Genomic DNA, 56,086 nt, shown 5'->3' with positions numbered 1-56,086 from the left:
GTATGAACAGGGTCTGCACGAACACGGGCGACCTCCGTTTTCCACGATGCGAAAACGGCCTTTCGGCGGAGTGTCCGTGATCCTCCTCACAAACCGGGCGTTACGTCAACAACTTGACGCCACACGGCCCAACGAGTCAGGCTCTCACGTGATCCCAGGGTCGACACGCGTGTCTGGAGGGTCGACACGCGTGATTGGCGGGTCGACACGGCGTAGGCGGGCTCGGGAGTCGTGTCGACCCCCCGATCACGCGAGTTGGCGTGCCAATCACGTGAGCCGGCGTTCTGGTCACGCGGATTACGGCTGGGGGAGGACGGCGAGGGCGGTTTCGGCGACCGTGCGGAGTTCGGCGGGGCTCGAGCCGCCCTTGCCGAGGGCTTCGATGCCGCGGGTGACGGCCAGCAGCAGGCTCGCGAGGTGGGCCGGGTCCTGGTCGCCGGCGATGTCGCCCGCGCGCTGGGCGGCCGCGATGGCCGCCGTCAGCTGCTCCCGCAGCTCGTGGAAGACGCGCTGGGCGCGGGCTGCGACGGCCTCGTCGTGCTCCGCGCACTCCGCGGTGCCCTTCGCGAGCATGCAGCCGCGCCGGTCCCGGTCCGCTGCCGTGGACTCGGCGATCCCCACGACGTAATCGCGGATCCGCTGGTGAGCGCCGCTGTCGGGACCTTCGAGCGCGCGGCGCGTCGACTCGGCTGACTCGGTGCAGTAGTCGTCGAAGACGCGCAGGAACAGGGCGTGTTTGTCGCCGAAGGCGCCGTAGAGGCTGCCCTTGCCGAGGCCGGTCGCGGCGGCGATGTCGTCGATCTTCGTGCCCGCGTAGCCGGTCGCCCAGAACTGGTCCCTGGCGGCGCGCAGCACCGCGTCCTGGTCGAAGCTCCGGGGTCGCGCCATGCCCTCAGCGTACTCATTCTTGACTGTCTCGTCCATAACGGCGTAAGTTCTGGACGAGACAGTCAAGAACTCGACCAGGGGAGCATCGTGACCAGCACACTGAAGGACAAGACGGCCGTCGTGACCGGCGCCGGCACCGGCATCGGGCTCGCCATCGCGAAGCGGTTCGCGGCCGAAGGCGCGCACGTGTTCATCACCGGGCGGCGCAAGGAGGTCCTCGACGACGCCGTCGCCGAGATCGGTGGCAGCGTGCAGGCGATCCGCGCCGACTCCTCGAACCTCGCCGACCTCGACGCGCTCTACCGCGCCGTCGAAGAGCGCGGGAAGGGCCTCGACGTCGTCGTCGCCAACTCCGGCGGCGGCACCGTCGCCCCGCTCGGCGAGATCACCGAGGAGCAGGTCGACGGCACGTTCGCCACGAACGTCAAGGGCGTCGTCTTCACCGTGCAGAAGGCCTTGCCACTGCTCAACGAGAACGCGTCGATCATCATCACGGGCTCGACGACGTCGACGCGCGTGGCGCCGGGCATGAGCATCTACGCCGCGACGAAGGCCGCCGTCCGCAACTTCGCCCGGACCTGGGCGCTCGACCTGAAGGGCAAGAGCGTCCGCGTGAACGTGCTGAGCCCGGGACCGACGCGCACCCCGGGCCTGCTCGGCCTGGCCGAGCCCGCCGCCCAGCAGGCCATGCTCGACATGTTCGAGGCCGACGTCCCGCTCGGCCGGATCGGCGACCCGTCCGAGATCGCCGGCGCGGCACTGTTCCTGGCCTCACCCGACGCCAGCTTCGTCAACGGCGTCGAGTTCTTCGTCGATGGCGGCCAGGCGCAGGTCTGACCGGGCTCAGCGCAGCGTCGCGTGTGACGGCCTGAGGTCGGCGAGGGTGCGGACGCCCAGCAGCTGCATCGTGCGGACCATCTCCGTCGAGAGGATGTCCACGCAGCGCTGGACGCCGCGCTCGCCGCCGGCCATCAGGCCGTAGAGGAACGCGCGGCCGACCAGAACGGCGTCGGCGCCGCGGGCGATGGCCGCGACGATGTCGCCGCCGGACAGGATGCCCGTGTCGATCCAGACCTCGGCGCCGCCCTGGATCTCGTCGAGCACCGCCGGGAGCAGCTCCAGGGGCGTCGGCGCGCGGTCCAGCTGGCGGCCGCCGTGGTTCGAGATCAGCACCGCGTCGGCGCCGTGCTTGACGACGTCGCGCGCGTCGTCGACGTTCTGCACGCCCTTGACCACGAGCTTCCCGGGCCAGGTGCGGCGCACCCAGTCGAGGTCGTCGTAGTTCAGCGTCGGGTCGAACAGCTTGTTCAGCAGCTCGGCGACGGTGCCGTCGAAGTGGCTGAGCGAGGCGAAGTTCAGCGGCTCGGTGGTGAGCAGGTTGAACCACCACGCGGGGTGCGTCGCGCCGTCGAGGAACGTCTTGAGCGTGAGCGCCGGCGGGATGGTCAGGCCGTTGCGGACGTCCCGCAGCCGCGCGCCGCCGACCGGGGTGTCGACGGTCAGCATGAGCGTGTCGAAGCCGTGTTCCCACGCGCGATTCATCAGATCTTCGCCGGCGCCGTGGTCGCGCCAGACGTAGAGCTGGAACCACTTGCGGGCCCCGGGCGCGGCGGCGGCGAGGTCCTCGATCGACGTCGTCGCCATGGTCGAGAGCCCCACCGGGATGCCGTTGCGCTCGGCGACGCGGGCCACCGCGCGCTCGCCCTCGTGCTGCATCATCCGGGTGAAACCGGTGGGAGCGAAGGCGAAGGGCAAGGCTGAGGTCTTGCCGAGGATCTCCCGCGTGGTGTCCACATCGGACACCCCGCGCAGGACATTCGGGTGGAACTCGACCCGCCGGTAGGCCTGGCGGGCGCGCAGCAGGCTGTCTTCGAGCTCGGCCGCGCCGTCGGTGTAGTCGAAGGCCGCCCGCGGGGTCCGCTTGCGCGCGGCCGTGCGCAGGTCGGCGATGGTGTGCGCGTTGCCGAGACGCCGGTCGGTCGGGTTCAGCACGATCGGCTTGGGCCGCAGGAGCTGCTTCAGCTCGTCCGGCTTCGGCAGTCGGCGCTTCGTCACCTTCATCAACTCCCTCAACAGCCTGCACGGCGAACGGGACCCGGCAGACATCGGATGTCTGCCGGGTCCCTTTCTAGCACCAGGTCACGCGCTGCCGGAATCCGACGTCTGCGGCCCGGCGGCCGCGACGTCGTCGAGCCGGTACTTCGTGGCCGCTTCGAGGACCTTCGCCTGGTCGACCTCGCCGCGCTTGGCCAGGATCGACAGCGCGCCGACCGTGATCGACTCGGCGTCGACCAGGAACTTCCGCCGCGCCGCGGGCCGGGTGTCGGAGAACCCGAACCCGTCGGTGCCGAGCGTCAGCATGTCGGTCGGCACGTACGGGCGGATCAGGTCCGGCACCGAGCGCATCCAGTCCGACACCGCCACGACCGGTCCGTTCGTGCCCGAAAGCGCCTCGGTCACGTACGGCACGCGCGGCTCGCTGCCCGGGTAGAGCAGGTTGTCGTGGTCGATTTCGACGGCCTCGCGCCGCAGCTCGGTCCACGACGTCGCCGACCACACGGCCGCCCGCACGCCCCACTCCTCGGCGAGGAGCTTCTGCGCCTTCAGCGCGTCCGGCATCGTGACGCCCGAGACCAGGATCTGCACCTCGGGACCGTCGCCCTCCGGGGCGTCCGCGTACTTGTACAGGCCCTTCAGCAGACCGTTGACGTCGAGGTTCGCCGGCTCGGCGGGCTGCTGGTACGGCTCGTTGTAGATCGTCATGTAGTAGAAGACGTTCTCGCCGTTGCCGTCCGGGCCGGTCTCGCCGTACATCCGGCGGAGGCCGTCCTTCACGATGTGCGCGATCTCGAACGACCACGACGGGTCGTACGCCACGGCCGCCGGGTTGGTCGACGCCAGCAGCAGCGAGTGCCCGTCGGCGTGCTGCAGGCCCTCACCGGTCAGCGTGGTGCGCCCGGCGGTGGCGCCGATGACGAACCCGCGGGCCATCTGGTCGGCGGCGGCGTAGAGGCCGTCACCGGTGCGCTGGAACCCGAACATCGAGTAGAAGATGTAGATCGGGATCATCGGCTCGCCGTGCGTCGCGTACGACGTGCCGACGGCGGTGAACGACGCGGTCGAGCCCGCCTCGTTGATGCCCTCGTGCAGCAGCTGGCCCTTCTCGGACTCCTTGTAGGCCAGCATCAGGCTCGCGTCGACCGACGTGTACGTCTGGCCGTGCGGGTTGTAGATCTTGGCCGTCGGGAACATCGAGTCGAGGCCGAAGGTGCGGGCCTCGTCCGGGATGATCGGGACGACGCGCTTGCCGATCTCGGAGTCCTTCGCCAGCTCGCGGACGAGCCGGACGAACGCCATCGTCGTGGCGACCTCCTGCTTGCCCGAGCCCTTCCGGACGCCTTCGTAGACCTTGTCGCCGGGCAGCACGAGCGCCTTCGCCGACTTCGGGCGGCGTTCCGGCAGGAAGCCGCCGAGCGCCTTGCGGCGGCCGATCAGGTACTCGATCTCCGCCGAGTCCTTGCCCGGGTGGTAGTACGGCGGCAGCTTCGGGTCGCGCTCGAGCTCCTCGTCGCTGATCGGGATCCGCTGCGAGTCGCGGAACAGCTTCAGGTCGTCGAGGGTGAGCTTCTTCATCTGGTGCGTGGCGTTGCGGCCCTCGAACGCCGGGCCCAGGCCGTAGCCCTTGATGGTGTGGGCCAGGATCACCGTCGGCTGGCCGTGGTGCTCCAGCGCCGACTTGTAGGCCGCGTACACCTTGCGGTAGTCGTGGCCGCCGCGCTTGAGGTTCCAGATGTCGGCGTCGGAGAGGTCCTTGACCAGGTCCTTCGTCCGCGGGTCGCGGCCGAAGAAGTGCTCCCGGACGAACGCGCCGTCGTTGGCCTTGTACGTCTGGTAGTCGCCGTCCGGCGTCACGTTCATCAGGTTGACCAGGGCGCCGTCGCGGTCGGCGTGCAGCAGCGAGTCCCACTCACGGCCCCAGATGACCTTGATGACGTTCCAGCCGGCGCCGCGGAAGTACGACTCCAGCTCCTGGATGATCTTGCCGTTGCCGCGCACCGGGCCGTCGAGCCGCTGCAGGTTGCAGTTGATCACGAAGGTCAGGTTGTCGAGGCCTTCGCCGGCCGCGATGTGGATCAGGCCGCGCGACTCCGCCTCGTCCATCTCGCCGTCGCCCAGGAACGCCCAGACGTGCTGGTCGTTGGTGTTCTTGATGCCGCGGTCGCGCAGGTAGCGGTTGAACCGCGCCTGGTAGATGGCGTTCATCGGGCCGAGGCCCATCGACACCGTCGGGTTCTCCCAGAACTCCGGCATCAGCCGCGGGTGCGGGTACGACGGCAGGCCGCCGCCCTCACCGGCGTGCGAGTACTCCTGGCGGAAGCCGTCGAGCTGCTGCTCGGACAGCCGGCCCTCGAGGAACGCGCGGGCGTAGATGCCGGGGGAGGCGTGCCCCTGGATGTAGATCTGGTCGCCGCCGCCGGAGTGGTCCTTGCCGCGGAAGAAGTGGTTGAACCCGACTTCGTAGAGCGCGGCGGACGAGGCGTAGGTCGAGATGTGGCCGCCGACGCCGACGCCGGGGCGCTGCGCCCGGTGCACCATGATCGCGGCGTTCCACCGGATGTAGGCCCGGTAGCGGCGCTCGATCTCCTCGTCACCGGGGAACCACGGTTCGTTCTCGGTGGGGATGGTGTTGACGTAGTCCGTCGAGGTCAGCGCGGGCACACCGACGTTGCGTTCACGAGCGCGCTCCAGGATGCGCAGCATCAGGTACCGGGCCCGCTGCTGGCCTCCCCTGGCCAGCGCCTCGTCGAAGGAGTCCAGCCACTCGGCGGTCTCCTCCGGGTCGATGTCGGGCAGGTGCGCAGCCAATCCGTCACGGATTACGCGTACGCGTGCCGGGGTCTCCTTGCCGGAGGCGCCGTCGTTCTGCGGGGCCAAGGGGTCTCCTTGCGAAAAGTTGTAGCCGGTGGTGCTCGTACTCGGGGGTGTACGACTCTCCATCGTCGTCTTCCCTCCCGGCTTCCGCACTGCTACTAGGCGGTAACATCAGCCGACCCGATCGAGTCGCTCCCCGCGCGCGGTGTATCCGCGCGCGCGTTTTCTTCCTCATCACCCTAGGGGACGGGCTCCGGCGGGGTGGCAGACCGGTCCCTGAGGTACCCGATACGCCGTCGCGGCGGGGGCCCCGCGGCCCGTATCCTGCGACACGAGTTGTCACGGATCCGGTGTGGACGGTTGCGCGCAGAGCCACACCAGTGTTCGCTATCGGCAACCGGGTAGCCGAGTGTGGCGCAGCCGTACCCTCCACGAGGGTGCTCGAGCGCCACGCTCCGTCGTAGTTGGAGGAGTGAAGCAGTGGTCGCCGCGGGAGACGCTGATCAGACCGGCGTCGCCGAGAGGCTCGGCATCAAGCCCGAGATGGTGGTCCAGGAGATCGGCTGGGACGAGGACGTCGACGACGACGTCCGCGCGGCGATCGAGGAGCAGATCGGCGGGGACATCCTCGACGAGGAAGCCGACGAGGTCATCGACGTGGTGCTGCTGTGGTGGCGCCAGGACGACGGCGACCTCGGCGACGCGCTCATCGACGCCAGGGGCCCCCTGGAAGAGACCGGCGTGATCTGGGTGCTGACCCCGAAGACGGGACAGCCCGGGCACGTCGAGCCGAGTGAGATCGCGGAAGCGGTGCCCGTCGTCGGGCTGGCCCAGACCGCCAACATCAGTGTCGGCGCGAACTGGATCGGCACGAGGCTGGTGTCCCCGAAGTCGAAGTCGAAACAGCGCTGAACCGGCCCCGCCCGGCTGACACGATAGGGTTGTCGTCGCAGGCACGTGTCCGTACGGGAGAGGAAACGCGGTATGACCGTCGAGGTCGGTTCTGAGGCCCCTGACTTCACGCTCAACGACTACAACAAGCAGCCGGTGCAGCTGTCGTCCTTCCGGGGCGACAAGCCGGTGCTGGTGGTCTTCTACCCGTTCGCGTTCAGCGGCATCTGCACGGGCGAGCTCTGCCAGCTCCGCGACGAGTTCGCCGACTACGACAACAAGGGCGTCCAGGTCCTGGGCGTCTCGGTCGACACGCCGTTCTCGCTCAAGGCGTGGGCCGAGAAGGAGGGCTACCAGTTCCCGCTGCTGTCCGACTTCTGGCCGCACGGTGACGTGGCGCGCGCGTACGGCGTCTTCAACGAGCAGGCGGGTCTCGCGGTCCGCGGCACCTTCCTGGTCGACAAGGAAGGCGTGGTCCGCTTCGCCGAGGTGAACGCCCCGGGCGAGGCGCGCGACCAGCAGGGCTGGAAGAAGGCCGTCGCCGAACTGGCGTGAGGCTCCACGGCGGCGGTCCCCCTTGCAGGTGGGCCGCCGCCGTCCGGGCGCATAGCTCAGCGGAAGAGCACTCGGTTTACACCCGAGCGGTCGCAGGTTCGAACCCTGCTGCGCCCACCAAGTCGTGCTTATTCACACCCCGGACAGAGAAGATCATCTTCCAGGCCGGGGTGTCTTCGTTTCCGCCACCCAGACCGTCCGTGACGTCGTCAAACGTCGCCCGGAAGACGTGAGACGGACGCCGCCGATCGGTCTCGTCTGCGGTCATCTGGGACGGATTCTCGACCGGATGGTCGTCGGTTGCCGCTGAGGCGGTCACGCCATCGAGCAGTGTGGCGAAGGGCTCGGTCAGGTCGCGGCCGACCACCCCGCCGTCTTCGTCGATGTAGAGCTTCTTGAAAAAGCCTTGGTTGATCTGCCGCCGGATATTGTCCGGTGCGGTGAGGTAGGCCGCCGGGCACCGCTCGGCAGCCATCAGGGCTTCGGCCAGGGTCTGTTCAATGTCGGCGGTCGTGGCCTTGGCGCTTTGGATCTCGCGGTCGGCTTGGGCTAGTTGCCGGGTAAGCCGTTGCATCTCAGTCACGAGCAGGTCCTGCGGGACGGCGCCGGCGTAGTGGGCCTGAAGGAGCTTTTGGCGCTCGTCCTGGACGGTGTCCTTCAGCCGCTGGGCGTGCTTGAGGTGCTTGTTGGCGTCTTGTTCTTGCTGGGCCAGCTCCTGCCGCACGGCAGCTTGGATGTGGGCACTGAGCTCTGGGGAGATGCGAAAGCGCTGGTAGAAGGCATCCATGCCTTCCTCGATGCGCTCCAGGCGCATACCCGGACGGTGACAGTTGTTCTGCTTGGTCTTCTTCTTGACGCAGATGTAGTAGGCGTAGGTACCGCCACGGCCGGTGTTCTCGGAGTAGACGAGCCGACCGCCGCAGTCGGAGCAGTAGATGGTGCCGCGCAGGTAGTGGTTGTGCTTGTAGTCCCTGTCGCCGACGTGGTTGTGACTCGACAGAGTGTCTTGGATGGCGAGCCAGGTTTCGGGCTCGATGAGCGGCTGGTGCTTGCCTTCGTAGTGGATGCCCTGGTAGGCGACGACACCCATGTAGTACGGGTTGCGTAGCAAGGAGTGCATGCCGTTGAGCGAAATGGGTTGAGCTGCACGCTTCGGCGTGGGGCGGGCCGTGAGCCCTTTGGCCTGGGCAGTGAGTGTGAGATCCGACACAGTCCACTCGCCGGTGGCGTACTGCTCAAGGCACCAGCGCACGAGGTCGGCCCGCTCGGGGTCGAGGATGACCGTGGCCGCCAGCACGCCGTTGATCGGTTGGCGGACGTTGATGTAGCCCGTGGGAGCACGGAACGGCGTGCCGCCCTCTTCGGCCTTGCGGAGCGAGCCCTTCATGACCTCAAGGGCGAGGTTGCCGGAGTAGAACTGGGCGATCTCAGCCATGAGGCCGTACAACAGCCGGCCACTGGGGGTGTCATCGATGTTCTCGGTGCATGACACGAGCTGGGCGCCGTGCTTCTTCAGTGCGAGGTTGATCGCGATGTCGTCTTCGCGGTTGCGGGCGAGCCGGTCGATCTTGTGCACGATGACGTAGTCCGGGCGGAGCGTTCGTACGTCCTGCAACATACGCTGCAAGTCGTCGCGATCCGCGGAGCGGGCTGACTCACCCGCGTCAACATATTCTTCGTGTACAACAGCGCCCAGCTGTTCGGCTTTGACGAGACAGGCGGCGCGCTGGGCCGGGATGGAATACCCCTCAGCGCCGCCGCCCGTTCGAGCCTGCTCTTTGGTGCTGACACGCAAGTAGATGAGGGCGACCGGCAGGCCGTCTCGCTCGCGTGGGGCGGTGACATTATGTCGTGGCTTTCGCGCCGGACGCTGGGCGGCAGCCTCCAGCGCGTTCTGGCGGGCGCTTTTGTTATTGGTTGATTCTGTGGTGTCCATCTTGAAGCTACCTCCTAACGGTTCGGGCTACTCTTAGGCTCAAGTGAAGTGTCTTGTGCTGCTTGGCAGGCCAATTGGTATCGCTCAATTCCCTTCTTGGTGGCCCGCCGGTGCTGCTCGCGTGCCAGCTGTGCAATTTCCAGCCTGATGCCTTGGAGGAATCGTTCGGCCGCACTCGATAAAATATTGCCAGTATTACTTTGTGATGATGTGAGCATGGTGTGTTGTCTCCGGTTACGTTGTTGTCTCCTTCGCTAAGGCGGGGAGTGCTCAAGGGGGCGGCCGACCGGGAGTGTTGCGGTAGCCGTCAATGAATCGCTCGACGGTCTCAACGCCAGTGAGTGTGACGATGGTCGCGCCACAGTCGGCAAGGAGGCGGACGACGTCTTCCAGTTGCTGCATAGAGCGACCCAGGCGCGAGTAGTCCCACACCACGACGTAGGCGGCATCACGCTGCCGGGCAAGGTCTTCGAGTAGGTGAAGCAGTGCGGTTTGGCGGTTTAAGAGCGCTGGACTCCCCACGTCGGCGTACTCACGGGTGATCTGTAGGCCATGCTTTTCAGCAATACGCTTGCAGCCGTTGCGCTGGTGGTCGAGGGTTCGCGCGTCCTCTGGGCGATCAGAGGCAATGCGTAGATATATGACAGCGCGGTTCTTATGTGTACGTCGTGAGTTCATTTCGTGGCTTTCTATTCGTTTGTTTGATTAACCTTTCATTTCGGATTTTCTCAGGGTTCCTTGACTGTGCCAAGAAAGGCCAGGCTGTCCTTGGGGTTGAATCGAGGGTTCATCTCCGTCGTGGGTGTGCTGTGGTTATTGCAGCATGGCTGTTAATTCTTAACGTCCATGGCGTCACATTGAACGGTTCTCTTTTGCCTCGCGATGAGCAAAGTTGTGTGAGCCACAGGTAGCGCAGTGAGCGCGCTACCTGTGGCCGGGTGCCGCTACTCCTGGGTGGAGCTGCGGCGGCTGCGGGTCGGCTTGGACTTCTCGTCCGTCGCCGGCTCCGCGGTGGCGTCGTCCTCCGGGCTTGCCTCTCCGAACAGTCCTTCGATCGCCGCCTTGCGGGCGGCGGCCTCCTGCTCGATCTCGGCCAGGGCCTCAGCGGCCCGCTGGTTGAAGTCGGGTTCTGACCGCTTGTGCGCGACGTAGAACTCGACTGCTCGCAGCACGGCCACGCTCAAGTTGATGCCGTCGAGCTGTGCGACCAACGCGAACTGTGCGTGAAGGCCTGGCGGCAGCTTGATGCCCAGAGTTTTGACGCCGTTTTTTCCGGTGGGATCAGTCACGACTGATCGACCTCCTCGGTGTGGTGTGACCGCCCATGTCCGCGGAATACGGAAAACGTGGTGAGCAGCCACAGGCCACCGAGGAGTGGCCTGCCGGGGCGTCAACGGAGGAAAACATGCGTCTTGCCGTCATGGCCCGTGGCGACGTCCCAGCTCAGGGCACCCTCGCTCGCCATCGTGGCGTAGTCGATAGTGACGTAGCGGCGTAGGAACGGATCGGTGATGGCCTCGTCAAGGACGCGTGGCCATTCCAGGTCTTCGGCCGTCTCCCGCGCCCAGTCCTCGGGGGTGTCGTAGCTGCCAACGTAGAACGCTTCGAACTGCTCGATGGTGGTGTCGTGGCCGGTCTCCGCGAGACCGACGTACGCGGCGAAGGCGGCCCCGTAGCCGTCGATGCCGCGCGCCAGGCGGGAGATCGTCACCGTGTCGGTGTGCTCACCGATGTCGAGGCCTGCGAAGCCGTCTGTGTCGTGGATCGCCCACTCCCGGGCACCGACCGTCGGGGAGCTGTCGAGCATGGCGGCGATGTTGGCGTCAAGCTCGTCGGCTTCTTGGTTGGCGTCGATCCACTGCCCGTGTTGGATGCCGTGGTTGTGGCTGGCGAGGTCGGCCACGTAGACGCGCGGCTCAGAGCGAGGCCGGCGCTCGACGGTGTCGTCGGCTCCGGCCTCGGCGACGGCTGGCAAGGCCGGGGTGCCTTCAGGTGGTTCTTCGGTTGGCCACTGGTGTCCGGTCGCCATCTGGTTTTGCACGAAGTGTTCGAACTCGATGAAGGTCTCGGCGTCCTCGGGGCGCATGCCGAGTTCAATGAGATGTTCGAAGTTCGTCCGGTCGCGTCGACGCTCTCTGGCCGTGTCGACGCGCGCGTTCTCGATGTGGGCCTGGGCTTCCGGGTCGTCGGTGCCGTAGCTGTTGACCTCGGGGGGTTGTTCACCTCCGTGTGGGTTGTGGGGTTGCTGTTCCATGGACTTTCTCCTCCTTACGTGTTGTCGGTTGCTTGCTTGGTGGGGGTCGGCTGGCGCAACGCGCGCCGATCAGCCAGGCGCGTCTCGGCCAGAGCCGCGTACTCCGGGTTGAGCTCGATCCCCAGCCAGTCACGGCCATACGTTTCGGCGGCGATGGCGACCGTGCCCGCGCCCATAAACGGGTCGAGCACGCGACCAGGGCGCCATCGTCGGTGCCCACAGGCTGGCCGCAGCGGCCCGGTGGCGAGCTTGCGGCCGTTGATCACCTGCCCGGCTCGTTGCCACGGGGTTCCGCAGTCGGTGCAGACCCGCGCCGGACAGGTGCTGAGCAGCGGGCGGCGCACCAGTTCGGCAGGGAAGGTCGCGAAGTGGGCACCCCGGTAACTGGCGGTGGCGAGCCGCCAGACGTCGCCGGGGTTCTTGCCGAGCGGGTGACTCTCACGGCCGCTGGCTTTCATGCCAGCAAGGCCCTGGTTGAGGTCGACACGGGGGGACATACCGTTGCCAAGCGTCGGAACGGCGGCGCGAGGTGGGTAGGTCGCACGCGTCAGCCGCTTCACCGCCGGCGCGGCTGGACCGGTCGGCTCACGGATGGTGTCGAGGTCGAAGTGGTAGCGCGGCGCCCGGGTGAAGAAGTAGACGAACTCATGCGTGGTGGTCAGCCGGTCGGTGACCGAGGACGGCATGGGGTTGGTCTTCGACCAGATGATTTGGTTGCGCAGCAGCCAGCCGGAACTGGTCAGGCGGAGGGCGACGCGCTGCGGCGCGAGCAGCAGGCTCTTCTTAGCGGCCCCGTCCTTGACTGTGCGGGCGTAGCTGTCGCCTAGGTTGAGCCACAGGCTGCCGGTGGGCGTGAGCACTCGGGCGAACTGGTCGGCCAAGCTGGCGATCTCATCGGCCCAGGCGTCGACGGTGGCTTCGGCCCCGACCTGGCCGTCGTGTCCGTAGTCTCGCAGCGCCCAGTACGGCGGGCTGGTGATGATCGTGTCCACTGATGCGTCGGGAAGTTCGGCCAGCCGGGTACGGGCGTCGCCGATGAGGATCCGGTTCAGTGGCAGGTCTTCGGACGGGCTCATGAGGCACCCCCTTCGGCTGGAATCTGGGTGAGGGACTGGATGGCCTCGGAGGTCAAACAGACTGAGAACAGGGCGCGAGCTTCGGCGGGAAGCCGCCCGATGCAGTGCGCGATGCCCTGCAGGCGCGCGGTGGTGGGAACGAGCCACCAGACCAGCGGGAACATGCCCCGGGCCTGCTGTTCGACCCCGGTGCGGAAGTAGTCGAGGTAGACCCTGCACTTGCGGGTGATGGTGGGCAGGCTTTCAGTGGCTTGGTCGACCTCGATGAAGCTCGCCAGTTCGTACTCCCCGACGCCGAGCCGGGCGTAGGCATCGGGCTTGAGCACGCGCTGCTGTCCGGCGCTGCCGCCAAACCAGCGCCAGCAGCCTGGTTCAGCCCGTAGCTCCTCGATCTGGCAGAGGCCGGCGCGTTCGTGCTCGCGCAGCTGTACGACAAGCTCGCCAATGGCCAGGACGTGCGACTGAAACGCCAGCTTGGTCGGATCCACTCCACGGTGGCGTCGCGGAGCTGCCGTATCGAGGTCAAGGACGGCGTGACCGAGCCCGCTGAGCCCGTAGATGTGGCCTTCGGAGCCTGCCCGGAGACCGCCGACCCGACGTGAGAGCCGCACGACCAGGTGCCAGTCGGTCAACCTGGCGAGCGCGGCCCTCACCTTGCGGGCCTGGGTGGCCAGCGACTCACCGGGAAAGTGCAGCCGCCGTAGCTGCGCGCCGCTCATCAGCCGGAAGTCGCGCAGGCTCCTGAGGATGGCGACGTCACGCTGACTGAGCCGCTCGGCCAACCGCCCGGCGCGGGCTCGGGCACTCATCGGAGACCTCCGGGAGTGGCAGAGTGTCGGCGGCGCTTGGGTCGTGTCTGCGCTGGTCGGGGCGTTTCCAGCTCGACGCGACCGGTAGGGCGAGCGGTAGCCCCGCTCGTCCTCCTCATGATCGCCTCCGACGTGCGCCGATCGGTGCGTCGGGTGCGGTCTCACCGCCTTGCCAGCGCTTGAGGATGGTGACGTCCAGCTCATCGGGCGGCACGCCGAAACGCTCAGCACTGGCGCGTCGAAGCGTGTCGCCGTTGCCGGTGACGGCGCCGAGTGGCGGCGTGGCGACCGCGAACGCCTGGCTTGGCGCGCCGTCGATCAGCACCCGCACGGCGGCGTGGAAGGCAGGTAGTCGCTCGAGGTCTTCAGGGGTGACGGGGTCGCCGAGGACGCGTGCTAAGACCCGGCTGTCGCCCTCGGCTGGCCTGAACACGACGCGGGTACGGATAGCGGCGAGTACAGCCGTGCGGAGATTCGGGCTGAGTTGATCAAGGTGCTGGTGGGCGACAGTGAAAGGCACGCGGGCCCCACGGGAGCGGGCGAACACGTCGGCGAAGTCGAGGGCTCCGGCGAACGTCTGGAACTCGTCCACCACCACCGAGACGGGCCGTCGCTTGCGCTCGGGCAGTGTTGTTTGCCGCTGGATAGCTTCCCATAGCTGGTTCAAGATCAGCGCGCCGATGATCTGGCTGGTGCCGGAGCCGATCGCTCCGGCGTTCAGGTTGACCAGTAGCACGGTCGGCCGCTCAAACACCGACGCCAGGTCGAACCGCGGTGCGGCCTGCCCCAGCAGCCGCCGGATACCGGGGCGGCTGGTGAAGACCCGGAGCTTGTTGCCGATAGGCGCCACCACTTGCATGCGCTCGGCCTCGCTCAAGCCGTCGAACCACGCCACCCAGGGCGCGATGATGAGCGGGTCGCCGACCTGCCCCACCACCCTGCGGCGGAAGCCCGGGTTGGTGAGCAGCGGCATGACGTCGGTGAGCGTGCCGTCCGGCAAGCGCGCCGCCATGATCAGCGCGTGGAGCAGCACGTCGGCCGAGCGTGGCCCGATGGCGGTGCCGAACAGCTCGCGGAAGACGTGCAGCAGCGAGTCAGCCCGCCGCTCGGCGTCGCTACGGCTCCCGGCGAGCGGGTTGAAGCCGACGACTGGCCCGTCGGCGGCCGGGTCGATCACGACGACGTCGCCGTGACGTGCAATCGGCATCCGTACCAGGACGTCGACCACCAGGTCGCCCTTGGGCTCGATGATCACCAGTGAACCGCCCGCCTGTGCCTCACCGAGACTCCAGGCCGCCAGTAGGTTGGACTTGCCGACCCCGGGCGGCCCGATGACATGGGTTCCGGCCGCGTAGCTAGACACCGGCATCTGCACCAGCGCCCCTCGGCTGGCCGGATGGGTACTGATACCGAGCGGGCGGGCCGCGGTGGCTTTGGCGTCAGGCTCTGGACTACGCAGCAGGCCGGCGGGCGGCGGAGCGAATCCAGTCGGGCCACCCGGCACATCAAGTCCGGTGATGCTCCACCCCAGCAGGACGGCCAGCTCGGCGGCGTTCACCATCCCTGGCCAGGTGCGAGCACGTCCCATCACCTGGATGAGCTGCGTCGCGGTGCGGCTGGACTGCTGGGAGGCGCGCATACGGGACTGGTTGCCGTTGGCAAGCGACAGCGCCGAGAGGACGGGACGCAGCAGCGCGCCTGCCCAGCGGGGTTCAGCGGCAACCGCCCCGAGACGGCCTCGGACACCAAACAGTGGTTCGGCCACCTTCTGTTTCCAGGCCTGGCGATCTCCGGCGTCGGGTTCGCGCGGGGTGGTAAAGCCCAGGAGATCAAGCGGTGTTTGTTCAATGGGCTGGCGCACGTATCGGTGGCTGGGGCCCACCACCCACTGCACGACGAGGGCTTCGCCGTCGCGGAGTTGATCGCGGGCCTGCATGATGCCCGCGGTGACCCCGTCCGCCGTGTCGGTCCGCAGTGGGTACGCCAAGCTGGTGAAGCGCAGCTCGCGGGCCGTGATGGGCTCGGGCCGCTGCGGCTCGTCCACCGGCGTCAGCGTCAGACCGGGCAGCTGTGACAGCATCGACCCGCGCAGCGTCCGGGCGATACGTGGCTCGATGCCGACGAGCCAGCGCACGCCCTCCGGCCGGAGCCATGTCTCGAAGACCACGACCGGCTGCAACTTGCGCACGCCGTAGTGGCTGCGGCCCGCCAGCACCCGCACCAGCGCCGTGACCTCGGTGACTGACGTCTTACGCGGTGGCACCGCCTCAAACCAGCGCAGCTCAATCATGGGCACGCCCCGCCTGCGGGGTGTCCGCGGACTGGCTGCCGGAGGTGTCTGACGGCGGTCCAATTAACTGCCGGGCAAGGGCGATACATGCCCGGGCCAGCTTGCGGAGCGCTGGATGAACTTTTTCCTCCGCTATAACGTTGACAGGTGTCTCCGATGACTCGGACATAGAAAAACCTCCTTTCGAAGAGGCTCGAAACGAGGGGGATGCACATAGTAAACACACCTTGCACTTGACAAGCAAATGCAGTTGGCATGTAATGGAAGTGCATCCCCGATTCGTTTCGAGGGATGTGTTAGTTCGGTGAGTCGCGTTTTTGCGTTAAAGGTTGCAAGCTTGGTCCTGGTCGATCAAGTCATGCACAAACGTTGCGCGGCTCACTATGATTAATTTTGCGGGTCACGCTATACATTTACAAGTAATTTAGGTCATTTAACAACACCGATCGGTACCGTCTGACCCCTGGATTGCCTCCGTTGGAACGTGAGTGTCACATCATCGGCTGACGTGGTGTTCGGGTGCTGCAGTCACTGATTGTTGCAACTCGCGCCAAGCGTGCCGCAACGCGATACCGAGTCGCCTATATCCCTCTTCGCGGTCCTGTCGGGCGCGTTCTTCATCCTCAAACACAAGTTGCTTTCGAGTGCGTCTGGGCATAGCTATCCCGTCTGATGAATAGCGAAATAACGTGAAGTATTCTTAAGGACCTACTTGCGATGCTTGCCGAACATCACCGCGTAGATGCCGATGAGCACGACGAGCGGCACCATCAGGGGGATGAGCGCCTGCACAACACTCGCCGCCACATACACGGCGCCAGAGAGCACGAGCACCCCGACCGCCAGGCCGATCAAGCGACCGGCTAGCGGCGGCCGGGGTGCATCGTCGTCACGCTTGAGCCAAGAAATCACGGCCCTTCGAGTTCCGCCTGCTCCCGCAGGGCTTCGCAGGCCACAGCGATCATGGCCCGCCTGGTCACGTACGCGGACTGGTGAAGCAGCGCTACTGTGTCCCGCACGGCCAGCTCGACCTTGACGGATTCGGGCAGGACGTCAACTCGGGCCCGTCGCCGGAGAAGCATCCCGAGAGTCATGACGAGCGCACCTCCGATAAGAGTGATGATGTTGGACAGGTTGCCGTAGAACGCGACTGTGTCTTGCAGGTTCATCACTGACTCACCGCCCGAACCGGGCGATGGCCACGCCTGCCGCGAGAGTGTGCTGGTCGATGAGGTGCTTGATCCGCCCCTCAGCCAACGGCGCCACCTGGAGCAACTGCTCCTCCAGGGCAGACAAGGCGGCCACAGTCTGCACAGCCTCGGTCGTTACATATCCGCGTGCCTGCTCAACGGCAGCCGCCCGGAGGGTGGCGACCTTCACCACGTCCAGGTGCGTGGCCAGCTCGCGCTCGGCCCGCTTGGACAAGGCGCCGGTGCCAGATACAAGGTCAATCACGCCCGACGAGCGTGGCGTGAGGGATGATGACATGTTCTTGGTCTCCTCTGTCCTTCAATCGGGCCCACTTGACCCGCCTGAACGAAGGATGGGCGATCCACCAGCGAAGACCCAGGCTTTGTCTCCTGGTCGGCTTAGACTTGTCCGGACAGACCTCGGACAGGGAGCGGACAACCATGACATCAGACGAGGTGCTGGCCCGTCAGCTCGTTGAAGAACTCAAGGAGCTGCGGAAGGCGACCGGTGCCGATCCGGTGCGGCTCATGAGCCAGAAAACCTTGACTGAACATTTAGACGGAGTTGGGAAGCCGCTACAGGCACGGGAAAGACTCAGAGACCTGATCTACCTGATCACGGAGAACGACGAACGGGTGGCGGTTCTCAATGCTCTTGGCCTTGCGTCGACACCTCCCGGCGTCAAGGAAAAGCGCAACCTGACGGAGCGACGAAATACGCTCGCTGACACGAAAAAGATGGGTGTCGAAAAGTCAGTCGAGCGGCGCGAAAACAGCGGCTTCGAGGCTCTAGCCCTCATCATCTTGGAACAGTCACCTTTACAGCCCGACGCCCAGGGAAACAGGTTGGTATCTTCCGCGCAGCGCATCGCCGACCTTGAACTGACTGTCTCCATGCTGGGTCGGATCATCTATTCCCTCATGAACGACCTGCCGGAATGGAGACAGGGAAGAATTGATGAGTCAATACGGACTGACTTGGAGTCATACGAACTCAGTCTTGCGAAAGTGGTCTGGCGCGGCTCGGACAATGGCAAGGCAGCCATCTCAATGTTTGCTGACGACTTAACCGAGAAGCTCAATGACCAGGAGATCAATCCTCTGGCAATGCTGGAGCACTTGCGGACTCCGAAGCCGATAAACTTATCTCGGCGCAAACCAATTGATTCAGATAGCGAAACTCCTGGCTCGCTCGACGAGGTCGATGACGCTGAAGTCCCAGAGAGGGATCGCTAGCCGGCTACCCGGGCTTGAATAATTGCGTTTAGGTTGCAAATGTGTTATAAATAGAGTAATCGCATTTAGCGATCGTACTGTGCCCTTGTGTCTTCGGATACAGCACTCTGTCCACTTGCATAGCTGGTGGTGTGCCGTATCCGAATCGACGCGAAAGAGGCACACCAAATGTCGGAATTTGAATTCAAAGGCACGATCTACACCGATCTGGCAGACTCGCTGCGTAGCCAGGGATTCGAGGCTGGAGCTGAGGCCGGAAACGTTGTTTTCACGTCCATGCCGGACTTCACCGTCGAGGACATGAAGGCCGCCGCCTTCGACACCCGCCACAGCAACCCCAAGACCATCCCCGTCAAGCTGCACCGACTCGGCACTGTCCAGGTCGCCATCACCACACTGCGGCTGACGTTCCAGGAACGGGACGACGAAGAGGTCACCGGCTATTACGAGACCCCGAACTGGTACCTGGAAGGCTGGATCGTGGATGGAACATCGACGCATCACGACCAGCGTGTCCGAGCCTACGTCTACTCGGACGGCCCGAACGAGACCGTAATGGTCGAAGAAGTAGAGGCGCAGGTCATCCCCGAGAGGCCGCACCCGACCGCTCACATTCGCTACGCTCGCGAGTCCCGCTGATCCAAAGCAATATCCGACATCATCACCCCGCACTGATAGCGAAGAACACCACCGTGTCCGCTATCGGTCGCGGGGTGTTCTTCGTTTCTAGTCTTGTACTGCCACTGCTTTCTAAGGACGGGGAGTCTCTGGGTGACTGCGCCGAGTGAGAGCGTCAGAGTCCCTCGTCTGGAGGGCATAACGACGGCCCGTCAGCCATCGCTTGACCGGTAAGCGGTGGCGGTGGCTAACGGGCCTCGACCTGACTTACGCCCCTGCTGCTACGCCTCGCGCCGTGTCATACAGCCACTGCCGGAAGTCCGGCTCGCTCGTGTAGACGGTCGGCGATTCGCCGGGCAGTTCGGCTGCCGCGCGGCTGCACGAGCCGACCAACTGAGCCGTACCATCCCGGTTGAACTTCACCGCGGGGCTGCCTGAGTCGCCGGGACCAGGGCCGTCCGTGCCGTGCGGGTTGTTCGTGCAGATCTCCCCGGCGGACTGCCCGACCTCAGCGCACTTGATCGGCGGAAGCACCTTGGTGTCGAGCTGCTGGAGCCGGGTCGGCAGGTTCGGCGAGCAGTCGGGCGAATCGACACCCCAGCCGTACAGCCTGATCCGGTCACCCGCCTGAGCCGCCCGACCAGCCAGCTGGATCGGCTGCTTGTTGACGGGGTGGTCCAACTTGAGCATGGCGATGTCGTCAACCGGCGTGGTCATCCCCCAGTGCCACCCGGGGTGAACGACCACCTGAACCACGTTCGCGGTCTCACCTCCGGTAGTCCGGTCCTTGGAACCGACGCGCACCTTGAACTGCTTCTCTTCCGTGGGGATCGGCTGCGGCTGCTGGCATCCGTTCGCGTTGAAAAGCTTCGCCTTCATGAGCGCCTGCGGCGGCATGTCCGTCACGCAGTGGGCGTTGGTGGCCACCCACTCGCGGAAGACGAGCGAGCCGCCACACGTGTGGCTGTTGATGCGGCCGTACTTCGGGGCATCGAACTGGAGCGACACCATCCAGCTGGTGTTACCCATCGCCCCGGTGCCGCCGACAATGTTGGGCTGGACGGCTGCCGTGGCCGGGCTTGCGCCAAGCAGGCCGGACAAGCCAGCCAGAGCAGCCACGGACGCAATAACGGTCTTTTTCACTGGTTCCTTTCGGTTGTTGCGGATGATGCTTTCCCCGTTCCTCCAGCGGTATGTCGGGTACCGCCGGAGGAAGACTGTGGCTACAGGCGGCGTAAGCCCTCGATGACTCGCCGCATGACGTCGGTATCCGGGCGAGGGTGCGGTATCGGCTTGCGCGTGTAGCCGCGAATCCGCTTCGGAAGTGACAAGTCCCCCGTAAACTGGCCGTCTTGCAGCGGGTCGGGTTGCAGCGGGCTGCGCGGGAGCTTGGGCATGACGTGAGTGATTTCGGTAGCCAGGTCCCGCTCAACACGCCTGCGGATACCGGCGACCGACCGTTGTCTGTAGCGGCGAAGGAACTTTCGCCGTCGACGATTGCTTTCGTGCTCGCTGTAGACCCAGACTGCTATCGCTACCACGGGCACAGCGACCACGACGAGCGAGAAAAGCCCCCAGCCGTTCATGAGCGGTGCGGGTCGTCCGGTGGCTCGCGCAAGGCGTGGCGGGCGCCGGCTGGCCGGGCAGGTTCCAGCTTGTCGGCGTAGAGCGTCAAGGCGTCGGCCAGCACTTTCAGCAGGCCGCTGCATTCGCGCAGTTCGTCCGCGGTAACGACGTTAATATTGAAGCGGGCGGCGACAATCTTGAGGTTGGCACCGGTGTGGCCGATCAGCTCACCGAGGCTCGACCGTGATTCACTCATGCTGTGGAACCGTTTCTTGGCTGGTGGCGTGTTCGTCGAGCAGCGTGGCCAGTCCGCGCAGTAGCCCGGCGTACTCGCGTTGTTTGGCCGGTGTCATCTGGCGTGCCATGAGGGCGTTGGCCACGGGTTCGGCGTGCTGGCTGACCGCCCGCAGGGACTCGACCAGCGTCACGAAGTCGTCACTCATGTGGCTCGCCCCCTCACGCCGCTGCAGGCGGTGGGTCGTCTGGAGGTGAGTGCGGGGCGTGCTCGCTGGCGTTCACGAAACGCTGCGTGAAGCGGTGGACGAGCTCGCCGAGCGCGGCCAGCAGATCCCCGAACATCGCCAGCTCGGGCCGTACCGTCGGGCTGGTCGGGATGCGGCTGGAGATGTCCAGCACCTGCGCGGACGAATGCTGCTGTTCGTCGTACATGGAGGCGTGCACGCGCAGGATGTTCGCCAGCTCGCTCAGGTAGTCGGCGTAGTCCCGTTCGTCCTGCGGCGAACGGACCCCGATGTGCAGTTTGGTGGCGAGCGCATCCGTGCCTCGGCTGGTGGCTTGCAGCCACTCGACGAGGACGATTGTTTCAGGGCTCGGTGTGGTCATAGCGCCGTCCCACTGCCAAGGTCATCGGCCAGGACGCGCAGCACCGCACTCGTCCGGCGGACTTCCGCGACCAGCTGCCCGGCGACGTCCTCCAGGTCGGACAGGTGGCTGTGGTCGATGACCAGCCCGTAGGCGGTTTCCGGTAGGCGAAGGGCATCGAGGAAGCCGGCGAGCCCTGGACGTGTAGTACTGGCGCTGTCGTAGCCGTTGTCCCGAAACACCACGCCGAGCCGCCACCCGGCCGCGGTGCACCAGGCCTCCAGTAGGTCGGCACAGGCCGTGACGTAGCCGATGTCGCGCTCATCGCTGCGGACGTAGCCGTACGCCAAAACCGGCAGCTCGGACACCGTCGCTTCGCCGGGTGCGGTCTCCAACTTCGTCGTCAAGGCGCGGAGCTGGGCGAAGTCACTCATGGGCCGCCTGCTCCCTGAGGCGCAGGCCAATCCGGACTTGGTCGCATGGCCAAGGCTGCATGCAACACAGACACATCGACGCACCGGGCACCGTGCGATGAAGCGCAAGATATATCCACGCCAAGGTGTTCCATAGCCGCCTGTTGGCTGCGGCCAGAGAACTGTTGTCGGCGCCGGCGACATCCGATGTTTTTGGGCAGCCGTCAGCCGTAGCGGTATTGCTCGTCATGGGGATTTCCTTCAAAAGGTGCAGTGCGTCAGTGGTCAGGCGACCTAGCGCACAGGGTTGAACTCGCTCATCAGGTCAGTACCTCATCCGGCATCAGAAGCGTTTTTAGCCGGTCACGGATGACTGCCGCGGACTGCTCTGGTGGTCGGCTGCTGCAGTCCACGCGTAACACGTCGAAGCCCGCGTCAACCAGCGCGTTCGTGGCGTCGCGGTAGTAGCGCACTTCGACGTGGCTACTGTCGGGCGCCAGCTGGAAGCGGTTGTGTGGGCCGCGCTCGCTCAGTCGCTCGGCGATCACGTGGGGGTCGGCTTCGAGGATGACCGTGAGGTCCGGTCGCTCGACCTCCTCGTTGAGTTGCCAGAGGAACACGGGGTCAACGCCGTCGAAACGCTGCACGACCAGCCCGGAGGCGATGTAGCGGTCCGAGATGACGATGTGCCCGGACTTCAGGTGCGGCCTGATCTCCGTCTCGACATGGTGGTATCGGTCGGCCGCGTAGAGGCAGGCCAGCGCGTTGCCGGTCACGGTCTCGGTCAGCTGCGAGGCCAGGGCTCCGATCAGCCCGGTTGATGGTTCGGCCGTGACGCAGACGTGTTCGCCCTGCGCCACCAGCATCTGAGCCAGGTGCCGGACGATCGTGGTTTTCCCGGCACCGCCCGGTCCGTCGACGCTGACGAACAGGCCGTGCTTGCGATCAGAAGAGGGCTGGATCGTCATCACGGCTCCCTCCTGGCGGCTGATCCCTGAGTTCGTCGAGCGCCCGCCGGCCTGCGAGGTGGACGAAGAGCCGGGCTGTGACGATGGCGTCGTACGTCGCCCGGTGCGGCTGATCCTCGCCACCGAGGCCGTGAGCGAGATCGAACGCCTCGACCAGTGCGCCGAGCTTGTAGGTAGTGCGGCCGGGCAGTAGACGCCGGGCGAGTTTGAGCGTGTCGAAGACCTCAGGGCACTCCCAGTCGCCGAGCTTGCGCTGCAGCACGCCGACGTCAACGTGGGCGTTGTGCGCGATCAGGGCGGAGGCGTCGAGCGCCTTGCGCACGTCGGCCTCGATGTAGCCGAACACCGGAGCGTCGGCGACCTGCTCGTTGCTAATGCCGTGGATGCGGCGGGCAAAGTGGCTGATCGGCTGGTCCGGCTTCACCAGCCAGCTTTTCGGCTCCCCGACGACGCCGGCCACGATCGGCACCGCTGCCAGTTCCAGCAAGTCGGGCGGCTGTTGGCCGTTGCCTTCGACATCGACGACGACGTAGTTGAGGCTTGTCCAGTCCGTCATGAGCTGGTGGTTCCCTTCCATCCGATGTCCGCGCGGCCGTGCCGGTTCGCGTGGTGCGGGTGGCGGGCGTCGTGGACCTGGAACTGAAGCGCGTGCTGCAGGAAGTAGCGCGGTTGCTCCACAGCCAGACCCGTCACCACGGCCGCCCGCTCGGTAATGTCTACGACCTGAAGGTGGTCAGCCTCGGGCAACACGCGGGCCACCTGGTGTACGTCTTCGCGAGCCGGTACACGGTGGGCGCTCGCGCACAGTTCGAGTTGGCTTAAGGGGCAAATGTCGCAGAGTTCCCGGACGCCATAGTGGCCGTTGTAGTCCGGCAGGCCGTGGGCGTAGCTAACCGCGCAGGAGGTTTTGCGGAACAAGGCCGACGAGTTCGAGAACGCATCGAGGACGCGCCGCTCCAGGGTCTCGGGCACGATCTTGCGGCGGGCCGTGTCCTCGTAGGGTTCCGGGATGCCGTTGGCCTGGTAGTACTCGGCGATCTGGTCGCGGTAGAACAGTCCAGTGAACACCGTGGCGTCGGCGTGCTTGCTCAGCTCGAACGCGGTCGCCAAGTGCTCATCGGTGTCGTTCAAGCCGGGAACGAGCGGGCGCCAGTACAGCACCGTGCGGTATTTCCGCAGCTCCGGGGCACTCATGAGCCTCAGGGAGTCGGCCGCGACGTGCGAGGGGTACGGTTCGATCTTCGGGTTGTCGATGCCCGAGTACGTAAACAGCAGCGTGACTTTCAGGTGCCGCAACTGGTTGAGACGGTCGATGTCGTACGGCTTCATTTGGTGCCGGCTGATGACGAGGACGTGGTTGGTCAGCTCACGCGCGTCGAGATCTTCGAGCACGGCGAAGGTGTGCGGGCGCACCTTCGGTAAGAACGGCTCGGTTGCCCGGTTGAACAGCTGGATCGGCGTGACGTGCGGCTGGAAGTAGCGGTGGTTGACCAGCTCGTCGACGGCCGCCGCGTCCGTCATCAGGGCTCGCGGTTGGTTCTCGTCCCACAGGCCGTAGGTGTGGCGGATGCAGTAGGCACACCCCAGCGGGCAGCCTTGGATGTGGTTGAGGCTCAAGCCGCTCTTGCGGTACTCGACTACCTCCCGGGCGCGCTCGGGCAAGCGAGCAATCTGGGCGGCATCGAGCAGCGGTACGGGTGTCGGCATGGGCACTTCTCCCAGGTCAGCGGGTGGCGTTCCTGGAGAGTAAGGAGATGACGACCGCGTCGCCAGAACATTTCTCGTTATTTCTCGAAATAAGAGGAGATAGACGAACGGACGAAATTACACGCCATTCTCGTCAAGCCCGTCGGCCTCGGCCGCCAGGTCTTCCATGACGCGGGTGATGACCGCGCGCGCAGCCGAGCCATAGGTGGCGATAGCAGCGTGGCTCTCGAAAATGTCGCTATACAGCTCGATCTCATGCGGCTGTCGAAGGTTCAGTTCCGCGGAGTATGTCTCTATCCTCACGAGGTCGCTGTTGTAGATCCAGAAGCTGTGGCGAGGATCGACCACGTACTGCGTATCAAATCCAATAATGCCGAGTCGGACGTTACGCAGCGACGTGAGCGACATCAGTCGGTCAAGCTGGCCGAGCATGACATCAAGCGAGCAGAGTCGGTTACGCAGCCCGGACTCGGTCAGGACAAAGTGAAAGCGTTTGTCTTGACGATAAAGCATTTCTTGACGCTGCATCCGTTTCTGCACGGCTTCGTTGATGTCGTTGGGCACCCTATGAACCATAATCGCCTGCGAGAAGCGGGCACGTGCATATTCAGGAGTCTGCAACAGACCTGGAACAGTCATGGGTTCAAACCCTCGGTACAACTTCGTCTGTTGGTCTTGTTCCGTCAGTTCAAGCTGATGCGACAGGAGCCCAGTCTTAAGAACACGCTGCCACTCGGCGTGTTGCACCTCAAGTGTGTGCAGCGAGGCAAGTAGGGCTTCAGCTTTACTTTCGGCGCCAGTGGCGCGCGTCCAGTCGAGGATGTCTTGATCAGTGGGCGACTGTCGACCATTCTCGATCTTGGAGACCTTGGAAGCAGGCCATGACAAATACTCCGCGAGCTGCTTACCGGTGAGGGCTGCCTGCTGGCGCAGCTCGCGGAGCCGTTTGCCTAGAGCGTTCCGTGCCTCATCAACGCTCGTAATTCCGTTGCTCATACTTGCTGGAAAACTCGTCTCGTGAGATCGCGCGGTGTCGGGCGACATCACGCCAGTAGTTGTGCTGGACGATAGTTGCAGGATCTTCGACGATCTCAGCGCCTGTAAACCGGTCATCCTCGCTGAAGTGCATCTTGACCAGCCGGCGGGAGTCGAACAGCCAGTAGTCATGTCTCGGCAGGTCGGCCACCTCGGCCTGGTCGCGAGTGAGGTAGCGGATGTCGTCACCTGCTTCACCAGCGAACAGCGCACCGCGCAGGCCAAACCGACTGTAGTCAGTCAGCGGCACACTCACCACCCGGACTCGTGAGAACTGGCGTCCTTCAATGGTCGCTTCCCGGATCATGTTCAGCCAGCCTTCAGACCACGAAAAGTCATCCAGCTCACCAGCCAGAAATCTCCGGAAGTGCTCAACTTCGCGCGGCGCGTTGTAGTGATCACGCACTTCGAGCCGATACGCCGTGTGCTCGAAGGTCTCGAAGAGCTTCGCGAACTCTGGACCTGGCTCGATGAAGGTCAGTTGTCTGTCCCCTTCTCCTGGGCGTAGCGGCGAGCGTAGAACTTCAGGACTTCTTCGGGGATCTCGATCAGGGTCTCGTGGTCGGGAACGGGGCCGACGTCAGCCAGGACCTGAGGGTCGATCACCTTCCAGCCCTGGGCGATGTAGGTCACCCGGTCAGTCCGGTCGGTGGCGAACAGCGTGGGCGACTCACCCTCATGCGACTCCGGGTCTTTGCCTAGAAATTTCGCGTGCATGGCACTCCTTGCTCAAAGTTGGCGAAACATTCGTCCCGTCCATGGTGGCGGAGGGTGGGGCGTGCGTCAACAGGACGGGCTCAGAGGGTTGTTGATCACGGGCGCGGACCCGCGCGCCTTCGCGCCGGAGAAGACTCCCGGTGTCAGGTGAGCCTATTCTCCATGACACTCTCGTTATGCCTGTCGTAACCTCTTGCAGGCATAGAATTGGCAGCTTTGGGGAGCATTGTCGAAAGGACGCAAGAAGGATTGCAAGAGCATTAATTGTGCTAGCAAAACTTGAAGTAAGGTCAGACCGACGCGAGTAACAACGAAGCTTATGGACAACCTCGCCCGTCAGCCACTAATAGTTCTTAAATGTTTTGTTTAGAATATCGCTTGATATGGAGGCTATCCATTAGCTAAGTTGCTCAATATGGTCAGATACCACAGCGTTATCGCCACGGCCGTTGCGGCACCTACCAGACTAAGTGATATAGCCATGTACGTAATCATCTTAGGTGCACCACCAAGCCATATGAAGAAAACAGCTACAGCTGCTAATACTGCATGGACGGCTGCAAAAGTCCAAAACGAACCTTGCGTGACAAAGTATGCGAGCACAACATACATCACCATGATAATGGCACACACAATTAGTGTGTTGCGCTGCCGTTCGGTGTACTTGTTTTTAACTGCTTTATTCTTGGTTTTTGAGTACATTAGTTCAGTATAAACATTTTGCTCAAGTTCGCACAAGTATCTCGAACGCAGGAATACTAATAATTGTTATTAGTTGATGTATAGTACGGCAAGAAAGCTATTACTAGTCCGATTGCAGACACGGCGCCAAGTATATTCAATATGATCATAGTACGTACAAGAAGCTTGGGGCAAGATTTGATGAATAATAGGGGTAATGTAATTAGTACAAGGATTATATGAAGAAGTAGATAGAACAATAGACTTGGAGCAGCCAACGAGACAAGAAAGATGAATGCTATCATAATGACCAGGCTGGTGATTAATGTTGAACGTTCAGACCTGGTAAGCGTATTCTGGTCGTTGTGTCTTTGGCTAGGCATTATTACTTAAAGTATATAGATCCAGGCACATTAGCACAAGTACTTTACGAGAGAAGGCATGAAGAACCCCCCAATCCCGAACCACTGGATGTGACTCAAAGGGTTGGAGGGTTGGCTCTTCAGCTAGTTTTATTTAAACTTGTTACCCAACGTCGATTGCTGTTTTGGCGATCGTTGCGTACCCCTGCTGTCCCAGAGCGTTCGGGTGGAATACGTATGCTGGATCACCAATTCCTTGATTGACATTCTGAAACCAGGAAGTCCCGCTCGTGCCACAAACTTCATGACCGACAAACGGTGAATTGCTTGCGTTGACGGGCACGTAGCGAAGACGAGCGCTGCCGATCGCCGTCACTGTGTCCGAGATCTTCTGATCGAGCATGGTGACGATATTTCGGGCGCCTTGGGCGTTTCCCCAATGTGTCGCACCCTTGTACAGATACGCACACGAAGCACCTGCAAGAAGAGGGTCGTTCAGCGCCTTAATGGGGGCGACATGCGGATAGCCGAGCACGTAGATCTTGGCGTTCGGCGCCATCAGCAAGATGCGTTGGTAGGTCGAAGTTAACTTGGCCATCAGATCATTGTCGATGTGGTTTGTTGCCGCGTTGTACGCATTACTCCCAGGGGAGCAGTCATTAAAGACACATGCTCTCCCAAAGTCACCGAAACCAATGTCATTGCCACCAATTGTGATGGTGACGAGCTTCGCTGTGGCGTCCGGCCACCAGTCGAGCTGGATGCTCTCGTTCCACTGTTCGAGATCGGTGGCGTTGATCGTCACCGCCCCCGAGCATGCTCGGAAGCCGTTGGTCCCGAGCGACGGAATCTTGAGGCTTGTCCCAGCGATGAGCCGAGGGTAAGCCGCGGTACTCCGGTGACATGTATTAACGCCTGCGATATCGGTACCCGCCTCGAAAGGCGAAATACTTTCTCCAGATGAGAACGAGTCGCCGAGAGCGATGTAGGATGACACTGGACGCGGCGTCCTAGTGATGACCGCTCCTCGCGGGTAGTCCATACCGAGTCCGGTCACCTTGACCGGATACATAGTCGCTAGGTTCGGACTACTATCGCAGTTGCAGTGAACCTGAAGAAACAAAGTGTCGAGGCCGGTGACCGGCCCATTCTCTCCAATGTAGTTCAGTACATAGCCATACATCGACCCTACCGAGTGATCGGTATTGCCTTGCATGACGGTGTTTGCGTACGAAGTGGTGCCGGTTGCGGCATCGACGACCTTGATCTCGATCGCGTACTCGCTGGTCGGGTAGCTGACGTTGGTTGGCTGCAACATGTTTCGTACCAAGGCGATCTTGCCCGTGACGTCTGCGACGATCTGCGGACCGTACTCGTAAGAGTTAACGTTGCCTTGCGTGTCTGTGTACTGGTTCGGAAGCTGTGTTGACCACAGCTTGATGCCAGCTGCGTTAATCGACGTAACGGTAGACACCCACTCAGTGGGTGAAGCCGGTACGCCATTCGCGAGCATTTTCTGCTCTCGAATAAGCGCGACGATGCCGCCCCCTAGAACAGGAGTAAGCGAGGAGACGCTACTGTCGGCACCTGGTGTGGAGGCCGTAGCAGTCCAAGCTACCTGGCTCGTCCTGGGATCGTACATGGAGACGGTGGAGCTTTTGCCGGTACCACCGGTGATAGACCCACCCACGAACAGTCGTCCATCAGCGTTTACTTTCTCGTACCAGACGTCACCAATGGTGGCCTGGCCGAGGAACTTGCCGCTGTAGCTGTAGTAGCGTGCGTTTCCGTTGGACTGACCATGCAGGATGAGTCCATCCTTATACGCTCGCAGCATGGTGCTGCAATCGTTCGGGATGGTCACATCCAACACCTTGGTCGGCTGCGTCTGCCCGGCTGCGAGGTCGGGCTTGAGCCCGATGAGGTGCCCGTAGGTCAGGACGTAGACATTGCCGTCCGCGCCGATTGCGACCTTCGGTGTGCCGTTGTTGTCGCAGTGCGCCGGGTACTTCCACTTCAGCGTGTTGCCGCTGTACGCGAGCAGATTGGGGCCGATGCCCCATCCGCCGCCAGTGAGCGGGCCAGTGGGCACGCCGTAGGCGTTGCCGTTCTTATCGACAACCACATTCGAGATGCAGTTGGGCACACCATCGATCTGCGTTGCACGAGGGATCTGGCTAGCGACGGTGCCCGTGGGACCGTAGGTCACCAGATCCTGGCCAGGACTATCCGTACTACAGCCGACGGTGACGTTTCCAGCGGGGCTGGTCACGATACTGCCGTAGGTAGGGTTAGCCGCAACTGCCGGCCACTGAAGGACAGGGACTGACGGAGCTGCACTCGCAACGCCCGGAGCGATTACTCCAAGCATCGACGCCACCAGGGTCAACAGCATTACTGCCGCTGGCCGGTGTGTTGACTGACGCTTCATGCGTCTCACCACTCTCTACTCGTTGCGTATGAATTATTAACGAACGAAGAAAAAATACACATCTCAAGCTCATTCCTGAGCGAGTTGTTTCCTCTTGTTATTACTAAGGCCTGAAGAGCCTCATTATATATAACATAACTTGCTGTAAAAGCAAAACTATAGTGTAATGATAATTGTAAGAGACTAAACGGCGTAGCAGCCCTCGCTCGAATACGGGAGACTACGGACGCTCATGCGCCCCGCGCATCTTCACCCCGGACCTGATGAGGCTCGTGCGCAGGGTCTCGGCGGAAACGTCTAACTTGGTGGCGATGCGAGCCAGTGACCAGCCAGCTTCGTAGAGTCTGGAGGCCTTGGTGAGCACTGTCGGAGGGATGCCCGGCGTCAGATCGATGCCGTTAGCTTTGAGGTACTTGCCCACGGTCTGGCGGTGGACTCCGAAGCGCTGGCCAAGTTGGTAGGTAGACGCGCCGGCCTCGCGGGCAGCCACGAGCTGTTCTATTTCTGCTGGTCGGAGGCGTCGAGTGGTTTTGTATGCGGGTCGGGAGGCTGGGGTGGCCGGGAGTTGGTCCGGTAGGCTGCGGGCTATCTTGAACAGGTGTTTTGTGCGGTGTGTCGGGTGTGCACACGCCTTGACTCCGCCCACCATGTCCGCATCCTCAGTGAAGGGACCCGGCTGAACGCGTGCACGGTGCGGCGGTGTGGGTCCTCCTGGTGGCCGGCGCGATCGAGGCGATCGCGGGCCTGGCCTGGCTGTCTTTCCGATGGTGGTTCGCGCGCGGGCTGCGCCGCTACCGCGTGACGGCGGTGCGTCCGCTCCCGGCGGTCCTGCGGGTTTCCCTCGTGACCGGCACCGTCGTCGACGAGCTGAGTGGCGAGGAACGCGAGCTGCTGCGCACCACCGTGCCCGTGCTGGTGGACGACGTCGTGCGGTGCGGCCCGGCCGGAAGCGGCCGGGTGCGGCTGCTGCCGACGCCCCGGACCGCCTTGCCCGCCGCCTTCGTCGTGCGCGGGGTGCTGCTGGTGGCGTTCGGCTTGGCCTCCGGACAGCTGGGCCTCGCCGGCGATATCACCGCGTCCTATCTGCTCGTGGCCTGGGTGTTCACCCTGTTCGGGGCGTTGTCCGCGGGGACCGCGGCGGGACGCCTGCGCTTCGGACGGCGAGCCCGCGAGATCGAAGGTGACGTCGTCGACGAGCGGCGGTGGCTGAACCGGGCGCCGAGCGAGCCCAAGGTCCGCTACACCGTCTACGGGCGGGCCCGCTCGGCGTGGGCCGGGCGGTACACCTTCGTGTCGCCGCGCGTCGGGAAGACCGTCGCCGTGCTGCTCGACCCGCGCGCCGAGGCGTCCGTCCGCCGGGTGGGCGGCAGCTTCGGGATCTACCAGTTCTTCGGCGCCTTAGCCGGCCTGCTGGGCGTCCTGCAGTTCGTCGGCGCGCTCGGCTGAGGTCCGCATCCGCGTCACCAGGACCGCCAGGCCCGCGAAGAGCACCGCCGCGATCACGCCCGTGACGTTCAGGCCGGTCGTGAACGCCGCCTTCGCCTGGTTCGCGACGTCCGCGCGGGCGACGTCGGCGGCGAGGGTGGTGCCGGCCGGGAACGTGTGGTGGTAGACGGCCGTGGCGACCAGGCCGATGAAGGCCAGCCCCAGCGAGCCGCCGAGGTAGTTGCCGGTGTCGGCCATCGACGCGGCCGATCCGGCGCGCTCCGGCGGCACCGAGCCGACGACCAGGCCGATGCCCAGCGCGAACAGCGGGCCGGTGCCCAGCGTCAGCACCGCGATCCCCGCGACGACCAGCGGGAGCCCGTCGGTGAAGGCCAGCAGCAGGCCGCCGGCCGCCGAGACCACCAGGCCGCCGGCGATCGCCGGCGCCGGGGCCAGCCGCCGGGCCAGCGCGGGCGCCACCGTCGTGCCCGCCGCGACGCCGATGCCCATCGGCGCGAACAGCAGAGCCGACGCGAGCGGCGAGTGGCCGAGCACGCCCTGCAGGTACTGGGTGACCAGCAGGCCGACCCCCGCCATCGCGACGCCCGCGAACACCAGCGCGACCAGCACGGCGGTGAACGGCCGGTTCCGGAACAGCCGCAGGTCCAGCAGCGGCTCCGGTCTGCTCAGCTGACGGCGGACGAACACGGCGTCCAGCACGATCCCGGCGACGATCGCGCCCAGCGGCACGAGCAGGCCGGCGCCGGTGGTCAGCTGCTTGAGGCCGAACACGACCAGCAGGACCGCGGCGAGCGAGAGCGCGACGCCGCCGAAGTCGAGCCGTCCCGGCGCGGGCGTGCGGAACTCGGGCAGCAGGATCGGTCCGGCGATCAGCAGCACGGCCATGGCGGGCACGGCGATCAGGAAGATCGAGCCCCACGCGAAGTGCTGGAGCAGGAACCCGGCGAGGACCGGGCCGAGCGAGCCGCCGGCGAACTGGCAGGTGGCCCAGATCGAGATGGCCTTCCCGCGCTGCCGCTCGTCGCGGAACATGTTGGTGATCAGGGCGAGCGTCGAAGGCATGAGCGTCGCCCCGGCGATCCCCAGCGCCCCGCGGGCGGCGATGAGCAGCGCCGGGCTGGTGGCGAACGCGGCGACGACGGAGACGGCCGCGAAGGCCGCCCCGCCGACGAGCAGCAGCCGCCGCCGGCCGATCCGGTCGCCGAGGGTGCCCATGGTGATCACGAACCCGGCGACGAGGAAGCCGTAGCTGTCGGTGATCCACAGCTGCTCGGTGCCGCTCGCGCCCAGGTCGGCGCTCAGTTTCGGCAAGGCGAGGAACAGCGAGGTCATGTCCATCGCGACGAGCAGGGTGGGAAGCACGAGCACGAGCAGCCCAGCCACTCGCGCCGGCCGGCCGGCTTGTCCATTTCGACTCCTTCTCGGTGGGTGCGAACACCAAGGGGTCGGAGCCGCGGCCGGGGACCGGACACGGCTCCGTGAGACCTGGGTCACATAACCGAAGGCGCCGGTCCGGAGATGGGACTGATCGCCGACGTCGCGGACGCCGCCGGTCGGGTGATTCGACGACGTTCGACGATCCGGGCTACTGGGGCGCCAGCGGGTCGTTCAACTGGTAGAACCGACGACGTGAAGATCGTCGTGCTGGGTGCCACCGGGCTCGTCGGCCGGGCCGTCGTCGCCGCTCTCGGGCCGCGCCACGAGATCGTGCCCGTCGCGCGGTCCTCGGCGGTCCGCGCCGACCTGACCGACCCCGCGTCACTCGAGGCGCTGTTCACCAAGCCGGTCGACGCCGTCGTGTGCTGTGCCGCGAACGTCCCGCTGCGACCGCTCGGCGACCTCACCGGCGACCAGGTGCTCGACGACCTGCGCGGCAAGCTGCTCGGCCAGGTCGCGCTCGCGCGGCTCGCCGCCGGGCGCCTGCCGGACGGCGGCTCGATCACCCTCACCGGCGGCACGTTCACCGAGCCGATCCCCGGCAGCGGCCTCGGCGCGCTGGTCAACGCCGGGCTCGAGGGCTTCGTCCGCTCCGCGGCCGCCGAGCTGACGCGCGGGCTGCGCGTCAACGCCGTCAGCCCGGGCTGGATCAGCGAAACCCTCGAGGCCATGGGCGAAGACGGCCACCGCGGGACACCGGTGGCCGTCGTCGCCGAGGCCTACCGGGACCTCGTCGAAGGCGACGCGAACGGAACGACCGTCAGACCGCGGTAGCCGGAAGAATCGGGGTACGTCCGCCCTCTTTCGTGTCGCCCGGCTCGTCGGTACCAGGTAATGACGTATCCGGAGAATTGCTGGGCCGATCGGGTGATATGCGTTCGGAACTGTCCAGGATTTGTCCGTTCTCCCTGGAAACCACGGCTCGATCAATTTTTCGATGGTGCGGTGATACCGGCCTGATCGCGAGCTACAGTGGCTCGGATCGGGCGCGAGCGGGCAAGGAGGGCGCTGGGTGATCGAAAGACTGATCGGTGTGCTCGACGACTACGTTGCCGAGCACGGCTACGGCCGGTTGGGCGGAGCGGTCGTCACTTTTCTGGGAGTAGGCGGTGCGCTTAGTACGCTCTTCGGTGCTACTTGGTTCCGTCTGGTCAGTGTGACCGTGCTGGCGGTCGCGGCAGTACTGGTACTCCTCCTGGGTATCGCTGAGCGCAGGCGACTCTACGCCCGGATCGAGCGCGACGCGAACATGATTAACCGTTACGTCAACCTTGTTGAATTCGAGAATCCGTTCCATGTGAAGAAGTGGCGCCAAACCGTGGAGATTGCGGCGAACGGCGATTGTGTCATTCGTATTGAGCAGACGATCTCTCCGATCGAGGATGCAGAACCGCATTTCGTGAAGCTGAATTCGATCTATTACGGTTCGCTGTCACTCGGAGATCGCGCGAAGCGTCGCGTCAAGCAGTATGCGTACTTTCGCAATGGTGGTGGCCGAAACCGGGATGTTCGAGCTTACTCGACCTACTCGTGGGCTCAGTCCGCTGATGGGAGGCCTAAGCATAGTGTTGTAGTCCATCTGGCGAGCGGAGTGCGGAACGGCGACGTGGTGACGGTCGAGTGGCGGTGGCCGAAATTCTCTTCAGACCTGCGTACCGCTCGATCCGCCGAGTTGTTCGACGTCCTCTTCACCAATCGCGTGATCGACTTTCGGTACGAGATCAGACTGAAGGATGTCGCTGGTGTGCAGCCGGCGATCACCCGGCGTGGCCTGCGCGCGGTCGACGAACACTGGGACGGCGATGACTACGTTGTCGCCTTTGCCGCGAAGAGTCCGGCTCCTGGTACCCGGATCGGCGTCGAGCTCGACATGCAGCCACGAACAAAAAAGCAGGCTGTCTAGCTTTCGCTGAACAGCCTGCTCGAAGAACATCTACGTTCAGAGTTGAAAGAGGCGAAAACCGCCTCCTCCCTCCGTTCCGCCTGTCATGCGATCTCCATTTATGTAGGGGCGCGCACGCGCCTTCTTCTCGCCAAATCGGCTGGCAGGGCACGGACGTTACACCCGGGCTGCTTAGCTCGACAACAGGGTGTCGCCGGACCGAGTGGATCTTGTCGGCATCGCCTTCGCAGCTTCGGCGCGCCGTCCTGGGCCCGGCTATGATCCAAGGTTTCACTAGGGAAGGAATGGAGGTTCGCTCGACGGTGATTTTCTTTACGCTGGCTTGATGGCGGAGGTTTCAGACCGCGGTAGCGTGCCAGGCGTGGCCGGCGAAGACGTCGTCCAGCGGTGCTCCCGTCAGGCGGTTCGCGAACGTCGACAGTGTGTAGGTTCCGATGCCCAGCACCACTTCCAGCGCGTTCCGCGGCGTGTACCCCGCGCCGGTGAACGCGTCCAGCGCTTCGGGCGGGACCTCGCCGGTCGTGTCCATGACCGCGTGCACGAACCCGCGCAACGCCTCAAGGTGCGGCGCGGGCAGCGCCGACTCCGCCCGCAGCGCCGTGACCAGTTCCGGTGACGCGGAGAGGCCGTGCAGGGAAGCCGTGTGCATCGCGACGCAGAGGTGGCAGCCGTTGCGGGCCGCGACCGTCATGATCAGGACCTCGCGGTCCAGCGCCGGCAGGGTGGTGGACTCGAAGATCGCGTTCAGCTTGAGGAAGCCGTTCAGCAGCTCGGGTGACGTCGCCAGGCGGGCGACGGCGGCCGGGACGTGGCCGCCGAACTTCTTGGCCGTGGCCGCCATCGCGGGGCGGGCGGCCGGGGGAGCAGACTCCGGGGTGTGATCGGGGAACAAGACGTCTCCAGACGTAGGATCGACAATGTGGTTGTCGAAACCGTAAACCTGGTTGTCGAACTTGGCAAGGGGCTATGACCGACGTACCCGGCTACGAGCTGCCGTTCCTGCTCTTCGGCGGCTTCCGCACGCTCATCGACCGCCTGCACGCCGAGCTCGCCCGCCGCGGGCATGCGGGCGTCCGGCCGTCGTACGGCTTCGCGATGCAGGCGATCGGCGTCCAGGGTGCGACGGCGTCCGAGATCGGCCGGCGCCTCGGCGTCTCCAAGCAGGCCGCGGGCAAGACCGTGGAGCGGCTCGAGGCGCTGGGGTACGCCGAGCGCGCCGACGACCCGGCCGACGCGCGCCGCAAGATCGTGCGGCTCACCGCGCACGGCGTCGACGCCCTCACGAAGTCGGCGGAGATCTTCGACGAGCTGCGCGCGGACTGGGCGCGCACGGTGGGCGCCGATCGGATTGCGGCGCTGGAGACCGACCTGCGCGCCGTCGTCGGCCCCGCGGCCTACCGCCTCGACGCGGCGGGCTGGTTCACGAGCTAGAAGCCGCAGCCCGGGTTTGGTGCGTCCTCGGAGAGCGGGCTACCCGCCGGAAGCACGTACAGGACTTCGAGGACCAGCGGTGTAGTCCCGAGGTTGCGGCCGATGTGCACCTGGTCGGGCTGTTCGGTGAACGCCCGTCCGGTGCGGTAGCGGCCGTCGAGGGAGCAGTCGGCCTTGTTGTGCGTCAGCGTTCCCGCCTTCACGTACGCGTAGAGCGTGCCGTCGTGGAGGTGCCAGCCGGTGTAGCCGCCGGGCTGGATGGTGATCTCCCGCAGCGTGTAGCCGGTGTGGCCGATCGTCTTCTGCGCGAGGATCGTGCCGGTGACCCCGCTGCCGGGCGTCGCGGACGCGGTGGCGGGCAGCACCAGCAACGCGGCGAGTGCGGCGGTGGTGACGGCGATCGGCTTGCGCATCGGTGTCAGTCCTTCCGGAGGGTGCGCCGCAGCATCTTGCCCGACTCCGTGCGCGGCAGCTGCTCGGTGAAGTCGAACCGTTTGGGGGTCTTGAACCCGGCCAGCGCGGCGCGGCAGTGCTCGGCCAGCCGCGCGGCCAGGGCGTCGTCACCCGGCACGCCGGGGATCGGCTGGACGACGGCGATCACCCGCTGGCCCCACTCGTCGTCCGGCTCGCCGATCACCGCCGCGTCGGCGACGTCCGGGTGCGAGAGCAGCCGCGCCTCGATCTCGGCCGGGTAGATGTTGACCCCGCCCGAGAGGATCAGGTCGGTCCGGCGGTCGAGCAGGAACACGCGGCCTTCGGTGTCGCGGTAGCCGAAGTCGCCCACGGTCAGGAATTCGCCCGATCGGGCGGCCGCGGTCTTCGCCGGGTCGCCGAGGTAGTCGAGCGCGGTGTGCGCCGAACTGAAGTAGATCGTGCCGGGCTCGCCGAGCGGCACCTCGGCGCCGTCGTCGTCGACGATCTTCAGCCGCACGCCGGTCAGCGGCCGGCCGACCGTGCCCGGCGCCGCCAGCCACTCCGCCGCGGTGACGCCGCAGATCAGGCCCTCCGACGCGCCGTAGTACTCGTGCACGACCGGGCCGAGCCACGCGATCATCCGCTCCTTGACCTCGGGTGGGCACGGTGCCGCGCCGTGGATCACGCTCACCAGGCTCGACAGGTCGTACCGCGCGCGGACGTCTTCGGGCAGCCGCAGCAGCCGGTGGAACATGGTCGGCACGAGGTGGGTGCTCGTCACCCGGTGGCGCTCGACCAGCCGCAAGGTCTCCTCGGCGTCGAACTTGTCCATCAGCACCGCGGAGTGCCCGAGGTGCATCGCGTTGACGCTGAACGAGCCGGGCGCGGCGTGGTAGAGCGGGCAGGCCACGAGGTGCACGCCCGGGCCCTCGTGGACGTCCATCATCGCGAGCAGGTCGCGGTGGATTTCGTGCAGGGACGGCGGTTTCCCGCTGAGCGCGCGGCGGACGCCCTTCGGCCGGCCCGTGGTGCCCGAGGTGTAGAGCATCGTCTGCCCGGCCGTCCGCGGTTCCGGCGCGGTGGACGGCTCGTCCTCGCCCCAGGACGTGTAGTCCGCCCAGCCGTCCGCCGCGCCGACCGAAAAGCGTTCCACGGCAACCAAAGGCGGGCAGTCGCGCGCGATGTCCGCGTCCGCGACGACGACGCGTGCGCCGCTGTTGCCGACGACGTAGGCGATTTCCTCGGCGGAGGACCGGTAGTTGACCGGCGTGAAGTACATCCCCGCCTGCAGCGTGGCGAACAGCAGCTCGAAGTAGGGGAGTCCGTTGTGGACGATCGCGACGACGCCGTCGCCCTCGCCGAGGCCGAGCCGGTGCAGGGCGTGCGTCAGCCGGTTCGCCCGCGCGGCCAGCTCGCCGAAGGTCGCGGACCGCCCGTCCGGGGCGAGCACCGCGAGCCGGTCCGGGTGCTGTGCGGCGACGTCGTAGAAGGTGCTCACGCACCGCACGCTACCGGGCCTGTTCGGCTGGGCGCTGCCGGAGGAGTACGGCGGCCTCGGGCTCGGCATGGCCGAAGACGTCCGGCCGGCCATCGAGCTCGGCTGGACGACGCCCGCGTTCCGGTCCCTGTTCGGCACCGACAGTGGCATCGCGGGCCAGGCGATCGCGTCGTTCGCGCTCAAGGGCTGACTTGCGCTGGAGTGCACTCCAGCTCTTAACGTCGGGGGTATGACCACTGCACAGCACAAGACCGGCTCGGGCTTCGGCGCCACCAGCACGGCGTCCGACGTCCTGGCCGGCATCGACCTGACCGGCAAGCTCGCGATCGTCACCGGTGGCTACTCCGGCATCGGGCTCGAGACGACGCGCGCGCTGACGCGGGCGGGCGCGCACGTCGTCGTCCCGGCACGGCGCCGGGCGACGGCGGAAGAAGCGTTGCGGGGCTTGGACGACGTCGAGATCGACGAGCTGGACCTCGGTGACCTCGACAGCGTCCGCGCGTTCGCCGAACGGTTCGTCGCGTCGGGGCGCGGCATCGACGTCTTCATCGGCAGCGCCGGGATCATGGCGGCGCCGGAGACCCGCGTCGGCCCGGGCTGGGAGGCGCAGTTCGCGACCAACCACCTCGGCCACTTCGCCCTGGTGAACCGGCTCTGGCCCGCGTTCAACCCGGGCGCGCGCGTCGTCTCGGTGTCTTCGCGCGGCCACCACTACGGCCCGGTCCGCTTCGACGACCTCAACTTCGAGCAGGGCTACGACAAGTGGCTCGCCTACGGCCAGGCGAAGACGGCGAACGTCCTGTTCGCGGTCCAGCTCGACAAGCTCGCGCAGGGCCACGGCGTCCGCGCGTTCGCCCTGCACCCGGGCCGGATCCTGACCGACCTGGTGCGGCACCTGAGCCGCCAGGAGCTGATCGACGCGGGCATGGTCGACGAAGAGGGCCGGACCTCCGGCGACATCAAGACGCCGGAACAGGGCGCGGCGACCCAGGTCTGGGCGGCGACGTCCCCGCAGCTCGGCGGCCTCGGCGGCGTCTACCTCGAAGACTGCGACGTCGCCGAGCCCGCCCCGGCCGACGGCACGCGCGTCGGCGTGCGTGACTACGCGATCGACCCGGCGCTCGCCGAGCGCCTGTGGACGGTGTCGGCCGAGCTGACCGGCGTCAACGCCTTCTAGAGCTTCTCGACCGCCTTCACGAGCAGCTCGATCTCGTCCTCGGTGTTGTAGTAGTGCACCGACGCCCGGACGAGGTCCGGCAGTTCGCGCGCGGTGAAGTCGAACTGCGCCGACGTGCGCGACGACACCGACGTGTTGATCCCCGCCTCCGCCAGCCGCGCCTTGATGTCCGCGGCGGGGGTGTCCTCGACGCTGAAGGTGACGATGCCGCACTTCTTCACGCCGACGTCGCGCACGCGGGCGCCGACGTCGGCCAGCCGGCCGCGCAGCGTCCCGGCCAGGGAAGCGACGCGGGCCTCGATGGCCGGCAGGCCCCACTCGAGCGCGTAGTCGATCGCCGCGCCTAGGCCGAAGACCGCGGCGAAGTCGCGTTCCCACACCTCGAAGCGCTTGGCGGTCGGGTCGACGACGTACTCCGTGGGCGCCGTCCAGACCGCCGAGTGCAGGTCGAGCATCGCCGGCTCCAGCCGCTCGCGCAGCCGCGGGTGGACGTACAGGAAACCGGTGCCACGCGGCCCGCGCAGGTACTTGCGGCCGGTCACCGACAGCGCGTCGCACTTCAGGCGCGAGACGTCGAGGTCGAGCTGGCCCGCGGACTGGCACGCGTCGAGCAGGAACGGGATCCCGGCAGCTTCGGCGACCTCGCCGATCTCCTCGGCCGGGTTGACCAGCCCGCCCTGGGTGGGCACATGGCTGACGGCGATCAGCTTGACGCTGCCGTCGATCCGGCGCTTCAGGTCCTCGACGTCGAGCTGGCCGGACTCGTCGTCGCCGACCACCTCGACGACCGCGCCGGTGCGCCGGGCGACCTGCAGGTACGCGATCGCGTTGCTGGCGTATTCGGCGGTGGAGGTGAGGATCCGGTCGCCCGCGGCGAACGGCAGCGCGTAGAAGACGGCCTGCCAGGACCGCGTCGCGTTGTCGGTGATGGCGATGTCGTCGGGTTCGCCGCCGACCAGCCTCGCCGCCGACGTGTACACCGCCGCCAGCCGGTCCTTGGCCTCGGCGGCCGCTTCGTACCCGCCCATCAGCGCTTCGTGGCGCAGGTAGTCGACCACCGTGTCCGTCACGACGGCCGGGGGCAGGGCGGATCCGGCGTTGTTGAAGTGGACCACTTCCGCGCAGCCGGGGGTCTCACGGCGGGCGCGGTCGACATCGAAGCCGTCAAAGGTCATGCAAACTGAATACAGTACGACCTGATTGCATGCAATACTGCCCGGATGGCCCGCACCCCTTTGCGCAGCGATCTCATCGAGGAGATCACCACCCGCGTGCTCGACGGGCGGCTCGCCGCCGGCGCCCGCGTCAACGAGGTGCACCTGGCCCGTGAGCTGGGCGTCAGCCGGACGCCGCTGCGGGAGGCGCTGATCGGGCTCGCCGGTCGCGGCCTGCTCGTGGCCGAGCCGGGGCGCGGCTTCCTCGTGCCGCCGTTCGACCCGGACGAGGCCCGCCGGCTCTACCCGCTGGTCGCCGAGCTGGAGGCCCTCGCCCTGCGCTGGACGTCGCCGCTGGAGCTCGCCGGGCTGCCCGACGCGCTCGACGTCGTCGCCGACGGGATGGCCGCGGCGCTGGAGCGCGGCGAGGATCTGTCCGAAGTGGACGAACGGTGGCACGCGCTGCTGCTGTCCCGCTGCCCGAACCCGCACCTGCTGCGGTTGATCGAGCAGACCAAGCCACTGCTCAAGCGGTACGAATCGTGCTACTTCGGCGGGGCGGCCCGCGCCGGGGAGAGCATCGGCGAGCACCGCCGGATCGCCGCGGCACTGCGGGACGGCGACCTGCCGACGGCGTCCGCGGTGCTCGTCCGCAACTGGGTGAAAGCCTTGGCGTACCTGGGGAAGGACGAAAGATGATCATCGCGCACCTGAGCGACCTGCACCTCGACGACGGGCCGCGCGCGGAAGAACGCGTCGCCGTCGTGATGGCGTACCTGGACGGGCCGGCCGTCGCCGCGGTCGTCGTCACCGGCGACATCGCCGACCACGGCGCGGCCGCGGAGTACGCGCGGGCCGCCGAGCTGCTGAAGCACCCGGCGCCGGTGCTGGTGTGTCCCGGCAACCACGACGTCCGCGCACAGTTCCGGACAGGTTTGCTCGACCAGCCGGCGTCGGACGACCCGATCGATTACGCCCGCGAGGTCGACGGCGTGCTGTTCGCCATGTGCGACTCGACGATCCCCGGCCGCGGCGCGGGTCACCTCGCCGACGAGACCCTCGCCTGGCTCGACGGCGTGCTGTCCGGCGGCGACGGCCCGGCGTTCGTCGCCTTCCACCACCCGCCGGTCGAGGTCGGCCTCCCGCTGGTGGACGGCATCCGCCAGATGGGGGAGGAGCGGCTGGCCGCGGTACTGGCCCGCCACCCGCGCGTGGTGGCGTTGCTGGCCGGCCACGTCCACACCGGCGCGTCGACGACGTTCGCCGGCGTGCCGCTGCGGATCGCGCCGGGCGTCGTCTCGGGGTCGCTGCTGCCGGTCGAGCCGGGCGGCGACCGGGGTTGGGACGAGGGCGGCCCGCTGGAGTACGACCGGCCGCCGTCGCTGCTGCTGCACGTGCTGCACGACGACGGCCGGGTGACCACGCACCACCGCGTGGTCCCGTACATCTCTTAGGGAGTGAAGATCGGCAGCGTGATCCGCGACGGGCGGGCCGCGTCGTGGAAGATCTCGAAGCGGTTCGGCTTGCCGTCCACCGCCGCGGTGACCGGCTCGCCGGTGCCGTGGTTGCGCGCGAACCGGGGGAACGCGCCGCCCGCCACCTGGACGCGCAGCCGGTGGCCGCGGCGGAAGCGGTAGGCCGTCGGGTCGAGCGTGACCTCCGCCGTCACCACGCCGCCGGTGTCCGCTTCGGGGAAGCCCGGCCGCAGCCGCAGGATCCCGTCGGTGACGTTGCGGGAGACGCCGCCCGCGTCGACGTCGCAGAGCCGGACGTAGACGTCGGCGTGCCCGAGCTCGGTCCGCACGTGCACGGTCGCGGCCACCTCGCCGATGACGTCCAGGTCCGACGCGAGCGGCTCGCCGGTGAAGACCAGCACGTCCGGCCGGGCCTCGATCTCCTGGTTGTCGCGCTGCTTCGTCACGCCCGTCAGCAGCGGCCCGCCGACCGCCGGGGTCGGGTCCGCCGGGTCGTAGGTGAACGTCGTCGGCCGCGCTTCGTCGCCGCCCACCTCGCCGAGGCCGCCGATCGGGCGCAGGTGTGCCGCCGTCGCGGTCGACGGCGGCGGCCACGCCTCGAAGTCCAGCCAGGTGTCCGCGCCCTGCAGGAAGATCCGGACCGGCGCGCGCTGCAGGAACGTGCGGTCGCCGAGCAGGTGGGCGCGCAGGAACCCGAGCTGGTCCTGGATCATCGGGCGCATGCTCGCCGGCTCGCCGTGGGACCACGGGCCGATCGTGATCCGCGGCGCCTTGCCGGCCTCGGCGAGCCGCCGGAAGTCCTGCAGCTGCCCGCGGATGAACAGGTCGTACCAGCCGGTGACCATCGACACCGCGACGTCGAGCTTCTCGACGTCGGCGCTGTGGTCGGACATGGCCCAGTAGGTGTCGTCCGGCACGAAGTGCTCGGTGATGTCCTGCAGGAACTTCACCGGCTTCCCGATCGCGGCGACGTCGGCGCCGCTGAGCGGCAGGTGCGCCATCGCGCGGCGCGTCTTGCGCGCCTGCAGCGGGTTCGGGAACGCGCCGAAGCGCTCTTCCTGGCGGCCGATCATCGCCGACCACGACACCATGTTGTCCGCCGCGAGCACGCCGCCCGGGTAGAACGTCGAGACGAACTCCGACGCCGTGATGCCGAGGCACATGGCGGCCAGCGGCGGGTCGAGGTAGGGCCCGAGCGCCCACTGCGTGTGCCCGAGGTAGCTGGCGCCCGCCATCGCGAGGTTGCCGTCGCACCACGGCTGCGCGCGCAGCCATTCGGCGGTGGCGATGCCGTCCTCCCGCTCGAGGTGGAACGGCCGGAACTCGCCGCCGGAGCCGAACGAGCCGCGGGTGCTCTGGATGACCGTCTGCAGCCCGTGCCGCGAGAACGTGTTCCCGAACAGCTTCGACAGGAGGCCGGCGCGCCCGTACGGCGTGCGGATCAGCACCACCGGCGCGGGCGTGTCACCCGCCGGGGCGTACCGGTCCGCGAGCAGCGTGACGCCGTCGGGCATCGGCACCGGCAGGTCGCGCGTGATGACCGGTTTCGGTCCTTCGGCGCGGGGGAGTCCGAGAGCTCTGTCGACAAGTCGGTCCAGCACGGGCACACGCCTTCCGAAGCGGAGTAACACCTTCCGGATCCGACGGTACCCGAGGTCGCGCGCCTGGCAACCGGAGCGACGTGGCTCAGGGACTCCCCACGCCGAGTGCTTCGGCCAGTTTTCCGGTGACGCGCAGGTTTTCCGGCCCGGGTGGCACGCTCACCCCGCACAGCGCCAGCGCCGCGGCCAGCACGGGCCGCCGGGCCCGGTCGCCGCCGTCGGCGATCTTGACCGCGATCGCCGTGCCGTCGGGCAGGGCCGCGACCTGGACGGCTTCGAAGCCGTCCTTCGCGATGAGCCCGGGCACCGCGCGCAGCACGGCGGTGACGTCGCGGCGGCTGCCGCCGACCAGTTCGGGGTGCCGGCGGATCGCGTCGGCGACCAGGTGGTCCGGCGTTCCCGGCGCGGCCGTGGCGATCTTCGAGGCGGCGGTGGCGAGCCCGCGCAGCGTGGTCGCGAACAGCGGCGCGCCGCAGCCGTCGACCGCGACCCGCTCGATCGCGCGGCCGGTCAGGTCCTCGAAGGTGGCGGCGATCGCGCGTTGCAGCGGGTGGGCCGGGTCGAGGTAACCGTCGGACGCCCAGCCGTTCAGCTCGCAGGTCGCCAGCATTGCCGCGTGCTTGCCGGAGCAGTTGTGCGCGAGCTTGCTCGGGGCCCGCCCGGCCGCGACCCAAGCGTCGCGTTCGACCGGGTCGTACGGGAAGTCGGCCGGGTTGCCCAGCTCGCCGGGGGAGCGCTCGCCGAGCACCGCGGACGCGGCGTCGAGGTGCATCCGCTCGCCGGAGTGGCTGGCCGCCGCGATGGCGAACCCGGCGGGCGGCAGCCGCAGCCCGAGCCGCGCCATCGCCGTGGCCTGCACCGGTTTCGCGGTCGACCGCGGGTACATCGGGGCGTCCGGCGCGCCGGCGCCGAACAGGGTGGTGCCGTCCGGGGCGAGCACGATCACCGAGCCGTGGTGCCCGCCCTCGACCATGCCGTCGCGCACCAGCTCGACCAGGAGTTCGTGGTTCACAGGCCCGCCTTGTCGAACGCCTTCATGTCGATCCGCTTCCGCACGGCGAACCAGCCGGCGATCAGCGCGAGAGCGATCACCGGCAGCGCCATGAGCGTGATCCGGCCGGTCTCGTCGAAGCCCATCAGCACCACGACGGCGGCGAGGAACACCAGCGTCACGATCTCGGTGTAGGGCGAGAACGGCAGCCGGAACGACGGCCGCTCCAGGCCGTCCCGCTCGGTCTTGCGGACGAACAGGAGGTGGCACAGCACGATGATGGCCCAGGTCGCGAGGATGCCGATCGCGGCGAAGTTCAGCACGATGTCGAAGGCCTCCTTCGGCACCAGGTAGTTCAGGCCGACGCCGAGCACGCAGACCGACGCCGTCAGCAGGATCCCGCCGTAGGGCACCTGGTTGCGGTTCAGCACGCCGGTGAACTTCGGCGCGGACCCGGCCGCGGCCATCGACCGCAGGATCCGGCCGGTCGAGTACAGCCCCGAATTGAGACTGGACAGCGCCGCGGTGAGCACGACGAGGTTCATCACGCTGTCCGCGGCCGGTACGCCCAGGTGCGACAGCACGGTGACGAACGGGCTCTGCTCCTTCGTGTAGGAGCTCCACGGCAGCAGCATGGCCAGCAGCACGACCGAGCCGACGTAGAACACGGCGATGCGCCACATGATGGAGTTGATCGCCTTCGGCATGATCTTCTCCGGGTGCTCGGTCTCGCCCGCGGCGACGCCGACCAGCTCGATGGACGCGTAGGCGAACACCACGCCCTGCACGATCATGACCATCGGCAGCAGCCCGGCCGGGAAGATGCCGCCGTGCCCGGTGATCAGCTGCGGCCCGCCCGCGACGCCGTCGATCGGCGTCCGCGTGGCCAGCAGCACGATCCCGATGACCATGAACAGCACCAGTGCGGCGACCTTGACGATGGCGAACCAGAACTCCATCTCGCCGAACAGCTTCACCGAAACCAGGTTCAGCGTCAGCACGACGGCGAGCGCGATCAGCGCGAGCACCCACTGCGGGATCGGTGTGAAGAAGGACCAGAAGTGCGCGTAGAGCGCGATGGCCGTGATGTCGGCGATGCCGGTGGTCGACCAGTTCAGGAAGTGCATCCAGCCGGCGACGTATGCGCCCTTCTCGCCCATGAACTCCCGCGCGTAGGAGACGAACGCGCCGCTCGAAGGCCGGTACAGGATGAGCTCGCCGAGCGCGCGGACGACGAAGAACGCGAAGAGCCCGCAGACGGCGTAGACGATCGCCAGTGCCGGTCCGGCCTGGGCGAGCCGGCCGCCCGCGCCGAGGAACAGGCCGGTGCCGATGGCCCCGCCGATCGCGATCATGTTCACGTGCCGCGGTTTCAGGGCCTTGCGGTAACCGGCGTCGCCCGCGTCGGCGGTGGTTTCCGGGGTGAGGGTCTGTTCGGTCAAGGTGCTACTCGTCCCCGTTCACGATGCTGGTCAAGGTGGCTTCGACGTGCCGCAGGTGGGCCGTCATGGCCTCGACCGCGGCGGCTTCCGCGCCGTCGGCGATCGCCGTGACGATCGCCCGGTGCTCGACGTTCGAGCGCTGCCGGCGGTCGCCGAGCTGGTTGAGGAAGGCGGACTGGCGGGCCAGCGCGTCCCGGATCTCCTCGATCACCTTCCCGAACACGGGGTTGCCCGAAGCCTGGGCGATGGTGATGTGGAACAGCGAGTCCAGCGCGACCCACGCGGTGTTGTCGGTCTCGGCGTCCATCCGCTCGACGAGGTGGCCGAGCAGGTCGAGGTCGTCGGCGGAGCGCCGCAGCGCCGCGTACCCGGCGACCGGGATCTCGACGTGCCGGCGCACCTCGATCAGGTCGCGGGCCGAGTACGGCCCGAACACCGGGTGCTCGGCGGGCCCGGTCGCGGTGACGAAGGTGCCCTTGCCGGACTTCGACTCGGTGAGCCCCAGCGCCTGCAGCCCGCGCAGCGCCTCCCGGACCACCGAGCGGCTGACCTCGAACTCCTTGCCCAGCGCGGCCTCGGACGGCAGCTTGTCGCCGACGGCGTACTCGCCGCGTTCGATCTGGCGGCGCAGGTGGGCCAGCACGGCCTCCATGGCGCTCACCCGCCGGGGACCGGCTGTCCGGCTGTCGGACAGGTTCATGGATCGGATGCTCGGTCCCGGCCGCGGCGGTGTCAACGCGGGACCACGCGCTTGTGGCTCACTTCACCGGCCACCCTGACAACCGGACAGAAGTTCACCGGGTCGTTGACGGGTGCAAACGGGTGACCGTAGCGTTGCGCAGCGTCAGTCTGACAACGTTGTCGCACGTCACCGGCGAAGGGCGGGCCATGGCCGCGCGGAAGATCCTGACCCTGCTCGGAGCGGTGGCCCTCGCGGCGACGGCGTTCGCGACGCCCGCCGCGGCCGGCGTCGAGCTGGTCACCGATCCGGCGTCCTACGTCGACCCGCTGATCGGCAGCACCAACGCGGGCAACACCTACCCGGGCGCGACGACGCCGTTCGGGATGATCGCCTGGAGCCCGACCACGACGAAGGGGCTGCAGAACGGGACCGGCGCCGCCGGCGGTTACCAGTACGACGTCACGCGGGTACGCGGCTTCAGCCTGACCCACCTCAACGGCACCGGCTGCACGCCGGGCGCGTCCGGCGACGTGCCGATCATGCCGTTCCCCGGCGCCGTCCTGTCCTCGCCGTCGGCCGATCGCACCGACCAGGTCTTCGCCAGCGACTTCTCGCACGCCGACGAGACCGCCGAGCCGGGCCACTACGGCGTCGGCCTGGCCAACGGCGTCGGCGTGGACCTCACCACCACCGACCGGGCCGGGCTCGGCCGGTTCACCTTCCCCGCGGATAAGCCGGCGAACCTGCTCTTCCGGACGTCGAACTCGCTGCCGGGCAGCGCGAACGCCTCGATCAGCATCGACGCGGCGCACCGGCGGGTGACCGGCTCGGTCGACTCGGGCGGCTTCTGCGGCCGCACCACCGGCGGCGAGGAGAACCAGCGCTCCTACTACACGCTGCACTTCAGCGTCACCTTCGACCAGCCGATCAGCGGCCAGGGCACCTGGGTCGACGGCACCCTGCGGCCGGGCACGAGCAGCGCGACCGGTGGCGAGGGCTTCACCGACGCCGCACGCGCCGGCAAGGGCTCGGGCGGCTACGTCGGCTTCGACGCGAGCAAGGGGCCGGTCAGCGCGCGGATCGGCATCTCCTACGTCAGCGCCGCCAACGCGCAGCGCAACGCCGACGCCGAGATCCCGGCCGGCCGGACGTTCGACGGCGTCCGCGCGTCGGCCCGGAAGGCGTGGCAGGACCAGCTGACGAAGATCGAGCTCGGCGGCGGCACGCACGCGCAGCTCACGACGTTCTACACCGCGCTCTACCACGCGCTGCAGCAGCCGAGCCTGGCCAGCGACGTCACCGGCGAGTACCTCGGCAGCGACCGGAAGGTCCACCGGCTCGCGAAGGGCCAGCACGCGCAGTACGGCACGTTCTCCGGCTGGGACGTCTACCGCGGGCAGGTCCAGCTGCTCGCGTTCCTCGACCCGGCCCGGGCGAGCGACTACGCGCAGTCGCTCTACAACTTCGCCGGGCAGAACGGCGGTGAGTGGGACCGCTGGCTGCACGACAACGGCGGCACGCACGTGATGTCCGGCGACCCGTCGGCACCCGCGCTGGCCGGGATGTACGCCTTCGGCGCCCGCGATTTCGACGTCCGAGGCGCCTTCGGCTCGCTGGCCCGCGCGGCCACCGTGCCGACCGCGAACGACACCCGCGACGCCGGCTGCCCGATCCAGTGCGTCGGCCAGCGGCCGGGCCTGGCCGACTACCTGAAGCTGCACTACGCGCCGGACGACGCCTGCCACTGCTGGGGCTCGGCCGCCGAGACGCTCGAAGACTCCGTCGCCGACTTCGCGCTGTCGGACTGGGCGTCGCGTCTCGGTCAGGACCCGGCCGCGTTCCTCGCGCGCTCCGGCTACTGGCGCAACCTGGTCAACCCGCGCGCGAGCGCCGACGGCCCGTACGTCCAGGCGCGCAAGGCCGACGGCTCGTGGGTGACGCCGTTCCAGCCGTCGACCGACACGGGCTTCGTCGAGGGCAGCAGCGCGCAGTACACGTGGATGGCCTCGCACGACGTCGCCGGCGTGGTCGGCGGCCTGGGCGGCGCGCCCGCCGCGGTGAAGCGCCTCGACGGCTTCTTCCACGACGCGGCGGGCAACTGGGCGCTGTCGGGCGTCGACGACGTCCACTACAACCCGGGCAACGAGCCGGACATCAACGCGCCCTGGCTCTACGACTACCTCGGCCGGCCGTGGCAGACGCAGCAGACGGTCCGCCAGATCGTGAACACGGTCTACGGCCCGGGCACCGGCGGCCTGCCGGGCAACGACGACCTCGGCACCATGTCGGCCTGGTACGTCTTCGCCACGCTCGGCATGTTCCCGCAGGTCCCGAGCCGAGCGGACCTCGTGCTGGCGTCGCCGCTGTTCCCGCGCGCGGTCGTCCACCGCGGCAACGGTGCGACGATCACGGTCGAAGCCCCGCGCGCCTCGGCGGACACGTACTACGTCCAGGGCGTGCGCGTGAACGGCTCGCCGTCGTCCAAGCCGTGGGTGGCGGAGTCGTTCGTCGCGAACGGCGGCACGATCACCTACGACCTGTCGGCGACCCCGAACCCGACGTGGGGCACGGCGGCCGCGGACGCCCCGCCGCAGGCCGCGCTCCCGGCATTTCACCCGAACGTGGCCGCCCCGGCCGTCGCGCCCAAGCCGTCCCGGATCCTCGTCACCCCGCTCGGCTGACGCGCGTGCGCACCTCCGGGTGACCGCCCGGCAGCACCGCGTGCCGTGATCATCACCGCTCGAAGCGGTGGCGCGTCGCACCGCCGGAACCGTCCCGGCGAGGAGCAGAATCGAGCGCGGCGAGCACGTGCGCGGGCCACTCGAGCCACGGGTTAGGGTGAGTGACCCGCGCGCAGCCGGTCCCACCGACCTAGGGGAGGTTTTCGCTGGTGTCGAACGATTCCTTCGTCCACCTGCACGTCCACACCGAGTACTCGATGCTCGACGGTGCGGCGAAGATCGCTCCCCTCTTCGCGGAGGCGGCGCGCCTCGGCATGCCCGCGGTCGGCATGACCGACCACGGCAACATGTACGGCGGCGACGAGTTCTACCAACAGTCCAAGAAGCACGGCATCAAGCCGATCATCGGCATCGAGGCCTACGTCGCGCCGGAGAGCCGCTTCCACAAGAAGCCGGTCTTCTGGGGGCAGCAGAACCAGCGCGGGTCCGACGAGCTGGGCGAGGGCGGCGACGTCTCGGGCGCCGGCGCGTACACCCACATGACGATGCTCGCGCAGAACGCCACCGGCCTGCGGAACCTGTTCAAGCTGTCCTCGCTGGCCAGCATGCAGGGCTACTACCGCAAGCCCCGGATGGACCGCGAGCTGATCTCGGAGAACCACTCGGGGATCATCGCGACCACCGGCTGCCCGTCGGGCGAGGTGCAGACCCGGCTGCGGCTGGGCCAGAAGGAAGCGGCGATCCAGGCCGCGTCCGACTACAAGGACATCTTCGGCGCCGACAACTTCTTCCTCGAGCTGATGGACCACGGCCTGCCGATCGAGCGGTCGGTCCGCGAGGGCCTCCTCGAGGTCGGCCGGCTGCTCGACCTCAAGCCGATCGCGACGAACGACTCGCACTACGTCACCAAGGACCAGGCCGACACGCACTCGGCGCTGCTGTGCGTCCAGGCCGGCAAGACCCTGAACGACCCGACCCGGTTCAAGTTCGACGGTGACGGTTACTACCTCAAGGCCGCCGCCGAGATGCGCGAGTACTGGGACAAGGAAGTTCCCGGCGCGTCGGACAACACGCTGCTGATCGCCGAGCGCGTCGAGTCCTACGAGGACGTCTACTCGCACAAGGACCGGCTGCCGTTCTTCGAGGTGCCCGAGGGCTACGACCAGGGCGGCTGGCTGCGCGAAGAGGTCGCGAAGGGCCTGGCCTGGCGGTTCCCGGCCGGTCCGCCCGAGGGCTACGACGAGCGGATCGAGAAGGAGCTCGACGTCATCATCGGGAAGGGCTTCCCGGCCTACTTCCTGATCGTCGCCGACCTCATCAGCTACGCCCGCCGCGTCGGCATCCGCGTCGGCCCCGGCCGTGGTTCGGCCGCCGGTTCGCTGGTCGCGTACGTGCTCGGTATCACCAACCTGGACCCGATCCCGCAGAAGCTGCTGTTCGAGCGGTTCCTGAACCCCGAGCGCGTCTCGATGCCCGACATCGACATCGACTTCGACGACCGCCGGCGCGGCGAGATGATCCGGTACGCGACCGACAAGTACGGCGTCGACAAGGTCGCCCAGGTCATCACCTTCGGCACCATCAAGACCAAAGCCGCGATCAAGGACTCGGCGCGGGTCCACTTCGGCCAGCCGGGGTACGCGATCGCGGACAAGATCTCCAAGGCGCTGCCGCCGCCGATCATGGCGAAGGACATCCCGCTCTCGGGCATCGTCGACAGCAAGCACGAGCGCTTCGGCGAGGCCGCCGAGGTCCGCGCGCTGGTCGAGACGGACGAAGAGTGCAAGACGATCTTCGACACCGCCCGCGGTCTCGAAGGCCTGATCCGCAACGCGGGCGTGCATGCCTGCGCGGTCATCATGTCGTGCGACCCGCTGACCGACGCGATCCCGCTCTGGCAGCGTGACGACGGCTCGATCATCACCGGCTGGGACTACCCGTCGTGCGAGGCCATCGGCCTGCTGAAGATGGACTTCCTGGGCCTGCGGAACCTGACGGTCATCGGTGACGCGATCGACAACATCAAGACCAACCGCGGGATCGACATCGACCTCGACACCCTGGGCGTCGAGGACAAGGAAACCTACAAGCTGCTCGCCCGCGGCGACACGCTCGGCGTGTTCCAGCTGGACGGCGGGCCCATGCGCGACCTGCTGCGCCGCATGGAGCCCACGGTGTTCGACGACATCGTCGCGGTCGGCGCGCTCTACCGCCCCGGCCCGATGGGCATGAACGCGCACAACGACTACGCCGACCGCAAGAACAACCGGCAGAAGGTCAAGCCGATCCACCCGGAGCTCGACGAGCCGCTGCGGGAGATCCTGGCCGACACCTACGGCCTGATCGTGTACCAAGAGCAGATCATGCACATCGGCCAGAAGGTGGCCGGGTACACGATGGGTCGCGCGGACGTGCTCCGCCGCGCGATGGGCAAGAAGAAGAAGGAAGTCCTCGACCTCGAGTACGACGGCTTCGAGGCCGGCATGAAGGCCAGCCCCCTGCTCGAGGGCGGGTTCTCCGCCGAGGCCGTCAAGGCGCTCTGGGACACGATCCTCCCGTTCGCCGGCTACGCGTTCAACAAGAGCCACGCGGCCGCGTACGGCCTGATCTCGTACTGGACCGCCTACCTCAAGGCGAACTTCCGGGCCGAGTACATGGCGGCCCTGCTGACGTCGGTCGGCGACAACAAGGACAAGTCGGCGGTCTACCTGTCCGAGTGCCGCCGCCTCGGCATCAAGGTGCTGCCCCCGGACGTCAACGAGTCGGCCCTGCGGTTCGCGGCCGTCGGCGAGGACATCCGCTTCGGCCTCGGCGCGGTCCGCAACGTCGGCGCGAACGTCGTCGAGTCGATCATCAAGACCCGCGCGGAGAAGGGGAAGTACTCCACCTTCACCGACTTCCTCGACAAGTCCGAGCTCGTGGTCTGCAACAAGCGGGTCATCGAGTCGCTGATCAAGGCGGGCGGGTTCGATTCGCTCGGCCACACGCGGCTGTCGATGATCCAGGTCCACGAAGACGCGGTCGAAGCCGTCGTCCCGCTCAAGCGCCAGGAGGCGATGGGCCAGTTCGACCTGTTCGGCTTCGGCGGGGAAGACGGCGAGGAGGCCGCGCCGTCCTCGTCGCCGCTCGCGCACCTGAAGTTCGGCGAGGAGGAGTACCCGCGCAAGCAACTGCTCGCCTACGAGCGCGAGATGCTCGGCCTGTACGTCTCGGCCCACCCGCTCGACGGCGCCGAGCGGATCCTGCGCAAGCACGCCCCGAAGCCGATCGCCGGGATCCTGGCCGACCCGCCCCGGGAGGGCGAGCTCGTCATCTCCGGGCTGATCACGTCGCTCGAACGGCGGGTCAACAAGAAGGGCGAGCCCTGGGCGATCTGCACGGTCGAGGACATGGACGCCTCGCTCGAGGTGCTGTTCTTCCCCAAGTCGTACGCCTTGTTCTCCTCCGAGCTGATCGAGGACAACGCGGTGCTGGTGAAGGGCCGGATCAACTGGCGCGAAGACAAGATGTCGATCTTCGGCGGCGGCCTGGCGACGCTGGACCTGTCCGAGGTCGGCACCGGCAACGGTGACGACGAGCCGCCGCTGGTCCTGCTGGCCGCGGCGGAGAAGATCGACCAGTCGGTGGTGAGCGAGCTGCGCTCCACGCTGCTCGCGCACAAGGGCGAGACGATGGTCCACCTCAAGCTGGTCGGGCGGAACCAGACGGTGTTCGCGCTCCACGACTACCCGGTGAAGGTCAGCTCGATGCTGATCGGCGAGCTGAAGGGCATCCGCGGGATCACCGCGTCGACCTGAGCACGGCTTCCGGACGGGCCGGATCCGCGCGCACAACGCGCGCGGATCCGGCCCTTCGTGTTTGCTGAGTGGGTATCCCCGCCCCGTGAGCACCGGTGAGGTCAGCCCCTCGATGGACGACTACGAACCCGACCCGAAGCGCTGGAAGGCGCTGGCCGTCTCGCTGACGGCCGGGTTCATGGGCCTGCTCGACGTCAGCATCGTCAACGTCGCGCTGCCGTCGATCCAGCGCGACCTGGGCGCGAGCAGCGGCGGGATCCGCTGGGTCGTCTCGGGGTACGCGCTGGCGTTCGGCCTGGTCCTGGTCACCGGCGGCCGCCTCGGCGACGCGTTCGGCCGCCGGAAGATGTTCCTCGGCGCCCTCGCGGCGTTCGTCGCCACCAGCGCACTGGCCGGCGCGGCGCCGAACGAGACGACGCTGGTGCTCGCCCGGCTCGCCCAGGGCATGGCGGCGGGCATGCTCACGCCGCAGAACACCGGCCTGATCCAGGACCTCTTCCGCGGGCCCGAGCGCGGCCGCGCGTTCGGCATGTTCGGCGCGGTCGTCGGCATCTCGACGGCGGTCGGCCCGATCCTCGGCGGCGTGATCCTCGCCGTCTTCGGCGATCCGGACGGCTGGCGCTGGGTGTTCTACGTCAACGTCCCGATCGGCGTGCTCGCGTTCGCCCTGGCCCTGCGGCTGCTGCCCCGCAGCGAGAAGAGCGGGCTCAGGCTGCGGTCGGAGATCGACTTCGTCGGGATCCTGCTGCTCGCCGTCGCGGTCCTCGGCGTCCTGCTCCCGGTGGTGGAGTCCGACGACGGCGGTCCGGCGCGGCTGTGGTGGATGTTCGTCATCGCGCTCGCCTTCGGCGCCGGCTTCGTGCGCTGGGAGCACTCGCTGGTCCGGCGCGGCCGGTCGCCGCTGCTGGACACCCGGCTGTTCACCGGCACCCCGGGGTACGCCAGCGGCGCCGCGGTGGGCGCGCTCTACTTCTGCGGGTTCGCCGGGATCTGGCTGGTCTTCGCGATGTTCTTCCAGCAGGGCCTCGGCTACACGCCCCTGCAGTCCGGGCTGTCGGTGACGCCGTTCGCGCTCGGCTCGGCGGTGGCCGCGGCCGTCGCCGGCCGGCTGGTGCCGCGCTTCGGTCGCCGGCTCACCGTCACCGGGCTGGCGCTGGTCGCCCTCGGCCTGCTGATCGTCGCGTTGCTGGCCCAGCTGGTCCCGCCCGCGGCCGCGGGATGGGCGTTCGCGCTGCCGCTGGTGCTGGCCGGGGTCGGCGGCGGCATGGTGATCTCGCCGAACACGACCTTGACACTGGAGTGCGTCCCGGTCCGGCTGGCCGGCGTCGCCGGCGGCGCGCTGCAGACCGGGCAGCGGATCGGCACGGCGATCGGCACAGCCGTGCTGGCGTCGGTCTTCGGCGCGGTCGTCGTCGCGGCGGGGGACTACCAGGTGGCGCTCACCGTCGCGCTCTGCTGCGCGGCCGTCCTGACGTGCGGCGCGCTGGGCCTCGCCGTGGCCGAACTGCGGGCGCGGAGACACCGTGCGCAGCTTTCCGGGGACGATCCGGCGGCCAGCGGGGCCGAGACGTCCGCCGCGGACGTCCACCGGGGCTAGGAGACTACTTTCCGCAGATTCGCGATGCTCCAAACGAGTGACGAGCGCGGAAAGGCACTGGTGCTACGCAGAGCGACCGGGTAGATCTTATGGAGCCTTCACTGCGCGGCTTCGGCTACCGACAGTGGCAATCGATCGGCCACCCGGGGATGGGGTGACCGGTCTGAGCGACCGAAGCGTCCGGAGTTCGAGGGAGTGGACACACTCGGTCACCTTCCGTCCAGTGAGTGTCGGCGTCCGCGGGGGACCGTCCGGCACTCGCGGAAGGGCTGCCCATCGGCCGGCCGCAGCGCGCGTGACGGCGGCGGGCGGGCCCGGGTGAGGGGGAACCGGGCCCGCCCGTCCTTTTCGCCCGTGTCGCGCTTTCCCGCTGCTCGTGATCATGTTGGGATGACCGGATCCGACAGGCACGAGCCCGGGAGGGTCCATGACCGAGCGGCCGCCGCGGCCCGGAAGCCGGATCCGCCTGTGGCACCGGTCGATGCTGGCGCGCGACCGCGGTGAGCGCCACCGCGTCGCGACGCCGTTGGAACTGCTGTTCGACCTGTGTTTCGTGGTTGCCGTCGGCCAGGCGGCCGCGCAGTTGCACCACGCCTTCGCCGAGGGCCACATCGGCCACGGCGTGTTCTCCTTCGCCCTGGTCTTCTTCGCGATCTGGTGGGGCTGGCTGAACTTCAGCTGGTTCGCGTCGGCGTTCGACACCGACGACGTCCCGTACCGCCTGGCGACGCTGGTGCAGATCGCCGGCGGCCTGACCGTCGCGGCCGGGGTGGAGACCGCCTTCGAGGGCGACTTCCGGTTGATGGTCCCCGGCTACGTGCTGATGCGGCTGTCGATGGTGGCGCAGTGGCTGCGCGCCGCGCGGTCGGACCCGCCCTGCCGGCCCGCCGCCCTGCGCTACGCCGTCGGGATCACCGCCGTCCAGGTGCTGTGGATCGCCCGGCTGTGGCTGTCGGGAACGCCGGCCGTCATCGCCTTCTTCGTGCTCGTCGTGCTCGAGCTCGCCGTCCCGCTGTGGGCGGAGCGCCGCTTCGGCACCACGTGGCACCCGCACCACATCGCCGAGCGGTACGGCCTGTTCACGCTGATCGTGCTCGGCGAGGTGATCCTCGGCGCGACCACCGCGATCAAGGAGGGCGCCGCCGAGGCGGAGCACGTCGGCGGGCTCATCTCGCTCGCCGCGGCCGGCCTGGTGCTGGTGTTCGCCATGTGGTGGCTGTACTTCGACCAGCCGGGGCACGCGCGGCTGGTTCGCCGGCCGACCCTGTTCACGACGATGAGCTGGGGCTACGGCCACTACCTGATCTTCGCGTCCGCGGCGGCGGTCGGGGCCGGGCTCGAGGTGGCGGTCGGCTACGACACCCACACGCTGCACGACGTCGGTCCGATCGCCGCGGCGATGGCGACGACGGTGCCGGTCGCGGTCTTCCTGCTGAGCGTCTGGCTGCTGCACATCGGCCCGGCCAACGAGTGCCGGCCGATCGCCGTCGGCTTCCCGGTGACCGCGGTGCTCGTCGTCGCGGCGTCGTTCACGCCGGTGCCGATCCACGTCGCCGCGGTGCTCACGGCCGCGCTCGTCGCCGTCACGGTCGTCTTCGCCCACGGGCAGCCGCGGGAGTAGATCACCGCAGGTCAGCGGCCTCGTGTGCAAAAAAGGGACCCCCCTGTGCGAGGCCGTTTCGGGGCATGTAAAGTTCTCCAAGTCGCCAGGGAAACCGGGCGGCCGCCAGGGCCACGAACCAAGCTCCCACGAAAGTGGTAGAGTGGGTGGTCCTGAACCGAGGTGATAGCCTCGGAACAACAAAGGCTTGAAACAATCGCCGAGGTTGAGCCCGCGGATAAAGCGGGTGATTCCGGAGTGTGTTGCTTGAGAACTCAACAGTGTGCTAGTGAACTAAGCCAGTAGAGCTTATATATAACCTCGTATGAGGTTCCTTTGAGAATGATTGAGTACATAGTCTCGATCAAACTATTCATTGTTGGAGAGTTTGATCCTGGCTCAGGACGAACGCTGGCGGCGTGCTTAACACATGCAAGTCGAAC

General features: G+C 67.0%; 54 protein-coding genes, 1 tRNA gene, 1 rRNA gene and 1 pseudogene (1 of these 57 cut by a window edge). 20 read left to right on the top strand and 37 right to left on the bottom strand.

The genetic code is table 11. The features are described from left to right. Positions 1–10, bottom strand: partial view of an L-lactate permease gene (locus ACLJQZ_RS30075; protein ID WP_410623353.1) — the 5' portion only. 1,601 nt of this gene lie to the left of the window's left edge; only the first 10 of its 1,611 coding nucleotides appear in the window; the start codon lies at positions 8–10; its stop codon lies beyond the left edge, outside the window. Positions 11–297: 287 nt separating this feature from the next. Continuing rightward, entirely contained in the window at positions 298–888 is a 591-nt protein-coding gene (locus tag ACLJQZ_RS30070; protein ID WP_410623227.1) for a TetR/AcrR family transcriptional regulator, read from the bottom strand. Between the two features lie 87 nt (positions 889–975). Between ACLJQZ_RS30070 and ACLJQZ_RS30065 the strand changes: the two genes are divergently transcribed. Beyond that, positions 976–1,725 (top strand): SDR family NAD(P)-dependent oxidoreductase, encoded by a 750-nt coding sequence (locus tag ACLJQZ_RS30065; RefSeq protein WP_410623226.1) that lies wholly within the window; start codon positions 976–978, stop codon positions 1,723–1,725. 6 nt (positions 1,726–1,731) lie between these two features. On the opposite strand, the gene ACLJQZ_RS30060 is transcribed toward ACLJQZ_RS30065, so the two are convergent. Then, complete coding sequence (locus ACLJQZ_RS30060) at positions 1,732–2,943, bottom strand: alpha-hydroxy-acid oxidizing protein (RefSeq protein ID WP_410623225.1); 1,212 nt, start codon at positions 2,941–2,943, stop codon at positions 1,732–1,734. A gap of 84 nt (positions 2,944–3,027) precedes the next feature. Beyond that, a complete protein-coding gene (aceE, locus tag ACLJQZ_RS30055; RefSeq protein ID WP_410623224.1) occupies positions 3,028–5,823 on the bottom strand; it encodes a pyruvate dehydrogenase (acetyl-transferring), homodimeric type in 2,796 nt (931 codons plus the stop codon). Between the two features lie 417 nt (positions 5,824–6,240). On the opposite strand from aceE, the gene ACLJQZ_RS30050 reads away from it, so the two are divergent. From ACLJQZ_RS30050 to ACLJQZ_RS30040, 3 genes are all read left to right on the top strand, one after another. Further along, on the top strand, positions 6,241–6,672 hold the full coding sequence (locus ACLJQZ_RS30050; RefSeq protein ID WP_247062584.1) for a DUF3052 domain-containing protein: 432 nt from the start codon (positions 6,241–6,243) through the stop codon (positions 6,670–6,672). A gap of 72 nt (positions 6,673–6,744) precedes the next feature. Then, positions 6,745–7,206, top strand: coding sequence for a peroxiredoxin (locus tag ACLJQZ_RS30045; RefSeq protein WP_247062586.1), 462 nt, complete (start codon positions 6,745–6,747; stop codon positions 7,204–7,206). Between the two features lie 45 nt (positions 7,207–7,251). After that, a tRNA-Val gene (locus ACLJQZ_RS30040) sits at positions 7,252–7,326 on the top strand. Here ACLJQZ_RS30040 and ACLJQZ_RS30035 read toward each other — a convergent pair. After that, a complete protein-coding gene (locus ACLJQZ_RS30035; protein ID WP_410623352.1) occupies positions 7,283–9,001 on the bottom strand; it encodes a recombinase family protein in 1,719 nt (572 codons plus the stop codon). The two genes, ACLJQZ_RS30040 and ACLJQZ_RS30035, sit on opposite strands and share 44 nt — an antisense overlap. On the opposite strand from ACLJQZ_RS30035, the gene ACLJQZ_RS30030 reads away from it, so the two are divergent. After that, entirely contained in the window at positions 8,885–9,127 is a 243-nt protein-coding gene (locus ACLJQZ_RS30030; protein WP_410623223.1) for a hypothetical protein, read from the top strand. The genes ACLJQZ_RS30035 and ACLJQZ_RS30030 overlap by 117 nt on opposite strands. Before the next feature lie 285 nt (positions 9,128–9,412). Here ACLJQZ_RS30030 and ACLJQZ_RS30025 read toward each other — a convergent pair whose 3' ends face one another. The 9 genes from ACLJQZ_RS30025 to ACLJQZ_RS29985 form a co-directional block, all read right to left on the bottom strand. Continuing rightward, positions 9,413–9,820 (bottom strand): recombinase family protein, encoded by a 408-nt coding sequence (locus ACLJQZ_RS30025; RefSeq protein WP_410623222.1) that lies wholly within the window; start codon positions 9,818–9,820, stop codon positions 9,413–9,415. Positions 9,821–10,086: 266 nt separating this feature from the next. Continuing rightward, positions 10,087–10,431, bottom strand: coding sequence for a hypothetical protein (locus ACLJQZ_RS30020; protein ID WP_410623221.1), 345 nt, complete (start codon positions 10,429–10,431; stop codon positions 10,087–10,089). 101 nt (positions 10,432–10,532) lie between these two features. Continuing rightward, positions 10,533–11,396 (bottom strand): antirestriction protein ArdA, encoded by an 864-nt coding sequence (locus ACLJQZ_RS30015; RefSeq protein ID WP_410623220.1) that lies wholly within the window; start codon positions 11,394–11,396, stop codon positions 10,533–10,535. A 14-nt stretch (positions 11,397–11,410) separates the two neighbouring features. Then, positions 11,411–12,472, bottom strand: a complete 1,062-nt coding sequence (locus ACLJQZ_RS30010; protein ID WP_410623219.1) for a DNA-methyltransferase — start codon at positions 12,470–12,472, stop codon at positions 11,411–11,413. Next, positions 12,469–13,281, bottom strand: coding sequence for a replication-relaxation family protein (locus ACLJQZ_RS30005; RefSeq protein ID WP_410623218.1), 813 nt, complete (start codon positions 13,279–13,281; stop codon positions 12,469–12,471). Before ACLJQZ_RS30005 ends, ACLJQZ_RS30010 begins: the two co-directional genes overlap by 4 nt. Positions 13,282–13,396: 115 nt before the next feature. Beyond that, entirely contained in the window at positions 13,397–15,571 is a 2,175-nt protein-coding gene (locus ACLJQZ_RS30000; protein ID WP_410623217.1) for a type IV secretory system conjugative DNA transfer family protein, read from the bottom strand. A gap of 708 nt (positions 15,572–16,279) precedes the next feature. Further along, positions 16,280–16,483, bottom strand: a complete 204-nt coding sequence (locus ACLJQZ_RS29995; protein WP_410623216.1) for a hypothetical protein — start codon at positions 16,481–16,483, stop codon at positions 16,280–16,282. Beyond that, a complete protein-coding gene (locus tag ACLJQZ_RS29990) occupies positions 16,480–16,740 on the bottom strand; it encodes a hypothetical protein (protein ID WP_410623215.1) in 261 nt (86 codons plus the stop codon). The genes ACLJQZ_RS29995 and ACLJQZ_RS29990 overlap by 4 nt, the downstream gene beginning before the upstream one ends. A 7-nt stretch (positions 16,741–16,747) precedes the next feature. Next, a complete protein-coding gene (locus tag ACLJQZ_RS29985) occupies positions 16,748–17,059 on the bottom strand; it encodes a hypothetical protein (protein WP_410623214.1) in 312 nt (103 codons plus the stop codon). Positions 17,060–17,202: 143 nt separating this feature from the next. On the opposite strand from ACLJQZ_RS29985, the gene ACLJQZ_RS29980 reads away from it, so the two are divergent. Together ACLJQZ_RS29980 and ACLJQZ_RS29975 are read left to right on the top strand one after the other, a co-directional pair. Next, the gene (locus ACLJQZ_RS29980; RefSeq protein WP_410623213.1) at positions 17,203–17,997 is read left to right on the top strand and encodes a hypothetical protein; all 795 of its coding nucleotides are present in this window, start codon (positions 17,203–17,205) and stop codon (positions 17,995–17,997) included. Positions 17,998–18,165: 168 nt separating this feature from the next. Further along, positions 18,166–18,636, top strand: a complete 471-nt coding sequence (locus ACLJQZ_RS29975; protein ID WP_410623212.1) for a hypothetical protein — start codon at positions 18,166–18,168, stop codon at positions 18,634–18,636. A 246-nt stretch (positions 18,637–18,882) separates the two neighbouring features. On the opposite strand, the gene ACLJQZ_RS29970 is transcribed toward ACLJQZ_RS29975, so the two are convergent. The 14 genes from ACLJQZ_RS29970 to ACLJQZ_RS29905 form a co-directional block, all read right to left on the bottom strand. Beyond that, positions 18,883–19,758, bottom strand: a complete 876-nt coding sequence (locus ACLJQZ_RS29970) for a S1 family peptidase (RefSeq protein ID WP_410623211.1) — start codon at positions 19,756–19,758, stop codon at positions 18,883–18,885. Between the two features lie 439 nt (positions 19,759–20,197). Beyond that, positions 20,198–20,437 carry a hypothetical protein gene (locus ACLJQZ_RS29965; protein ID WP_410623210.1) on the bottom strand — a complete coding sequence of 80 codons (240 nt, stop codon included), beginning with the start codon at positions 20,435–20,437 and terminating at the stop codon, positions 20,198–20,200. Then, complete coding sequence (locus ACLJQZ_RS29960) at positions 20,430–20,624, bottom strand: hypothetical protein (protein ID WP_410623209.1); 195 nt, start codon at positions 20,622–20,624, stop codon at positions 20,430–20,432. Before ACLJQZ_RS29960 ends, ACLJQZ_RS29965 begins: the two co-directional genes overlap by 8 nt. A 13-nt stretch (positions 20,625–20,637) precedes the next feature. After that, on the bottom strand, positions 20,638–21,024 hold the full coding sequence (locus ACLJQZ_RS29955; protein WP_410623208.1) for a hypothetical protein: 387 nt from the start codon (positions 21,022–21,024) through the stop codon (positions 20,638–20,640). Continuing rightward, positions 21,021–21,437, bottom strand: coding sequence for a hypothetical protein (locus ACLJQZ_RS29950; protein ID WP_410623207.1), 417 nt, complete (start codon positions 21,435–21,437; stop codon positions 21,021–21,023). The genes ACLJQZ_RS29955 and ACLJQZ_RS29950 overlap by 4 nt, the downstream gene beginning before the upstream one ends. Positions 21,438–21,736: 299 nt before the next feature. Next, positions 21,737–22,384, bottom strand: coding sequence for a dTMP kinase (gene tmk, locus ACLJQZ_RS29945; RefSeq protein WP_410623206.1), 648 nt, complete (start codon positions 22,382–22,384; stop codon positions 21,737–21,739). Further along, on the bottom strand, positions 22,362–22,940 hold the full coding sequence (locus ACLJQZ_RS29940) for a PolC-type DNA polymerase III (protein WP_410623205.1): 579 nt from the start codon (positions 22,938–22,940) through the stop codon (positions 22,362–22,364). The genes tmk and ACLJQZ_RS29940 overlap by 23 nt, the downstream gene beginning before the upstream one ends. Then, the gene (locus tag ACLJQZ_RS29935; RefSeq protein ID WP_410623204.1) at positions 22,937–24,091 is read right to left on the bottom strand and encodes a radical SAM protein; all 1,155 of its coding nucleotides are present in this window, start codon (positions 24,089–24,091) and stop codon (positions 22,937–22,939) included. Before ACLJQZ_RS29935 ends, ACLJQZ_RS29940 begins: the two co-directional genes overlap by 4 nt. A 117-nt stretch (positions 24,092–24,208) precedes the next feature. Then, positions 24,209–25,087 (bottom strand): helix-turn-helix domain-containing protein, encoded by an 879-nt coding sequence (locus ACLJQZ_RS29930; RefSeq protein WP_410623203.1) that lies wholly within the window; start codon positions 25,085–25,087, stop codon positions 24,209–24,211. After that, positions 25,062–25,598 (bottom strand): DUF6879 family protein, encoded by a 537-nt coding sequence (locus tag ACLJQZ_RS29925; protein ID WP_410623351.1) that lies wholly within the window; start codon positions 25,596–25,598, stop codon positions 25,062–25,064. Before ACLJQZ_RS29925 ends, ACLJQZ_RS29930 begins: the two co-directional genes overlap by 26 nt. Before the next feature lie 5 nt (positions 25,599–25,603). Further along, the gene (locus ACLJQZ_RS29920) at positions 25,604–25,843 is read right to left on the bottom strand and encodes a hypothetical protein (protein WP_410623202.1); all 240 of its coding nucleotides are present in this window, start codon (positions 25,841–25,843) and stop codon (positions 25,604–25,606) included. 390 nt (positions 25,844–26,233) lie between these two features. Beyond that, positions 26,234–26,545, bottom strand: coding sequence for a hypothetical protein (locus ACLJQZ_RS29915; protein WP_410623201.1), 312 nt, complete (start codon positions 26,543–26,545; stop codon positions 26,234–26,236). 504 nt (positions 26,546–27,049) lie between these two features. Beyond that, a complete protein-coding gene (locus tag ACLJQZ_RS29910) occupies positions 27,050–29,158 on the bottom strand; it encodes an SGNH/GDSL hydrolase family protein (protein ID WP_410623200.1) in 2,109 nt (702 codons plus the stop codon). Positions 29,159–29,537: 379 nt separating this feature from the next. Continuing rightward, a complete protein-coding gene (locus ACLJQZ_RS29905; RefSeq protein ID WP_410623199.1) occupies positions 29,538–29,807 on the bottom strand; it encodes a hypothetical protein in 270 nt (89 codons plus the stop codon). A gap of 209 nt (positions 29,808–30,016) precedes the next feature. On the opposite strand from ACLJQZ_RS29905, the gene ACLJQZ_RS29900 reads away from it, so the two are divergent. Beyond that, a complete protein-coding gene (locus tag ACLJQZ_RS29900; protein WP_410623198.1) occupies positions 30,017–30,763 on the top strand; it encodes a hypothetical protein in 747 nt (248 codons plus the stop codon). Here the strand turns inward: ACLJQZ_RS29900 and ACLJQZ_RS29895 are convergent. Continuing rightward, the gene (locus tag ACLJQZ_RS29895; RefSeq protein ID WP_410623197.1) at positions 30,716–32,131 is read right to left on the bottom strand and encodes an MFS transporter; all 1,416 of its coding nucleotides are present in this window, start codon (positions 32,129–32,131) and stop codon (positions 30,716–30,718) included. The two genes, ACLJQZ_RS29900 and ACLJQZ_RS29895, sit on opposite strands and share 48 nt — an antisense overlap. A 261-nt stretch (positions 32,132–32,392) precedes the next feature. On the opposite strand from ACLJQZ_RS29895, the gene ACLJQZ_RS29890 reads away from it, so the two are divergent. Both ACLJQZ_RS29890 and ACLJQZ_RS29885 read left to right on the top strand, forming a co-directional pair. Continuing rightward, positions 32,393–32,974: a short chain dehydrogenase gene (locus tag ACLJQZ_RS29890; RefSeq protein WP_410623196.1), complete on the top strand. Its 582-nt coding sequence runs from the start codon at positions 32,393–32,395 to the stop codon at positions 32,972–32,974. Positions 32,975–33,212: 238 nt separating this feature from the next. Next, the gene (locus ACLJQZ_RS29885) at positions 33,213–34,103 is read left to right on the top strand and encodes a hypothetical protein (protein WP_410623195.1); all 891 of its coding nucleotides are present in this window, start codon (positions 33,213–33,215) and stop codon (positions 34,101–34,103) included. Between the two features lie 337 nt (positions 34,104–34,440). Here ACLJQZ_RS29885 and ACLJQZ_RS29880 read toward each other — a convergent pair whose 3' ends face one another. Continuing rightward, positions 34,441–34,944: a carboxymuconolactone decarboxylase family protein gene (locus ACLJQZ_RS29880; RefSeq protein WP_410623350.1), complete on the bottom strand. Its 504-nt coding sequence runs from the start codon at positions 34,942–34,944 to the stop codon at positions 34,441–34,443. Positions 34,945–35,069: 125 nt separating this feature from the next. Here ACLJQZ_RS29880 and ACLJQZ_RS29875 point away from each other — a divergent pair, with 125 nt between their 5' ends. After that, positions 35,070–35,534 (top strand): MarR family winged helix-turn-helix transcriptional regulator, encoded by a 465-nt coding sequence (locus ACLJQZ_RS29875; RefSeq protein WP_410623194.1) that lies wholly within the window; start codon positions 35,070–35,072, stop codon positions 35,532–35,534. On the opposite strand, the gene ACLJQZ_RS29870 is transcribed toward ACLJQZ_RS29875, so the two are convergent. Continuing rightward, complete coding sequence (locus tag ACLJQZ_RS29870; protein WP_410623193.1) at positions 35,531–35,947, bottom strand: cupin domain-containing protein; 417 nt, start codon at positions 35,945–35,947, stop codon at positions 35,531–35,533. The two genes, ACLJQZ_RS29875 and ACLJQZ_RS29870, sit on opposite strands and share 4 nt — an antisense overlap. 5 nt (positions 35,948–35,952) lie before the next feature. After that, the gene (locus ACLJQZ_RS29865; protein WP_410623192.1) at positions 35,953–37,446 is read right to left on the bottom strand and encodes an AMP-binding protein; all 1,494 of its coding nucleotides are present in this window, start codon (positions 37,444–37,446) and stop codon (positions 35,953–35,955) included. A gap of 16 nt (positions 37,447–37,462) precedes the next feature. Here ACLJQZ_RS29865 and ACLJQZ_RS29860 point away from each other — a divergent pair. Both ACLJQZ_RS29860 and ACLJQZ_RS29855 read left to right on the top strand, forming a co-directional pair. Further along, a pseudogene (locus tag ACLJQZ_RS29860) lies at positions 37,463–37,612 on the top strand (acyl-CoA dehydrogenase family protein); the annotation flags it as partial. Positions 37,613–37,675: 63 nt separating this feature from the next. Next, positions 37,676–38,623, top strand: coding sequence for an SDR family NAD(P)-dependent oxidoreductase (locus tag ACLJQZ_RS29855; protein ID WP_410623191.1), 948 nt, complete (start codon positions 37,676–37,678; stop codon positions 38,621–38,623). On the opposite strand, the gene ACLJQZ_RS29850 is transcribed toward ACLJQZ_RS29855, so the two are convergent. Further along, positions 38,620–39,798, bottom strand: coding sequence for an aminotransferase class V-fold PLP-dependent enzyme (locus ACLJQZ_RS29850; RefSeq protein WP_410623190.1), 1,179 nt, complete (start codon positions 39,796–39,798; stop codon positions 38,620–38,622). The genes ACLJQZ_RS29855 and ACLJQZ_RS29850 overlap by 4 nt on opposite strands. Positions 39,799–39,843: 45 nt before the next feature. Here ACLJQZ_RS29850 and ACLJQZ_RS29845 point away from each other — a divergent pair, with 45 nt between their 5' ends. Beyond that, positions 39,844–40,476 (top strand): GntR family transcriptional regulator, encoded by a 633-nt coding sequence (locus tag ACLJQZ_RS29845; RefSeq protein ID WP_410623189.1) that lies wholly within the window; start codon positions 39,844–39,846, stop codon positions 40,474–40,476. Further along, positions 40,473–41,231, top strand: coding sequence for a metallophosphoesterase (locus ACLJQZ_RS29840; RefSeq protein WP_410623188.1), 759 nt, complete (start codon positions 40,473–40,475; stop codon positions 41,229–41,231). The genes ACLJQZ_RS29845 and ACLJQZ_RS29840 overlap by 4 nt, the downstream gene beginning before the upstream one ends. Here the strand turns inward: ACLJQZ_RS29840 and ACLJQZ_RS29835 are convergent. The 4 genes from ACLJQZ_RS29835 to ACLJQZ_RS29820 form a co-directional block, all read right to left on the bottom strand. Beyond that, on the bottom strand, positions 41,228–42,853 hold the full coding sequence (locus ACLJQZ_RS29835; protein ID WP_410623187.1) for a CocE/NonD family hydrolase: 1,626 nt from the start codon (positions 42,851–42,853) through the stop codon (positions 41,228–41,230). The two genes, ACLJQZ_RS29840 and ACLJQZ_RS29835, sit on opposite strands and share 4 nt — an antisense overlap. Before the next feature lie 85 nt (positions 42,854–42,938). Then, complete coding sequence (locus ACLJQZ_RS29830; RefSeq protein ID WP_410623186.1) at positions 42,939–43,865, bottom strand: asparaginase; 927 nt, start codon at positions 43,863–43,865, stop codon at positions 42,939–42,941. Then, positions 43,862–45,286, bottom strand: coding sequence for an amino acid permease (locus ACLJQZ_RS29825; protein ID WP_410623185.1), 1,425 nt, complete (start codon positions 45,284–45,286; stop codon positions 43,862–43,864). Before ACLJQZ_RS29825 ends, ACLJQZ_RS29830 begins: the two co-directional genes overlap by 4 nt. Before the next feature lie 4 nt (positions 45,287–45,290). After that, complete coding sequence (locus ACLJQZ_RS29820) at positions 45,291–45,938, bottom strand: FadR/GntR family transcriptional regulator (protein WP_410623349.1); 648 nt, start codon at positions 45,936–45,938, stop codon at positions 45,291–45,293. A gap of 206 nt (positions 45,939–46,144) precedes the next feature. Here ACLJQZ_RS29820 and ACLJQZ_RS29815 point away from each other — a divergent pair, with 206 nt between their 5' ends. The 5 genes from ACLJQZ_RS29815 to ACLJQZ_RS29795 all read left to right on the top strand — a co-directional run. Further along, entirely contained in the window at positions 46,145–48,649 is a 2,505-nt protein-coding gene (locus tag ACLJQZ_RS29815) for a GH92 family glycosyl hydrolase (protein ID WP_410623184.1), read from the top strand. A 209-nt stretch (positions 48,650–48,858) separates the two neighbouring features. Further along, on the top strand, positions 48,859–52,446 hold the full coding sequence (dnaE, locus tag ACLJQZ_RS29810) for a DNA polymerase III subunit alpha (RefSeq protein WP_410623183.1): 3,588 nt from the start codon (positions 48,859–48,861) through the stop codon (positions 52,444–52,446). A 112-nt stretch (positions 52,447–52,558) separates the two neighbouring features. Then, positions 52,559–54,043: an MFS transporter gene (locus ACLJQZ_RS29805; RefSeq protein WP_410623348.1), complete on the top strand. Its 1,485-nt coding sequence runs from the start codon at positions 52,559–52,561 to the stop codon at positions 54,041–54,043. 427 nt (positions 54,044–54,470) lie between these two features. Beyond that, positions 54,471–55,664 carry a low temperature requirement protein A gene (locus ACLJQZ_RS29800; protein WP_410623182.1) on the top strand — a complete coding sequence of 398 codons (1,194 nt, stop codon included), beginning with the start codon at positions 54,471–54,473 and terminating at the stop codon, positions 55,662–55,664. 355 nt (positions 55,665–56,019) lie between these two features. Continuing rightward, positions 56,020–56,086: ribosomal RNA gene (locus ACLJQZ_RS29795) — 16S ribosomal RNA — on the top strand; the annotation flags it as partial.

The sequence above is a fragment of the Amycolatopsis sp. cmx-8-4 genome (assembly GCF_046548675.1).
Classification (GTDB): Bacteria; Actinomycetota; Actinomycetes; order Mycobacteriales; family Pseudonocardiaceae; genus Amycolatopsis.
The sequence above is the reverse complement of the archived record's forward strand: the minus strand, read 5'-3'. Positions and strand labels throughout refer to the sequence as shown.

Excerpts from the sequence above, each read along its gene's own strand:
- ACLJQZ_RS30045 (WP_247062586.1), top strand. The coding sequence starts at position 6,745 with ATGACCGTCGAGGTCGGTTCTGAGGCCCCTGACTTCACGCTCAACGAC.
- ACLJQZ_RS30000 (WP_410623217.1), bottom strand. The coding sequence starts at position 15,571 with ATGATTGAGCTGCGCTGGTTTGAGGCGGTGCCACCGCGTAAGACGTCA.
- ACLJQZ_RS29920 (WP_410623202.1), bottom strand. The coding sequence starts at position 25,843 with ATGCACGCGAAATTTCTAGGCAAAGACCCGGAGTCGCATGAGGGTGAG.
- ACLJQZ_RS29930 (WP_410623203.1), bottom strand. The coding sequence starts at position 25,087 with ATGAGCAACGGAATTACGAGCGTTGATGAGGCACGGAACGCTCTAGGC.
- ACLJQZ_RS29850 (WP_410623190.1), bottom strand. The coding sequence starts at position 39,798 with ATGACCTTTGACGGCTTCGATGTCGACCGCGCCCGCCGTGAGACCCCC.
- ACLJQZ_RS29955 (WP_410623208.1), bottom strand. The coding sequence starts at position 21,024 with ATGACCACACCGAGCCCTGAAACAATCGTCCTCGTCGAGTGGCTGCAA.
- ACLJQZ_RS29985 (WP_410623214.1), bottom strand. The coding sequence starts at position 17,059 with ATGTCATCATCCCTCACGCCACGCTCGTCGGGCGTGATTGACCTTGTA.
- ACLJQZ_RS29950 (WP_410623207.1), bottom strand. The coding sequence starts at position 21,437 with ATGAGTGACTTCGCCCAGCTCCGCGCCTTGACGACGAAGTTGGAGACC.
- ACLJQZ_RS29820 (WP_410623349.1), bottom strand. The coding sequence starts at position 45,938 with ATGGAGGCCGTGCTGGCCCACCTGCGCCGCCAGATCGAACGCGGCGAG.
- ACLJQZ_RS29975 (WP_410623212.1), top strand. The coding sequence starts at position 18,166 with ATGTCGGAATTTGAATTCAAAGGCACGATCTACACCGATCTGGCAGAC.
- ACLJQZ_RS29840 (WP_410623188.1), top strand. The coding sequence starts at position 40,473 with ATGATCATCGCGCACCTGAGCGACCTGCACCTCGACGACGGGCCGCGC.
- ACLJQZ_RS29960 (WP_410623209.1), bottom strand. The coding sequence starts at position 20,624 with ATGAGTGACGACTTCGTGACGCTGGTCGAGTCCCTGCGGGCGGTCAGC.
- ACLJQZ_RS29915 (WP_410623201.1), bottom strand. The coding sequence starts at position 26,545 with ATGTACTCAAAAACCAAGAATAAAGCAGTTAAAAACAAGTACACCGAA.
- ACLJQZ_RS30010 (WP_410623219.1), bottom strand. The coding sequence starts at position 12,472 with ATGAGCCCGTCCGAAGACCTGCCACTGAACCGGATCCTCATCGGCGAC.
- ACLJQZ_RS29880 (WP_410623350.1), bottom strand. The coding sequence starts at position 34,944 with ATGGCGGCCACGGCCAAGAAGTTCGGCGGCCACGTCCCGGCCGCCGTC.
- ACLJQZ_RS30070 (WP_410623227.1), bottom strand. The coding sequence starts at position 888 with ATGGCGCGACCCCGGAGCTTCGACCAGGACGCGGTGCTGCGCGCCGCC.
- ACLJQZ_RS29990 (WP_410623215.1), bottom strand. The coding sequence starts at position 16,740 with ATGAACCTGCAAGACACAGTCGCGTTCTACGGCAACCTGTCCAACATC.
- ACLJQZ_RS29855 (WP_410623191.1), top strand. The coding sequence starts at position 37,676 with ATGACCACTGCACAGCACAAGACCGGCTCGGGCTTCGGCGCCACCAGC.
- tmk (WP_410623206.1), bottom strand. The coding sequence starts at position 22,384 with ATGACGATCCAGCCCTCTTCTGATCGCAAGCACGGCCTGTTCGTCAGC.
- ACLJQZ_RS29805 (WP_410623348.1), top strand. The coding sequence starts at position 52,559 with ATGGACGACTACGAACCCGACCCGAAGCGCTGGAAGGCGCTGGCCGTC.
- ACLJQZ_RS29980 (WP_410623213.1), top strand. The coding sequence starts at position 17,203 with ATGACATCAGACGAGGTGCTGGCCCGTCAGCTCGTTGAAGAACTCAAG.
- ACLJQZ_RS30015 (WP_410623220.1), bottom strand. The coding sequence starts at position 11,396 with ATGGAACAGCAACCCCACAACCCACACGGAGGTGAACAACCCCCCGAG.
- ACLJQZ_RS29845 (WP_410623189.1), top strand. The coding sequence starts at position 39,844 with ATGGCCCGCACCCCTTTGCGCAGCGATCTCATCGAGGAGATCACCACC.
- ACLJQZ_RS29940 (WP_410623205.1), bottom strand. The coding sequence starts at position 22,940 with ATGACGGACTGGACAAGCCTCAACTACGTCGTCGTCGATGTCGAAGGC.
- ACLJQZ_RS29965 (WP_410623210.1), bottom strand. The coding sequence starts at position 20,437 with ATGAGTGAATCACGGTCGAGCCTCGGTGAGCTGATCGGCCACACCGGT.
- ACLJQZ_RS29935 (WP_410623204.1), bottom strand. The coding sequence starts at position 24,091 with ATGCCGACACCCGTACCGCTGCTCGATGCCGCCCAGATTGCTCGCTTG.
- ACLJQZ_RS29875 (WP_410623194.1), top strand. The coding sequence starts at position 35,070 with ATGACCGACGTACCCGGCTACGAGCTGCCGTTCCTGCTCTTCGGCGGC.
- ACLJQZ_RS30005 (WP_410623218.1), bottom strand. The coding sequence starts at position 13,281 with ATGAGTGCCCGAGCCCGCGCCGGGCGGTTGGCCGAGCGGCTCAGTCAG.
- ACLJQZ_RS30025 (WP_410623222.1), bottom strand. The coding sequence starts at position 9,820 with ATGAACTCACGACGTACACATAAGAACCGCGCTGTCATATATCTACGC.
- ACLJQZ_RS29870 (WP_410623193.1), bottom strand. The coding sequence starts at position 35,947 with ATGCGCAAGCCGATCGCCGTCACCACCGCCGCACTCGCCGCGTTGCTG.
- ACLJQZ_RS29800 (WP_410623182.1), top strand. The coding sequence starts at position 54,471 with ATGACCGAGCGGCCGCCGCGGCCCGGAAGCCGGATCCGCCTGTGGCAC.